The organism is Flavobacterium collinsii (genome assembly GCF_902804485.1).
Lineage (GTDB): Bacteria > Bacteroidota > Bacteroidia > Flavobacteriales > Flavobacteriaceae > Flavobacterium > Flavobacterium collinsii.
The window spans coordinates 57,672-115,342 of sequence record NZ_CADCST010000071.1; the positions used below are offsets into that span (position 1 = coordinate 57,672).

A 57,671-nucleotide genomic window follows, 5' to 3' on the forward strand; every position below is an offset into this window, starting at 1 on the left:
TAGCCAGAATACTCGCCATCATAATACTGATGTTCTCCGGTAAATGAAGCACTTTTGTATTGAATGTAGGCAGCCAGGAAAGAATTCCCTGCTCAATCATCACAAACAAAAAGACACTAATAACAAAGATAACCGTTAGCAATTTCGCCATTAAACGGAACATCTGCATAAAATCGTCTTTGAGATTTGCTCCCGCAGCGACTTCAGTTTCTTCAAATTTTATAAAAAACAAAAACAGAAACGATAGCAACGACAATCCTGCCAAAAACCAATACACATTCAGCCATGAATTGGGATCATCTTCATTGTTAAAAGCCGGAAATAAAAAATAAGCCAGTGCAATTCCAACCATAAAAAAACCTTCAATACTGCTCATCAAGGCGTTGTGTTCTTTTTTGGTTTCGGTTACTGTACCAATCAACGAATACACCGAAACTTTAATCAAAGCAAATGACACTCCAACGGTTGCAAAAAGAATTTTAGCATTGTCGAATGAGTTTCCAAAATACATAGAAATACATGCCAGCGTAACCAGTCCCAAACCAATCAGCATCGATTTTCGATATCCGATTCTGGGTAAAAAAGAAGCTATAAAAAAGGAAACAATCGCAATAGGCATATCCTTAAACGCTTCTAAAATACTCGCCTGAACTTCATCTACTCCATAATTTTTCTGCGATTTCAAAATCACAATGCCCACGCTATTCAGAAGAATAGCGAAGACAAAATAATTAAGGTAAAGAGATATTTTAATTCCTATGTTTTTCATTTTTTATTGGTTTGTCTTTTAGTTGATGAAATGTTTCAGGTTTAAAGTTTCAGGTTTCAAACATACATTTAACATCTCTTAAAAATTAATCGCAACCGAAAATCTAAAAGCACGTCCTAAAATAGGTCTTGCCATAAATACATCGCTTGCGGCTGATGTTGTTTGTCTTGGATCACCTTCGGTTAAACCAATTTCATTGAACAAATTCGAAGCATCAACTGCAAAACGAAGATTATGATAGGTATAATTTAAACCTGCTCCCACTTCTTTATACGCTGGTAAAACTTGTTTGTTGTCTTGATTCGTGAACTTTTTATCGTAGTACGAAAACTGAACATAAGCGGTAAAATCTTTTGTAATGTCTACTTCCGGTCTTAAGTTACAGAAAAATTTAGGGATTCTTCGTGCCGTATTTCCGTTAAAATTAAATGTAGAGCCATCTGCATTTGTACCTGTAAAATTATCGTACTCCGGTTTTTGAACGGTAAACGTAAAGTTCAGCTTTACCATTTCATATCTCGCATTCGTTTCTACTTCAAGACCAATATTATTTACATCGGCGAATTTATTTTCAGAAGATCCATCCGATAAAATATCTGTAAAGGCAACATTTTTTAAGCCCATGTGAAACAAATTGGCATTCACATTAAAGAAAGAATTAGAATATTTATACCCCAACTCAAACTGATTCACCTCGGTATTTTCCAGTTTGCTCAAATCGGCCGCATTATCATAAAAAGACTCTTCGATAGGCGATCTGAAACCATGACTGTAACGTACATATGAAGCCATATTGTCATTGAATTTGTAGTTTCCGGCAGCGGTATACGACCATTCGCTCACATCATATCTCCAGTACGTATACGGATTTCCTTTAACCGTTGTTACCTTATCATCGGCCGTATTGTTATCTAAAATCCCTACATTCTCTGCAAAAAAACGAGCATTGTCTCTGTAACCGGAATATTTGTCTTTGTTGTATCGTAAACCGGCATTAAAAGTCAGATTGTCTGTTGCTTTGATTTCGGCATCGGCATAAACATCATTCAAAAGTCCTTTGGTTTGCGCATCCCTTTCCAACCATGTAATTCTTTCCACCCCGTTCCAGGTATGATTTACTCCGGTTGTATTGTCTTTTACATTTAACAATCTCGGATTATCTGAAACCCCCACTAAATACGAGTTCCAGTTCCAATATTGATTCGATTTCCAGTTCGAATAATAGTACCCTGCTGTTAGTTTTACCGGATCTAAATCAAATGCAAAAGAGAAGTTATTGGCAAAATTGCTCATCTTTTTCTCGATATGCCAAAGATCTGCTCTCATGATTAAAGCATTTGGATCAAGTGTTGCGCCGTTATCTACATAAGAATAGGTAAGATTACTGGCCGTTGTATTCTGAACACCGCTTGCATAAGCGCTTTGTGTCCACGGACCTCCATTTGGAAAAATAGCATTGTAATTCAAATTGATACTCGTTTGTTTGAATGCATTTTTAAAAGTCACTTTCTCCGATATTTTATTTTTAAATTCAGCACCAATCGAGTTGATTATCGGATGAGAACCGTCTTCTAAATCGGCACTAAAAGTTCCGCCACCGTATTGAGGCACATTTAAACGACTGAAATTTACTGACGTCAGTGTTCCATAATTAGGATTAAAGCCCGGAATTCCTTCGATTTTTCCATTATTACTTTTTAACGGAATTGGCAGGTAGAAGGTATTTCTGTCGTCTAGGTGTTTGAAGTTAATTCTCAAATAATCGTTGTCATCAAACTTATACGTAATGTTTCCTTTTATCTGCCCTCCTTTATTAGCAGTAAACCCTGTATTTCTTACGCCATTATCAGCTCTGTAAAAACCTCCTATATTAAAGAACAATTTGTCCTGGATTAAAGCACCCGATAAGTTCAGATCTGTTCGGAACATCCCATAATCCGAAGTCGAGAATTTAGCTCTTCCCTGAAAGTCATTCTGACCCGTCTTAGAAATGAAATTGATGATTCCTCCCGGAGCATTATTGGCAAAAATGGATGCCGAGCCTCCACGAACCGCTTCCATTTTACTCACGGTTTCGTCTAATCGGTAAAAAGTATCGGCATTTGCAAATTGCAGTGCACCATCTTCAAAAACAGGTAATCCGTCTTCCTGAATCTGTACATACTCATACGCTCCTGCAGACGGGATTCCTCTTGCAAAAAGGTTATTCCCAATTTCTCCTCCCGAGGCTTCTACCACAAATCCGGGAATAGTCTGCAATAAAGCCGCCGTACTGGCCGGAGCTCTGTCTTCGATAGCCTTAGCGCCCATTGTGGTAATGGCCACACTGGATTCTAATTTAGACCTCGGACTTGAAGATCCTGTTACTACAACTTCTTTCAGACTTTGGGATTCTCCTTCGAGAAGTAAATTTACCTCTAAAGATTCTCCTTCTTTTACTGTAATTTGTTTTCCAAAGGTTTTATAACCAATATTAGTGGCTACAATGGTATAATCTCCTGCGGCAAGGTTCGCAAATACGAACCTTCCGTTTTCGTCAGTAATAGTATTTTTATCTGTTCCTTTAAGCGAAACATTGGCTCCCGGAATGGTTTGGCCACTCTCATCGAGTACCTTTCCCGAAACGGTATTTTTATTCTGAGCAAACAGATGGTTTGGAACAGAGATTAAGCACAATATCAAAAATAATATGCCTAAATAAGAATGTTGCTGTTTCATGATTTTTTGGTTTAGTTAGTAAATCTTTCATTTGTGAATGTAAACTTACTCAAGGAATTAACTCTAATTTAAGAATTCCAAATCGAAAACGTTTTCGAAATGACCTAAAACGTTTTCGGAAGTTAATTTTTTACTAATACACTTTATTTTTTAGTACTTTTATTTCATGAATGACACAAAATTAATAGATATAGCCTCGGCATTGGGAATTTCGGTTACCACGGTTTCAAAAGCACTAAAAGGCTATACAGATATTAGCAAGTCTACACGTGCCCGGGTGATCGAAATGGCCGAAACCATGAACTACATGCCCAATTCGGTTGCGGTAAACCTGAGAACCAATGAAACCAAAACAATAGGTGTCATTATTCCGGCCACCGTGCATCATTTCTTCTCAAGTGTCTTAAATGGTATTCTCGAAGAAGCCGAAAAAAGAGGCTATCTTGTCATTATATTACAATCCAACGAAAAATACGAACTGGAGAAAAAACAGCTGGCCCTATTAATTCAAAAACGTGTTGACGGGGTTCTGATGTCGCTCTCTAACGAAACGGATGATTTTACTCATATTAATGAAGCCATCCGCAAAAACACGCCCGTTGTTTTATTTGATAAAATTGCCAAAAGAGTCGATTGTTCCAAAGTCGTAATCAATGATGCCAAAGCGGCATTCGATGCAGTTTCTTACCTCATTAATAAAGGATTCAAAAAGATCGCCCATTTTAGAGGTTCTTATGTTCCGCAAAACTCCATCGATCGTTTCTTGGGATACAAAAGAGCTTTGGAAGCACACGGAATTGAATACGATTCCAAACTGGTTTATGTGTGTGACAACAATACCGATTTTGAAGACGGTTACGAAAATGCCCAGAAAATAATGACGGAACACCCGGACATAGACGCAATTTTTGCCATCACCGATTTGGTTGCCATCGGAATTATCAAATATTTTAATGAAGCGGGAATCAAAACACCGGAACAGGTAGCCGTTTTTGGGTTCAGCAATTGGTTTATGAGTACCGTTATCTCACCCAAACTAACTACAATTGACCAGCCCGGTTTTGAAATGGGGCATCAGGCGGTTTCGCTTTTAATAGATGAAATTGCAGACCTGAAAGAACATCGACCGGTGACACATCAAATTATTGAACTTCCTACAAGAATCATTGAAAGAGAATCAACCGTTAAATGATTTTTTAGTTTTAACTTTGCGTCAATTCTTAAAAAGCATCAATGTTTCCGATTCCTGAAAATACCGATATTTTATTGGCTGATGCCGAAAGTGAAAATCTATATTTGAGTTTGATTGAACAGATTAATAAAGACTTTAATTTGGCCAACGAAGGAATCGATTTTCCGATGAGTATCTCTCCCGAAGAACTAAAGATTCAGCTTCACGAAAAAATCTACCGAATGATTCAGTACAAATTTGCTGAATACCTGAACCTGCTTTATATTATCGATGTTTCTGAAAATGAAATTAAAAAACTCGACGGTTCTGATTTAGTGATTTTAGCCGAGCAGGTTTCTTTTTTAATTTTAAAAAGAGAATGGCAGAAGGTTTGGTTTCGAAATTATTATAAGTAAAATACCAGGCTTCTCCATTATTCACAAAAAGAAAACTCAAAGTTTCAATCGCTAAACTAAATTTCATATAACATGAACAGTTCAAATAGCAACCTTAAAAACGAGTTAACAATTGAATATGGAGGTTTTTCCAAAGAAGACTTACTGCAAAAATTAAAAGCGTCTACTATCATGCTCAATGAATTTGCTGAAATTATCTTTTCAAATAAAGCATTTAAGACCTCTAAAAAAAAGAAGTTAATTTCGATAAAAGAAATTTCAATAAATGAATTAGGATTTCCGAATGGTGCAACAATATCTGAAATAAAAGAATCTCTGAAGAAATTTGGATTATCCGAATGTCCACTGGAAGCAGCCCCATATTTACGACTCAAATTACTCAACCAAGAAGAAATCACTGTTTCTGAGCACCAAAAAAACAAGGCACCTCTTGGTTCCTTAACAATCTTTACCAATTCTATTAGTAACGACGATAGTTTCCCAAAAGGATTTTACCTTAGAAAAATGAACGGTCAATTGTGGTTAAGGGGATACACCTGCTCCTTAGATTTCGTTTGGAGTCCAGATGATCGATTTATATTCAAATGTCATTAAGAAACAGCAACAGATTCAAAATAAAAATAAGCACTTTGTAGAGGAAAATGTCTTTTTTGATTTTAAGAAGAGAATTACAAAAAGTTTGGTTCCGAAATCATTACACTTAATTAGGCGCAGAGGTACAAAGTTGCAAAGCGACAGAGGCTTCCCTTCTTTGCAGTAAAATTTGTTTTCAAAACCTTTGAACCTTTGTCTCTATGTCTCTTTGAACCTTTAAAAGTACACTCTCACAAAAGGCATAAATCCGGATCCGTAAAGACTGGTATCCTTATTAAACAAAACATCGTAGCGGGCTCCAATCGTTACACTTCCGGTTCTGTAACCTGCGCCAAGGTATAAGGCAGTATTCCAATAATTATCGGAATAACTTGGTCGGTAAGGAGTCGATTTATAATCCGTATTTACACGAACCTGTTCTAGTTCGGCAGACAATTGAATTTCAGGAATTGGATTCACAAGTCCAATCAGACTTCCACCATAAACAAAAGAGCTGTAATAGTTTTTGGAGGACAGGTAACCAAACTGCAATCCAACACCAACAGATACAATTTCGTTTACATTATATATAGCACTTGGCAAAACGGAAATATCCGTATATCCGGAACCAATTCCTAAACCAAGACCTCCTCCAAATTGAACTTTCTCCCAAAAATGATTACTGTTGTCTATAACATATTTTTGCTGTGCAATTGCAGAACTTGAAAATAAGACTACCAAAATCACAAAAAAAGTTTTGAAAACGATTGAAATTTGATTTTTATCCATAGTTGAGTCTATTTTTAACAAATTTTTACGTAAAAGTACGTAAAAAAAAGATTTAAATAAATGTGATTGTTGTACTTTTGCGATTCTATTTAACAAAAAGTATATTCACTCATATTATGGATAGGTTTTCATTTTTAAATGCAGCGCATACAGAGTTTTTCGCACAATTATATGATCAGTATTTAGTAAACCCAGATAGCGTTGAGCCAAGCTGGAGAAGTTTTTTTCAAGGTTTCGATTTTGGACAAACGACTTATAATGACGAAAATCCGGTTCAACGAATTGTTGAATACGTAACAAACGACAACGTAGATTGTAGTTTAGTTTCTGATAAATTACAAAAAGAATTCAATGTCCTAAAATTAATCGATGCTTACCGTACACGCGGGCACTTGTTTACCAAAACAAACCCTGTTCGTGATCGTAGAACATCGTCTCCAACTTTAGACATTGAAAATTTCGGATTAACAACTGCTGATCTTTCAACAGTTTTTGATGCTGCTCAGGCAATCGGAGTAGCCCCTTCTACATTACAGGATATCGTAACACGCCTTCAGACTATTTACTGCCAACACATTGGTATCGAATACATGTACATCAGAAATCCCGGCGTTGTAAAATGGATCCAGGACAAACTGGCTGTAAACGTAAACCAGCCAAACTTCTCTTCTGAAGAAAAGAAAACAATCTTAAATAAATTAAACCAGGCCGTATCTTTCGAGAATTTCCTACACACTAAATATGTAGGTCAAAAACGATTCTCATTAGAAGGTGGAGAATCTATCATCCCGGCTTTGGACGCTTTGATCGAGCAGGCTGCCGAAAAAGGAGTGGAACAATTCGTAATGGGAATGGCTCACCGTGGTCGTTTGAACGTTTTGGCTAACATCTTCGGAAAATCAACTCAGGATATTTTTGGTGAGTTTGACGGTAAAGATTACGATCAGGAATATTTTGACGGTGACGTAAAATACCACTTAGGTCTTACAGCTGACAAAAAAACAAGAACAGGAAAAAACATCAACATCAATTTAGCACCAAACCCTTCTCACTTAGAAACGGTTGGAGCTGTAATTGAAGGAATCACAAGAGCAAAACAGGACAAATACTATCCTAACGATTTCTCTAAAGTATTACCTATTGCCGTTCACGGAGATGCTGCAATCGCAGGTCAGGGAATCTTGTATGAGATTATTCAAATGGCTCAACTTGACGGATACAAAACAGGCGGTACGATTCATATCGTAATCAACAATCAGGTTGGTTTTACCACTAACTATTTAGATGCACGTTCGTCTACGTACTGTACCGATGTTGCCAAAGTAACACTTTCACCGGTATTACACGTAAATGCTGATGACGCTGAAGCTGTGGTACACGCCGTATCTTTTGCATTAGACTACAGAATGCAATTTGGACGCGACGTATTTATTGACTTATTAGGATACAGAAAATACGGTCACAACGAAGGTGATGAGCCTCGTTTTACACAACCGGTTTTATATAAAATCATCGCGAAACATAAAAATCCAAGAGATATTTATGCAGAGAAATTATTGTCTGACGGCATAATCGATGCTACTTATGTAAATGCTTTAGAAAAAGAATACAAATCGGCTATGGAGGAGAACTTAGAAGCTTCCCGTAAAAAAGATTTGACAATTATAACTCCATTCATGAAAAACGAATGGGATGGATTTGTTCAGGTAACAGATACACAAATGCTTGAAAAAGTAGACACTACTTTTGATAAAAAAGGACTGGACTCTATCATCGATACAATCTCAACCTTACCATCTGACAAGAAGTTCATCAACAAAATAACTAAAATTGTTACGGACAGAAAAGTAGGATACGACAACAATACACTTGATTGGGGAACTGCAGAAGCATTGGCTTACGGTTCACTTTTAACAGAAGGATTCGACATTCGTATTTCTGGTCAGGACGTAGAGCGTGGTACTTTCTCTCACCGTCACGCAGTTGTTAAAGTAGAAGACTCTGAAGAAGAAGTGATTTTATTGAATTCTATTGAGAACAAAAAAGGGAAATTTGGTGTATTCAACTCTCTTTTATCTGAATATGGTGTTCTTGGTTTTGATTATGGATATGCATTAGCCAATCCAAATGCCTTAACAATCTGGGAAGCACAGTTTGGAGATTTCTCTAACGGAGCTCAAATCATGATTGACCAATACATCTCTTGTGGAGAAGACAAATGGAACAACCAAAACGGTATTGTTTTATTATTACCTCACGGATATGAAGGTCAGGGAGCTGAACACTCTTCTGCAAGAATGGAACGTTACTTACAACTTTGCGCAAGACACAACATGTATGTTGCCGATTGTACAACGCCAGCCAACTTCTTCCACTTGTTAAGAAGACAAATGAAAACAAATTTCCGTAAACCTTTGGTCGTTTTCTCTCCAAAAAGTTTATTACGTGATCCAAGATGCGTATCAACTGTTGAAGAACTAGCAACAGGAACTTTCCAGGAAACGATTGATGATACTACAGTAAACAAAAAAGACGTAAAATCTTTAGTATTCTGTACCGGTAAATTCTACTACGACATTGTAGCTGAAAGAGAAAACAACGGAAGAAATGATGTTGCAGTTGTTCGTATCGAGCAATTATTTCCTTTCCCAGTGGAACAAATCAAAGAAATCATTGCACAATATCCAAATGTTGACGATTATGTTTGGGCACAGGAAGAGCCTAAAAACATGGGAGCCTACAGCTTTATGCTGATGAACTTTGACCTTGTAAAATGGAGATTGGCCTCATTAAAAGCTTATTCTGCTCCTGCATCAGGAAGCTACACGCGTTCAAAACGTCGTCATGCTGATGCGATTAGAATGGTTTTCGATAAAAATTTATTCAGATAAAAAAATGTTTCAAGTTTAAAGTTTCCGGTTTAACAACAGGAAACTTTAAACCATAAAAACCTTAAACAAAAAATAAGATGATTTTAGAAATGAAAGTCCCATCACCAGGGGAATCAATAAAAGAAGTTGAAATTGCAACTTGGTTAGTAAAAGACGGAGATTATGTAGAAAAAGATCAAGCTATTGCTGAAGTTGATTCAGACAAAGCTACTCTTGAGTTACCGGCTGAAGCAAGCGGAACAATTACGCTAAAAGCAGAAGAAGGTGATGCAGTAGCAGTAGGCGCTGTAGTTTGTTTAATTGATACAAGTGCAGCAAAACCGTCAGGATCTGCTCCGGCAGCTGAAGCTCCAAAGGCTGAGGCTCCAAAAGCGGAAGTAAAAGCTGAAGCACCAAAAGCAGCTCCGGTTCAGGCTCCGGCAGCTACAAGTTATGCAGCGGGAACACCATCTCCGGCAGCAAGAAAAATATTAGACGAAAAAAACATAGCACCGGCAACAGTTTCAGGAACTGGTAAAGGAGGCAGAATCACTAAAGACGATGCAGTAAACGCAGTACCTTCAATGGGAACTCCAACAGGAGGAAGCCGTGGAACTGAGCGTACTAAATTATCAATGTTACGTCGTAAAGTGGCTGAGAGATTAGTAGCTGCTAAAAACGAAACAGCAATGTTAACGACTTTCAATGAAGTTAACATGACGCCAATCAACCAAATTCGTAACGAATACAAAGATGCTTTCAAAGCAAAACATGGTGGTCTTGGTTTAGGATTCATGTCATTCTTTACAAAAGCAGTTACAAGAGCGTTACAATTGTATCCGGACGTAAACTCTATGATGGATGGTGATTATAAAGTAGCTTATGATTTTGCTGATATCTCTATTGCAGTTTCAGGACCAAAAGGTTTAATGGTTCCTGTAGTTCGTAACGCTGAATTGTTGACTTTCCGTGGAATCGAAGCTGAAATCAAAAGATTAGCACTTAGAGCACGTGACGGTCAGATTACTGTTGACGATATGACAGGTGGAACTTTCACTATTACTAATGGTGGTGTTTTTGGAAGTATGTTAAGTACTCCAATTATCAACCCTCCTCAATCAGGAATTTTAGGAATGCACAACATTATTGAGCGTCCAATTGCTGTAAACGGTAAAGTTGAAATTCACCCAATGATGTACGTAGCACTTTCTTACGACCACAGAATCATCGACGGACGTGAGTCAGTTGGATTCTTAGTAGCTGTAAAAGAAGCTTTAGAAAATCCGTTAGAGTTATTAATGAATGGCGATGCTAAACGCGCTTTAGAATTGTAATTGTAATAATTTTCTACAATCATATAAAACCTGCTCATTCATTTGAGCAGGTTTTTTTTCTTAATATTAGCTTAAATTCCGCTTAAGATGTTAAAATTTTAAACAAATAAAAATTTAAACCCTTAAAAACTATTTTATTTAGAATAAATAAGAATAACTTGCTTGGCTTGTATTCTGCAATTAAATTTGCACTATTCAAATTAATTCTAAATAAAAAATGAAATATAAGTTTACCATTCCCCTTTTAAGTTTCTGCTTTTTCCTATTGGCCGCTACCACAATTTCGGCACAAGGAAAAGCATCTCTAAAAGGTCAGATCAACCTAACTAACAATCAGGCTGCCGATAATGCAACTATTGTATTAAAAGGAACCAAGATTGGAACCAACACAGACAGTAAAGGTTTTTACGAGATTAAAAACATAAAACCGGGAAGCTACATCATTAAAGTTTCGGCTGTTGGACATTCTTCCAAAGAAAAAAGTGTTTCTCTTAATGCCGGAGACGAAATAGTAGAAGACTTTACAATCAGTTCAAACTCTGAACAACTGAACGAGATCGTAATCAACGGTCACGGAAAAAAGAATCCATTAGCCCGTAAAGAAAATCAACAAGTATCAAGATTACCACTTAAAAATCTTGAAAACCCGCAAGTTTACACTACTATTACAGGTGAATTACTAAAAGAACAGGTAGTAACCAATATTGACGATGCTCTTAAAAATGCACCGGGATTAACCACACTTTGGGCCTCAACAGGACGTGGAAATGATGGTGCAGGCTATTTCTCTCTAAGAGGTTTTGCTGTTCAGCCTACTATGATTAACGGATTACCGGGACTAACAAACGGAAGCCTTGATCCTGCCAACATCGACAGAATCGAAGTAATCAAAGGTCCCTCAGGAACTTTGTTTGGAAGCAGCTTAATCTCATACGGAGGATTAATCAACATTACAACCAAAAGACCTTACGATCATTTTGGAGGAGAAATCACTTATACTGCCGCAAGTTACGGACTAAACAGAGTTACTGCAGATATCAACACTCCTTTAGACGATGAACACAAAGTAAATCTACGCATCAATTCTGCTTATCACAATGAAAATAGTTTTCAGGATGCAGGATTTAAAAAATCATTCTTTTTTGCCCCTTCCCTATCTTACGAAGTAGACGACAAACTTTCATTCTTTGTTAATACTGAATTCATGAACAATAAAGCCACCAATCCAACTATGCTGTTTTTGGACAGAGGTGCTGCTTTACGAGTTCACAATATGAAAGAACTTGGATACGATAACAAGCATTCTTATACCAGCAACCAACTTGCTATAGAAACTCCATCTTACAACCTGCAAGGTCAAATGGTTTATAAGTTCAACAGCGAATGGACTTCTCAGACGGTTCTTTCAAGAGGATCATCAAGATCTGAAGGGTATTACTCATATATATATGAAGGAACCAAACGCTTTTCGGAAATTAAAGAAGGTATCGTCTTAGATCGTTATATCAATTACCAGAATTCAACAACCTTAACTACTGATATTCAACAAAACTTTATTGGTGATTTTAAAATCGGTAAGTTAAGAAACCGAATTGTTGCCGGTTTCGACTATTTCAACAACTCTTCTACAGACAACGGAACCAGCTATATTAGCAATGGAAGCATCTATATTGGTAATGCAAGTTTACAAACCGTAAACGAAAATGTTTTCAAAATTACCGATCCTACAAAATATATTACAAGTGGTGATAGTGGAAATTTATCAAAATCCGGAACTGATGCTCTTTTAGCAAAAGCAACAACCAACAATAATAAAACAAAGCAGGAAGTTTACAGTGTTTATGTTTCAGACGTAATCAACTTTACGCCGGCATTGTCTGCCATGGCAAGTTTACGTGTTGACCGTTTCATGAACGCAGATAATGGCGGATACAATCAGACTGCTTTTTCTCCAAAATTCGGATTAGTATACCAACCTATTTTAGACAAAGTCTCTATTTTCGCCAATTATATGGATGGATTCTCAAACGTTGCCCCTGGAGAAGATATGAGCGGTGGTGTTAGAACCCCTAGAGTTTACAACCCGGAACACGCCAATCAATTTGAGGTAGGTACAAAACTTAACTTATTTAAAGATAAACTTTACGCTACTTTCAGCTACTACGATATTAAAGTTTCAGATCAGGTTTACAGCATTAGAACAGATGCGACCAACTCAACTTCTTACCAAAATGGGGGCCAGAGAAACAAAGGTTTTGAAACCGAAATCGTTTCTAACCCAGTTGCCGGTTTAAACATCGTGTTTGGTTACAGCTATAATGACGCCGTATTAACTGCCGGTGATCGTGAATTTGTAAATTTCAGACCGGAAAGTGCCGGAGCACAAAACTTAGCCAATCTTTGGGCGAGTTACAAATTCCTGGAAGGACCACTACAAGGCTTTGGACTAGGTTTTGGAGGAAATTATGTAGGTGATAACAAAATCATGAACAGAAAAACAACCGGAGCATTTACAATCCCGGAATACACGGTACTAAACTCCTCTCTTTTCTATTCTGCAGAGAAATTTACTCTGACTTTAAAAATGGATAACATCGCCAACGTAGAGACTTACGATGGCTGGTCTACCATTCACCCAAGAAACATGAGAAGTGTAGCAGCAAGCTTCGCTTACAAATTCTAATAAAAACAAAAAAACACCTTTCTTTGAGTTGAAAGGTGTTTTTTAAATTCTGTCAATCATGATAACAATTGCAAGTCTTATCGTTTTTTTAGCTTTTTACACCCTTTATTACACCTCGAAAAGAGCTACATTATCGTATGATTTAGGTTTTGAAAAATGGATGAAAAGCAATCCTAAACCAACCAAACTTTTGGGCCTGGGACTTCTTTTACTAGCTTACACTCTTTGGTTGTTTACACAATCTTTATGCTGCGGAACTTTTATGTTCTTCATTCAGCTCATGACCATTGGAAGTCTCATCATCATTTTAGCACCGCTCAAAAAAGTAAACCGATACGCAATTCTTGCTTTTTTTATACTCGCTGCTTTACTGGAATTTTACTACTATTAACTTATTGCTAACCAAAATATGCCGGCAAATCCAAAATATTTAACCCAATCCAAATGGCAACGATTTGCCAAAATTACAGCGGCTATAGTAGGCGGCTATTTTGTTTCAGTTACTTTTCATTTGGCCTTAGCGGCCTGGTTCAACCGTGCCAACATATTAATGACCATGGCTTTTAGCGGATTCATCCTTTGGGTGGCCCTTATGGTTATTGCTTTCCTGGCCAAAAACGGATGGAAAATCTGGGGAATTTACATCCTCCTTTCTTTAGTTTTTTCTCTTTTAATATACCTTGGTCAAACCTACAATCCAATAGCAAAATAACCTATGAACAATCGTAATTACAACATCTATTTTCATACTCATACCGTTAGCGGAATTGTGATTAGCGTAGTCCTTTTTGTGATTTTTTTCGCAGGGTCCTTTTCTTTCTTCAGAGATGAAATTATCAATTGGGAAAGAAATGAATCTACTGCTTTAACCAAAGAAATCCAGCTCGACTATACTTCAGCGTTACAAAAACTGGACAAAGAATACGTCTTACATGGAAGAAACATTACCATTTCAAAACCAAGTACAGAACGGAGAGTGGCTGTTTATATGGAGGGTACAAAAGATACCCTGGCCCCTAAAAAACAACAAGAAGGATCGTTCTTCTACCTTGATACCAAAACCTTCAAAACCTTTACCTACGAAGATTCTTATTCTTTAGGAGAATTTTTATACCGCTTGCATTTTCTGGCACAAATTCCTTATCCTGCCGGTTATTACCTTTCGGGTTTCACCGCTTTGTTTTTTTTATTTGCCATCGTAACCGGGCTTTTACTGCATTGGAAAAAAATCGTCTCTAACTTCTATATCTTCCGTCCAAAAGAAAAACTAAAAACCTTATGGACAGATGCTCATACCGCCTTAGGAATGATTGGTTTGCCTTTTCAGTTTGTATATGCCGTAACCGGAACTTTTTTCATGATTAAACTCTTAATTGTGGCCCCGGCTGTAATGGCATTGTACAAAGGCGATCAGGATAAGCTATACAAAGAATTAGAATATACTGATCCTGATTACAAGTTCGACAACAAAAAATTAGCCGCTCCATTTAATATCGATCAGCTTGTTGCGAAAACAAAAAGCAGCTGGAAAGATTTTGAAATCACTCGTGTTTTCATTCAGAATTACGGAGATGCCAACATGCATGTTCTGGTAGAAGGCCAAATGTTAAGTCATAAAAAATTCACTGGAATTGGGAAGATCGTTTATCGAATTGCGGACGGAAAAGAAATTGCCCGAAAAAATCCGATTACGCAAAACAACTATCTCGATGTGGTAAAAAATGTTCTGTATCGCATACACTTTGGCGATTATGGGGGTTATGCTCTCAAAATTGTAAGTTTCGTTTTAGGCATAATTACCTGTTTTGTCATCATTTCGGGAGTTATGATTTGGTTAGTCGCCAGACAAAAAAACAACTTACCCGAAAAGAAAAGACGCTTTAATGCCGGAGTCGTTCGTATTTATTTAGCCATATGTCTGAGCATGTATCCGATCACGGCCTTTGCTTTTATTGCTGCCAAAATATTCCACCCTCTTACTCAGGATCAGTTATACATGGTTTACTTTATAGGATGGCTTATTCTTACCCTATTTTTCATCCTTAAAAAGAATGATGCCTTTACCAACAAATGCTGCTTAATTTCAGGAAGCATATTAGGTTTTTTAATCCCAATTACAAACGGAATTGTATCCGGAAATTGGTTTTGGACATCTTTTATGCAAAACAGAATTCAAGTCTTCTTTGTAGATGTTTTTTGGATATTCCTGGCCTCCATAACCCTTTATGTCGCCTATTCATTAAAACCTAAAAACGAAGCCGTTTCTAAAAAATAAATAAAATTACTTGCTCCCCATTGATTTTGCGTATAATTTTGCGTTTTTACAATAAAATGGGATTCAAAACACAAATACGATTTCTACACAAATGGCTCGGATTAATTTCCGGGCTTATTGTTTTTATTGTCAGTATTACGGGTTGTATTTTTTGTTTTCATGATGAGATAAAAGACCTTACCCGAAAAGAATGGCGGTTTGTTGAACCCCAAAAAAAGCCTTTTGTACTACCCTCTGTATTACAGGAAAGAGCCAAAGAAATTCTTCCAAATTACAAATCGACTATGGTTTCGTATTATGGAAAAAACCGTTCTGCAATTGTTTACACCTATGCTGATAGCGAGAATAGATACCTCTACTTCAATCCCTACACCGGAAAACATTTAAAAATTGAAGATCCCGAAACTGATTTTTTTATCATTGTCGAACGCATTCATTTATATTTACTTTTACCTGATTATATCGGAAAACACATTATTGGGAGCGCAACTATCATCTTCCTTTTATTAGTAATCACAGGACTTATACAATGGTGGCCCAAACGAAAAAGCGATCTGAAACGAAGCTTTACTGTAAAATGGTCTGCCAAATGGAGACGTGTCAATTACGACTGGCACAACACCTCCGGATTTTACATTTCGCTATTAGCAGCCATTATCGCCATAACCGGTCTGACCTTTACTTATGAATGGGTGGGTGATGGAATCTACAAAACATTCAATTTTGGCGGAGATAAAGCTTTAGAAACAAAAGCACCAACCATTGATACCACTAAATTTAGCAGCAATTCAATTAGTGCAATCGATCGTGCTTTTACTACGACCGTAAAGCTTCAGCCTAAAGCCGGAATGTATTATGTCACATTTCCGCAGCAAAAAGGCGACATAATCGGTACAGGAGCTTACCCTCATGCCTTGCGATACGACCATCAAAGCAATTATTCTTTCCATCCAAACAGCGGAAAATTAATCCAAAGCGACCCATACCACAAAAAAAGTCTGGGTTTACAGGTCGTCGAAATGAATTACGGTATTCATACCGGACAAATCCTAGATCTGCCCGGAAAGATTCTTGCTTTCCTTATCAGCCTGACGGCTGCAGCTTTACCTGTAAGCGGTTTTATAATCTGGTACGGAAGAAACAAAAAGTCAAAAAAAGTAAAAGCATAAAAAAACCGCCTTTAAAAGCGGTTTTATAAATCATTCGAAATTTTATTAATTTCTGTTTGCTAAAGCATTTTTCTGTAAATTTTTAACGGATGCTACTTTGCTGTTTTCATAAGCAACTTCACAAAGATTTTTGTCGTTAAAGAAAATCCATTTTCCAGTTTTCACTCCTTCAGTGTACTCTCCAACCGCCATCTTATTTCCTTTTACATCATACGATACCCAAACACCATCTAATTTACCATCTTTAAAGAAACCTTCTTGTTGAATATTACCATCTTCATAGTAATAAGTAGCTTTTACTTTATTTCCAACAACTTCCAATTCCGGTTTTATCTCTTGTGCAACTAAAATTCCAGAGAACAATATTGCAACTAAAATTACACACTTTTTCATATCTTTAGGTATTAATGTTATCAAATCTTTATCAAATATAATCAATTGTTTACATTAAAAAAACTTTTGCTTAACAATTTGGTAACATTGAATAAAAACTTAACATTGGAAATTTCCCAAAAACAAAAAAACCAAAGCTTATGCCTTGGTTTTACTAGTGTTTTATAAAAATACCAAAATTACACTGGTAATGTAATTTTGAACCTAAATTATTTCAATAAGGCATCTAATTGCACCTGAAGCTCCGGAGATGAAGGTCTTTCAGCATCACTGCTTAAAATATTACCCCTTGGATCTACAATAATAAATCTGGGAATTCCGGTTACTCCGTAGCTGGTTACAAACTCCGATTCCCAATCTTTATCTGCAAACAATTGAATACCTCCTAACTTCTTATCCGCTACAAACTTCTTCCATTTTTCATTATCCTTTGCCTTGTCAATAGAAACACTCACAAACTCAATATTTTTTCCGTGATACTTCTCTTCTATTTTTTGCAAGAACGGAATCTCAGCTCGGCATGGCGCACACCAGGTTGCCCAAAGATCAATATAAACATACTTTCCTTTTAAATCAGATAGCTTTGTTTTTCCTCCTTTGTGATTCTCATAATCAAAATCCGGAGAAGGAGTTCCGGTCATCTTATTTGCTTTCGCAGCACTTTCATACTCACTTACAGCATAATTATTAAAACTGTCAAATTTCTTTTTTACAGCCGTTTTAAATTCCGGATCAAAATTACCTTTCTCTAAATTTTCCAGATCCGTTTTCAGCTTTGTTTCCAAAAGCGATGCAAACTCTTTCGCTTCCTTAGTAAAAGCTTCCGCTTGAAACTTCTCATCTTTTAAACTCTGCTGCGCCAGAAAATTACTTTCATCAACCCCTTTTCCTTTATAAACAATCGTTTCGTCAAACTCCTTAGCATTCATCGTCAGATTAATATCCGAATTTGGCTTTAAATACAAATAAGAAGCTTCTGTTCCATCCGAAAACGTATAAAATCCTTTTGGAGCATCAAAAGAAGATACAAAAGTTTCCTTTTTATTAATTGGAATCACCTGTTTAAAATTATTCTTTCCTGTAATTACTAAAGTATCGCTGTTTCTGTTCGTAATTTTAGCGGTAAATTTAATTGGACTCTTGGTCTGACCAATAGCACCCAAAGCGCTACAAATCAACAAACCAGTTAAAATAAATTTGTTCATATAAATTAAAGTTTTGATTTTGCTATTCAAATCTAAAGAAATTAGAGCCGCAAAATTTAAGAATTAACAAAATATTTCAAATTTATAAGCATCAAGTCATCACTTTACTATATTAATTTGAATTTTGTGTTTACTTTTGCAATCTAAAATTTTGATCATGTATAGAAGTCATAATTGTGGCGAATTAAACGCCTCAAATATTAACACGGAAGTTACACTAGCGGGTTGGGTTCAAAAATCACGCGATAAAGGATTTATGAATTGGGTTGATTTACGTGACCGTTATGGAATTACACAACTTATTTTTGACGAAAGCCGTAGTGATAAAGCAGTTTTTGAACTAGCAAAAACACTAGGAAGAGAATTTGTAATTCAGGTAAAAGGAACTGTAATTGAGCGTGAAGCTAAGAACAAAAATATTCCAACCGGTGAAATCGAAATTTTAGTATCCGAACTAACCATTCTGAATGCCGCTTTAACTCCTCCTTTTACCATCGAAGATGAAACTGATGGAGGTGAAGATATTCGAATGAAATACCGTTACTTAGACATTAGAAGAAATCCTGTAAAAAACAGTTTATTATTCCGTCATAAAGTAGCGATGGAAGTTCGTAAATATTTATCGGACTTAGATTTCTGCGAAGTAGAAACTCCATACCTTATCAAATCGACTCCGGAAGGTGCCAGAGATTTTGTTGTGCCAAGCCGTATGAACGAAGGACAGTTTTATGCCTTACCACAATCACCACAAACTTTCAAGCAATTATTGATGGTAGGTGGAATGGATAAATATTTTCAGATTGTAAAATGTTTCCGTGACGAAGATTTACGTGCTGACCGTCAGCCTGAATTTACACAAATTGACTGTGAAATGGCATTTGTGGAGCAAGAAGACATTTTAAATATTTTTGAAGGACTGACCAGACATTTATTAAAAGAAATTAAAGGCATTGAAGTAGACAAGTTCCCAAGAATTACCTACGACTACGCCATGAAAACCTATGGAAATGACAAACCGGACATTCGTTTCGGAATGGAATTTGGTGAATTAAACGAATTTGCACAACACAAAGACTTTCCCGTATTTAATGCTGCCGAACTAGTTGTGGGAATTGCAGTTCCGGGAGCCGGAAATTATACCCGTAAAGAAATTGACGGTTTAATTGACTGGGTAAAACGTCCGCAGGTTGGAGCATCAGGAATGGTGTATGCAAAATGTAACGACGATGGAACTTTTAAATCTTCTGTAGATAAATTTTACGATCAGGACGATTTAGGCCAATGGGCAAAAATTACTGGTGCAAAACCTGGAGACATGATTTTTGTACTTTCAGGGCCTGCTAATAAAACCCGCGCACAGCTTTCGGCTCTTCGTATGGAATTGGCAACTCGTTTAGGATTGCGCAAACCGGAAGAATTTGCTCCGCTATGGGTAGTTGATTTTCCTTTATTGGAATTAGATGAAGAATCAGGGCGTTACCACGCAATGCACCACCCGTTTACTTCTCCAAAACCGGAAGACATGCAATTATTAGAAACCGAACCAGGAAAAGTACGCGCCAATGCTTACGATATGGTATTAAACGGAAATGAAATTGGTGGAGGATCTATTCGTATTCACGACAAAGCAACTCAGCAATTGATGTTCAAATATCTTGGTTTTACCGAAGAAGAGGCAAAAGCACAATTTGGTTTCTTAATGGACGCTTTCCAGTTTGGAGCACCTCCACACGGAGGTCTGGCATTTGGATTAGACCGTTTAGTAGCAATCTTAGGTGGTCAGGAAACCATTAGAGATTTTATCGCGTTCCCAAAAAACAATTCCGGACGTGATGTTATGATCGATGCACCTGCTGCAATCGACGAAGCTCAATTAAAAGAACTTGCCATTAAATTGGATTTGAAATAATTTTTTCTCCTTTTTGAAAAAATAAAAAAAACGGCAACTAAAGATTCAGTTGTCGTTTTTTTATGCATTTTGTCGTCATTTTGTTCTTTTTTCGTGTTAATAAAATCTTAAACAACAAAGGCGAACACCAGTAAAATCAAGCATTTTCTCACAAAAAACAACCTTGCCCTTAACGTATTCCGCTTAATATACAAAAAATTTGTAAAACATAAGCTACTTTTTTAACATTTATTTATAATAATTAATGATTCTCAAATAAAGCACTGTCATACCAAATTTGATGCAATATAAATAGCGAAAAGACTGTGAATCAATAATTTTTACAAAAATTTAACAGGTATATGTCTTTTGTATGAATTTATATATTACATTTGCTTTATTATAAATTATTATTACAATTACAATGCGTACAGGTACAGTAAAATTTTTCAATGAATCTAAAGGTTATGGATTCATTACAGACGAAGAAACAGGAAAAGACATCTTCGTTCACGCTTCAGGAATTAACGCGGAAGAATTACGCGAAGGTGACCGTGTAAGCTATGAAGAAGAAGAAGGAAGAAAAGGGAAAGTTGCTGCTAAAGTAGCAGTAATCTAAGAAAAATATAGCAATTTATTTTTTTTGCCTCTGAATGGTTTTCAAAACGTCCCGATAGTAATCGGGACGTTTTTTTTTGCCCAAATCTTAAAAAAATATTAAAATCCACTCATCTTATTTATAATCAATAAAAATTAGCTAGTAACGCGGTTTAAGGGCGCACTTAAATCATTTTTTAGCTTGTGATTTACAGAGTTGAAAGTTATCTTTGTGGCTTATTCTTTAAGTAAAAAAGCTAAGTTTATGCAATCTGATCAATACAGTTACATTCCTATTTTAATGCAGTTAATTTTAGCTGTTGGTTTTGTGGTAGGAACAATCATTATTTCCGGAAAATTAGGCCCAAAAAGAAGCTCTGAAGTAAAAGATAAAAACTTCGAATGTGGTATCGAATCCGTTGGTAACGCCCGTATTCCTTTTTCTGTAAAATATTTCCTGGTAGCCATTTTGTTTGTATTGTTTGACGTAGAGGTAATTTTCCTTTACCCTTGGGCAGTAAACTTTAAAGAATTAGGTATCGAAGGAATGTTAAAAATGATTGTTTTCATGTCGCTACTTTTAGTTGGTTTTTTCTATATCATCAAAAAGAAAGCGTTAGACTGGGAATAAAAAAAATTTAGATTTCAGATTCTAGATTTTAGATCCCCTGATTTAGAATTTTAGATTTGAAAGATAATTTCTCAAAACACAATATTGATTTTTAAAATATTGATTTCGGTTTCAGGATTAAAAATCTAAAATCAGAAATCTAAAATCTGAAATAAAAAATGAGCGATTCAAATGTAAATATGGTTGCGCCGCCAGAAGGAGTTGTAGGAGAAGGTTTCTTCGCTACAAAACTAAATGATGTTGTAGGTTTGGCAAGAGCCAATTCGTTATGGCCACTACCTTTTGCAACCTCATGCTGTGGTATCGAATTCATGGCAACAATGGCTTCACATTACGATTTGGCACGATTTGGTTCTGAGCGTGTGAGTTTCTCTCCTCGTCAGGCCGATATGCTTTTAGTAATGGGAACTATTTCAAAAAAAATGGCCCCTATTTTAAGACAAGTTTACGAACAAATGTCTGAACCTCGCTGGGTAATTGCAGTTGGAGCCTGTGCTTCATCAGGTGGAATTTTCGACACTTATTCCGTTTTACAAGGAATTGACAAAGTAATTCCGGTTGACGTTTATGTACCGGGATGTCCGCCAAGACCAGAACAAATTGTAGATGGAGTAATGAAACTTCAGGAATTAGTGAAAAGCGAATCTGTAAGACGCAGAAGCTCTCCGGAATACCAAGAATTACTAGCTTCATATAATATTACATAAGATGGCTTTAGAAAATACCCTGATTCAAGATAAACTTACAGAAACATTTGACACAAGTGTTTTTAACTTTCAACAAGAAAGAGATATTTTTTCACTGGAAACTACCGCTGATAAAATCACAGCCCTGATTCTTTTTTTGAAAAACGATTCCGATTTACGCTTCCACTTTTTAACTGATTTATGTGGTGTTCATTATCCGGACAACGAAACAGATCGCCAATATGCAATCGTATACCATTTGCATAACTGGTACGAAAACAAACGTATTCGAATCAAAGTATACTTAAACGGTGAAAAACCGGAGATCAAAACCATTTCAAATATTTTCTTAAGTTCAAACTGGATGGAAAGAGAAACTTACGATTTCTTCGGAGTCAATTTTATTGGACACCCGCAACTGAAACGTATTTTGAATATGGATGAAATGGTGTCTTTCCCAATGCGAAAAGAATTCCCAATGGAAGACAGCGGAAGAACTGATAAAGACGACAGATTCTTTGGAAGAACAACAACAAATTGCTAAAAATAAATAATTCAACATTATAAAATGTCAGAACTATTATTATCACCAGAGCATCGATATGCTAAAATAATTAAGGACAAACTAAACGAAGACGGAAGTGAACTTTCGGTACTTAATTTAGGTCCTACGCACCCGGCGACTCACGGTATTTTTCAAAATATCCTGTTGATGGATGGTGAAAGAATTCTTGAGGCTGAACCAACCATTGGTTACATCCACAGAGCTTTCGAAAAAATTGCCGAAAATCGCCCTTTTTACCAGATTACTCCTCTTACAGACCGTATGAACTATTGCTCCTCTCCTATTAACAATATGGGATGGTGGATGACTTTAGAGAAATTACTAAACATAGAAGTTCCAAAAAGAGCACAATACCTAAGAGTAATTGTAATGGAGCTGGCCCGTATTACAGATCACTTAATCTGTAACTCGATTCTGGGTGTAGATACTGGTGCTTATACTGGTTTCTTGTACGTTTTTCAATTTAGAGAAAAAGTTTACGAGATTTACGAAGAAATTTGTGGTGCTCGTTTAACAACAAATATGGGAAGAATCGGTGGTTTCGAAAGAGACTGGTCACCGGAAGCTTTCCGCAAACTGGATGTCTTTTTAGAAGAATTCCCTGTTGCATGGCAAGAGTTTGTAAACTTATTTGAAAGAAACAGAATTTTCCTTGACAGAACTGTAAACGTAGGTGCTATCTCTGCAGAGCAGGCAATGGCTTACGGATTTACAGGTCCAAACTTACGTGCTGCGGGAGTTGATTACGACGTTCGTGTAGCACAACCTTACTCCTCATACGAAGATTTCGATTTTGTTGTTCCTGTTGGAAAATCAGGAGATACTTACGATCGTTTCTGCGTACGTAATGCTGAAGTTTGGGAGAGTTTAAGCATTATTCGTCAGGCTTTGGCTAAAATGCCGGCAGGAAACGAATACCATGCAGAAGTTCCTGATTACTACCTGCCTCCAAAAGAAGATGTTTACACTTCGATGGAATCTTTAATTTATCACTTTAAGATTGTGATGGGAGAAGTTCCTGTACCAGTGGCAGAAATTTACCACCCTGTTGAAGGAGGAAATGGAGAAATTGGATTCTATTTAGTTACAGACGGAAGTAGAACTCCATACAGATTGCATTTCAGAAGACCTTGTTTTATTTATTATCAGGCTTATCCGGATATGATTAAAGGAGCTTTACTTTCGGATGCAATTGTTATTCTATCCAGTTTAAATGTAATTGCAGGAGAATTAGACGCGTAAAAAATTTTAGATTTTAGATTGAAGATTTTAGATTGCAAAACGGCATACTTAAAATTTAGATTAAAAATCTAGACTTATATAGAATTGAAGAATTCAGATTGAAAAATCTAAAAACTAATAAAGATTGCAGAATATGGATTGATGGACAAAGATTGAAAAATCAGAAATCCAAAATCTAAAATCTAAAATAAAAATGGAACGAAAACATTACAAACAAGAAATAAACATGACCGAAGCATTGATGTCCCGCATCAATGAATTGATCAGTCATTATCCTGAGGACAAAAGAAAATCGGCTTTGTTACCTGTTTTGCACGAAGTGCAGGACGCTCATGACAACTGGTTAAGTATTGAGTTACAGGATAAAGTTGCCGAAATTTTGCACATCAAACCAATTGAGGTTTACGAAGTGGTTACTTTTTATACCATGTACAACCAAAAACCAATTGGAAAATACATGTTCGAATTTTGCCAAACTTCTTGTTGTTGTTTAAATGGTGCTGAAAATTTAATGGATTACACTTCTGAGAAATTAGGCATTAAAATGGGAGAAACAACTCCGGACGGAATGTTTACCATTGCCGGTGTAGAATGTTTAGGTGCTTGCGGATACGCTCCGATGATGCAGTTAGGAGATTTCTATAAAGAAAAATTGACAGAAGAGAAAATCGATCAGTTAATCGCTGATTGTAGAGATGATAAAATAATATTACACGATAAATAAGATGTCACAGAAAATATTATTAGATAAAATCAATATTCCTGGTATCAAAACCTACGAAGTATACCGCCAAAATGGTGGATATGCCTCTGTAGAAAAAGCTTTGAAAACGCTTACTCCGGATGAAGTTACCGAAGAAGTAAAAAAATCAGGACTACGTGGCCGTGGTGGTGCAGGTTTCCCTGCCGGAATGAAATGGAGTTTTATTGATAAAAAATCAGGAAAACCAAGACATTTAGTTTGTAACGCCGACGAATCTGAACCGGGAACTTTCAAAGATCGTTATTTGATGGAATTTATTCCTCACCTATTGATCGAAGGAATGATCACCTCAAGTTATGCCTTAGGCGCTAACCTTTCTTATATCTACATTCGTGGAGAATATATGTGGGTTTTCAAAATTTTAGAAAGAGCAATCGCCGAAGCTAAAGCTGCCGGTTGGTTAGGAAAAAACATATTAGGTACAGGTTACGATTTAGAATTACACGTTCACTGTGGAGCCGGAGCTTATATCTGCGGAGAAGAAACTGCACTTATCGAATCTCTGGAAGGTAAAAGAGGAAACCCTCGTATTAAACCACCTTTCCCAGCGGTTTCAGGACTTTGGGCAAACCCAACAGTGGTAAACAACGTAGAAACTATCGCTACTGTGCCATGGATTGTAAACAACTCTGGTGATGATTATGCAAAAATCGGAATTGGTCGTTCTACTGGAACTAAACTAATCTCGGCTTCAGGACACATCAAGAATCCGGGAGTATACGAAATTGAATTGGGTTTAAGTGTTGACGAATTCATGAATTCGGATGAATACTTAGGCGGAATGTCTTCCAGCAGACCTTTAAAAGCGTTTGTTCCGGGAGGATCTTCAGTGCCAATTTTACCTGCCGAATTAATTTTCAAAACAGCAAACGGAGAAGACAGATTAATGACTTACGAATCTTTAAGTGATGGTGGTTTTGCTACCGGATCGATGCTAGGTTCAGGAGGATTCATAGTTTACAACGATACAGCCTGTGTGGTTAGAAATACCTGGAACTTTGCCCGTTTTTACCACCACGAATCTTGCGGACAATGTACGCCTTGTCGTGAAGGAACAGGTTGGTTAGAAAAAATATTGTGGAGAATTGAAAACGGTCAGGGCCGTGAAGAGGATATCGAATTATTGTGGAGTATTCAAAGTAAAATCGAAGGAAACACGATTTGTCCGCTTGGTGACGCTGCCTCTTGGCCAGTAGCCGCAGCAATCCGTCACTTTAGAGATGAGTTTGAATATCACGTTCGTTTCCCTGAAAAAATAAAAAACAGAGATCACTTTGTAGCTGAACCTTTTTCGCAAGTAAAACATTTAGTAGGCAAGCAAACAGTTTAAAAATATAGTTTCAAGTTTTAATGTTTTTTAGTTTCAAGTCCAACAACCTGAAACTTTAAACCTTAAACTAAAAAAACAAAACAAAGAGATGAAAGTAACCATAGACGGTCAAAGTATAGACGTAGAGCCAGGAACAACAATCCTGCAGGCTGCACGTATGATTGGGGGAGATTTAGTTCCGCCAGCCATGTGCTATTACTCAAAATTAAAAGGCAGCGGCGGTAAATGTCGTTGTTGTTTAGTTGAAGTTTCTAAAGGAAGTGAAGCTGACCCAAGACCAATGCCTAAATTAATGGCATCTTGCGTAACAGGATGTATGGACGGAATGGAAGTGAACAGTAAATCTTCTGATCGTGTAACAGAAGCCCGTAAATCTGTAACCGAATTTTTATTAATCAATCACCCGTTAGATTGTCCTATTTGTGATCAGGCCGGAGAATGTGATCTTCAAAACTTAAGTTTTGAGCACGGAAACCCAAAATCACGTTTTATTGAAGAAAAAAGAACATTTGAACCGGAAGATATCGGTCCAAATATTCAACTGCATATGAACCGTTGTATCTTATGTCAAAGATGCGTGCAAGTTGCCGATCAATTGACAGACAACAGAGTTCACGGAGTATTAGATCGTGGTGACCACGCTAATATTTCAACCGGAATTTCTAAAGCAATCGACAATGAGTTTTCTGGAAACATGATCGACGTTTGTCCGGTTGGAGCTTTAACAGACAAAACTTTCCGTTTTAAATCAAGAGTTTGGTTCAACAAACCTTTCAACGCTCACAGAGAATGTACTACTCCTGGATGTTGTGGAAAAACAACTGTATGGATGTTTGGAGGAGAAATTCAACGTGTAACTGGTCGTAAAGATGAGTACCACGAAGTAGAAGAATTCATTTGCAATAGCTGTCGTTTTGACCATAAAAATGTTAGCGACTGGGTAATTGAAGGACCAAGAGAATTCGAAAAAGACTCCGTAATCAACCAAAACAACTACACTCAAAAATTAGAGAAAGTTGAAATTGATACAGAAAAAAATATCCTTTTAGGTAGAGATATTGATCGTAAAAAAATTAGTATGGCTGCAATTCCATTAATTACTAATGATAAAAAATCTTAAGAAATGGAAAGTGCATTTATTATAGAAAAAAGTGTCGTTATTGTTGTCGTTTTTGCGATAACCATGATTATGGCAATGTATTCTACCTGGGCTGAACGTAAAGTTGCAGCTTATCTTCAAGATCGTGTGGGACCAAACCGTGCCGGATGGGGAGGATTGTTACAACCTCTTGCCGATGGTATGAAATTATTCTCGAAAGAAGAGTTTTTTCCTAATACACCTAATAAATTTTTATTCGTTGTAGGACCTGCAATTGCCATGAGTACTGCTTTAATGACAAGTGCTGTTATCCCGTGGGGAGACAAATTGCATGTTTTTGGTCGTGATGTTTATTTGCAGGCTACTGATATTAACATTGGTATCTTGTACATCTTTGGAGTACTTTCTGTTGGAGTTTACGGTATCATGATTGGTGGATGGGCTTCTAACAATAAATTCTCTCTGATGGGAGCTGTTCGTGCAGCTTCACAGATGGTTTCTTATGAAGTTGCCATGGGATTATCGATGATTGCTTTATTGATGATGACAGGAACATTAAGTTTAAGAGAGATTTCATTACAACAAGAAGGAATGAATTGGAATGTTTTTTACCAACCATTATCTTTCCTGATCTTCCTAATTTGTTCGTTTGCAGAAACTAACAGAACTCCTTTTGACTTGGCAGAATGTGAAAACGAATTAATTGGAGGTTACCATACTGAATATTCATCCATGAAAATGGGATTCTATTTATTTGCTGAATATGCGAGTATGTTTATCTCTGCTACTATTATTTCTGTATTATTTTTCGGTGGATACAACTACCCTGGAATGAGCTGGATGGTAGAAAATGTAGGTGTAAATGCCGGTAATATTTTAGGTATAGTAGTATTGTTTGCTAAAATATGTTTCTTCATATTTTTCTATATGTGGGTACGTTGGACAATTCCAAGATTCAGATACGATCAATTAATGAATTTAGGCTGGAGAATTCTAATTCCGCTTTCGATCATTAACATCATGATTACCGGAGCTGTTATTTTAAGACACGATATTGCAGCAGCTTTAGGATTTTAAGAACCGTAATGCCTAGCCCTGATAGAAGCGGCATCCTTTTATGGTGGGGTTCACCATAAAAGATACAGCGGATAGCAGGATTAGCTTCAAAATAAAAACAAAACAGATTTGATTTGTTTAATACAAATTGTGAATCGTAAATCATACATTAAAAAATGTCAATAGAAACTATATCATTATCGGGTAGAAAAAAGATGGTCTCTCACAAAGAGATGACTTTTTGGGAACGATTGTATCTTGTGGCGATTGTAAAAGGATTGTTTATCACTCTTAAACACTTATTCAGAAAAAAAGTGACGATTCACTATCCTGAGCAAGTTCGTGAAATGAGTCCGGTTTATCGTGGTCAGCATCAATTGAAACGTGATGAGCAAGGTCGTGAAAACTGTACCGCTTGTGGATTATGTGCTTTATCCTGTCCTGCAGAAGCGATCACCATGAAAGCTGCCGAGCGTAAAGCAGACGAAAAACACTTATACAGAGAAGAAAAGTATGCTTCGATCTACGAAATCAATATGTTACGTTGCATTTTCTGTGGTTTATGTGAAGAAGCCTGTCCGAAAGATGCAATTTACCTAACGACTTCAAAAGTTTTGGTTCCTTCAAGCTATGAAAGAGAAGATTTCATTTTTGGAAAAGACAGATTAGTGATGCCTCTTGATGTGGCCATCAAAAATGCTCAACTTAATAATGCTAATTAAATGATACATATTCCTGATTTTGCACACGCAACAACTGTACAAATTATATTTTGTTTCTTAGCGTTTATTACGGTGATTACCGCTTTCCTGACTATTTTTAGCAGAAACCCAATTCATAGCGCTATTTATTTAGTGATTTGTTTTTTCTCTATTGCCGGTCATTATTTACTATTAAACTCTCAATTCCTGGCTATTGTTCACCTGATAGTCTACTCGGGAGCGATTATGATTTTATTCCTGTTTACAATCATGTTGATGAACCTGAACGAACAAAAAGAAGTGCACCGTCCGCGAATTACACGTTTGGGTGCCATAGTTTCTTTCTGTTTGATCTGTGTTGTATTAATTGCAATTTTTATCAACTCTAAACCAATTGTTGGCGAATACGATTCAACAGGTGAAGATTTCCAATCGATTAAAGTATTGGGTAAAATATTACTGAACGAATATATGGTTCCGTTTGAATTTGCTTCGATCTTACTTTTAGTAGCCATGATTGGAACTGTATTATTGTCTAAAAAAGAAAAATTAAATAAATAATGGGTAATATATTAAATCAAATAGGTATCGAAAACTACATCTTTTTGAGTGTTGTACTTTTCTGTATTGGTATTTTTGGTGTATTGTACAGACGAAACGCTATTATCGTTTTCATGTCTATCGAAATCATGTTGAATGCTGTTAACCTTTTATTTGTTGCTTTTTCAACTTACCATCAAGACGCACAGGGACAAGTCTTTGTTTTCTTTTCGATGGCAGTTGCTGCAGCCGAAGTTGCGGTTGGATTGGCTATTTTAGTTTCGATCTTTAGAAATTTAGGTTCGATTAGTATCGATAATTTAAAAAATTTAAAAGGATAAATAAAAATGGATACCAATTTAGCTTTACTTTTAGTTTTATCTCCTTTTTTAGGATTTTTAATCAATGTTTTCTTTGGCAAGAGCTTAGGAAAAAAGGTTTCAGGAATCATCGGAACTGCTGCTGTAGTGGTTTCTTTTGCTGTTACTCTTTTCTTTTTCAATCAAATCAGCCAAACCAAACAAGCCCTTCAGGTTACTTTATTTGACTGGATTCAAATTAGTAATTTAAAGATCAATCTTGGATTTTTATTAGATCAATTGTCTTTATTATGGTTACTTTTTGTAACCGGTATTGGATCATTGATTCATTTATACTCTATCAGCTACATGCACGATGATGAGAATATGCATAAGTTTTTTGCTTATTTGAATCTGTTTGTATTCTTCATGATTACCCTCGTAATTGGAAGTAACTTGTTAGTTTTATTTATCGGTTGGGAAGGTGTTGGACTTTGTTCGTACTTATTAATTGGATTCTGGCACAAAAACCAGGATTACAATGATGCTGCGAAAAAAGCTTTCATCATGAACAGAATTGGAGATTTAGGTTTATTAATCGGAATGTTCATACTAGGTTCAATGTTCTCAACTTTAGATTATGCTACTTTAAAAACTGCAATCGCAGGAGCAGCAAACCTAAATATCCCATTGCTTTCATTAGCTGCTTTGTGTTTGTTTATTGGAGCTTGCGGTAAATCAGCACAAATTCCATTATACACCTGGTTGCCTGATGCGATGGCAGGACCAACTCCGGTTTCTGCATTAATTCACGCTGCAACAATGGTTACAGCCGGTATCTTTATGATTACCCGTTTGAACTTTGTATTTGATTTAGCTCCGGACGTTCAATCGGTTATTGCGGTTATTGGTGCCATTACTTCGTTAGTTGCGGCAACAATTGGTCTGGTTCAGACGGATATTAAAAAAGTATTGGCCTACTCTACTGTTTCTCAATTAGGATTAATGTTTTTAGCCTTAGGGTTTGGAGCTTATGAAGTAGCCGTTTTTCACGTAATTACTCATGCATTCTTCAAAGCTTGTCTGTTCTTAGGTTCAGGATCTGTAATTCACGGTTTACACGGAGAGCAGGATATGCGTAAAATGGGTGGTTTGCGTAAAGCGATGCCAATCACTTTCTGGACAATGTTAATTTCATCATTAGCCATTTCAGGTGTTCCGTTTTTCTCAGGTTTCTTCTCAAAAGACGAAATTTTATTAACGGCATTCCATCACAATATTCCACTTTATGTAGTAGGATCTATTGCTTCGATCATGACGGCATTTTATATGTTTAGATTGATGTTCCTTACTTTCTTCAAAGATTTCAGAGGAACCGAAGAGCAAAAACACCACTTACACGAAAGTGACGGATTGATTACTTTCCCTTTAGTAATTTTAGCTATTCTGGCTACTTTTGGCGGATTGATCAGTTTACCAGGAAACAGCTGGTTAAATGGTTATCTAGTCCCTCTTTTCACTAAAGTAGCAGGCGAAGAGCACCATTTAGGTACAACAGAATACACTTTAATGGGTGTTGCCGTTTTAGGCGGATTACTGGGTATTTTAATTGCTTATGTGAAATACTTCAAACAGGATAATGTTCCGGAAGCGGATGAAAACATTAGCGGTCTGACAAAAGTGTTATACAATAAATATTATGTAGACGAAGCTTACGATGCTATTTTCGTTCGCTCTATCAACGGATTATCAAGATTTTTCAGAGACTATATCGAAACAGGTTTGTCTGCTCTGGTTTTTGGATTAGGAAAAGTAGCCAATGAACTGGCTTTTCAAGGTAAAAAATTACAAAACGGAAGTATCGGATTATATCTTTTTGCATTTGTTTTAGGGCTTTGTGCCATTGTTTCCTATATATTTTTAGCTAAATAATTTTACAACTATGAACGTTTCTCTTATATTAATTATTCTTCTAATTGGTGCATTTGCCACTTATTTTGTTGGTGACAAACTAGCATCAAAAGTAGCTTTGTTCTTTAGTTTGGCGGCTTTAGGTTGTTCAATTGTTTTATTAAATCATTTTAGTGCCGGTGAAAACATCAGCCTGATCAATACGTGGATTACACAGCCTAAAATTTCATTTGCCCTTAATGCAGATGGTTTGGGTATGGCCATGCTTTTATTGACTGTAGCGCTAACACCGATCATTATATTCTCTTCTTTTGGAAATGAATACAAAAATTCAAAAGCATTTTACGCGTTAATTTTATTTATGGCATTTGCTATGACAGGAACTTTCCTGGCAGCAGACGGTCTTTTATACTATATTTTCTGGGAGTTAGCCCTTATTCCTATTTACTTCATTGCTCTAATTTGGGGTAATGGTGATGCCGAAGAGCGCAGAAAAGCAGTAGTTAAATTCTTTATCTACACACTGGCAGGTTCTTTGTTCATGTTAGTAGCTTTCATCTATTTGTACCAAAAAGCAGGTAGTTTCTTAATCGAAGATTTATACAAATTAAATTTATCTGCTTGCGAGCAATTATGGATATTCTTAGCTTTCTTCCTGGCTTATGCTATTAAAATTCCAATCATCCCTTTCCACACTTGGCAGGCTAATGTGTACCAAAAAGCACCAACTGTTGGAACGATGCTTTTATCAGGTATCATGTTAAAAATGGGATTGTACAGTGTGATTCGTTGGCAATTGCCAATTGCACCATTGGCTGCAAAAGAATACATGGACATTTTTATCGCCCTTGGAATTGCGGGTGTGATTTACGGATCAATTGTAGCTTTAAGACAAAAAGACTTAAAGAAATTATTGGCTTACTCGTCTTTGGCACACGTTGGTTTAATCGCTGCAGGAACTTACACCTTAACCATTGATGGTTTACGTGGAGCTGTATTGCAAATGATCGCTCACGGTTTTGTGGTAGTAGGTTTGTTTTATGCTGCCGAAATTATCTTCAGAAGATATGAAACCAGAGAAATTTCAAAATTAGGAGGCATCCGTACACAATCTCCAAAATTCACTTCTATGTTTTTAATTTTGGTACTGGCTTCTGTAGCTTTACCAAGTACTTTTAACTTTGTTGGAGAATTTACTGTTTTGTATAGTCTTTCTCAAATTAATATCTGGTTTGCTGTTTTAGGCGGAACAACTATTATTTTAGGAGCTTATTATATGCTTAAAATGTTTCAAAATGTAATGTTGGGAGAAACCAATTCGAAAACTTTTGCAGACGTTTCTGTTAATGAAGGAATCTCATTAGTAGCAATTATTGCTGTTTTAATTTTCTTCGGATTCTATCCAAAACCAATTACAGATTTGATTACACCAAGTTTAGAAACAATTCTGAACGTTATCAATAAAAATTAAGATTTTAGAATAAGGATTAACGATTTTTGATTTCGGATTTATTTAGAAACTTATAAACGTTAAACACTATAAAAAAATTAAATAATATTTTAAATAAAAATAAATTAGGGCGTCATTAGTTTTAGATTTCCTAAATCAAAAAAACAAAAATGAATACATTAATAGCTATAACAGGATTGGGTATTTTCTGCCTATTGTTTGAAATTCTTAATTTAAGAAAGGCCATTGTTCCTATTACCATCGTTGGTTTACTAGGTGTTTTGGCGCTTAACTTTTACGAATTCGGATCAACAGCAAGTTACTATAACAACATGATTACAGTGAGTAAATTCTCTGTTACCTTTTCATCGTTGTTTATTTTACTGACTATTTTTCTGGTAGCATTAAGTCATAATTTTTACGAAAATCATCCAACCAAAATCTCCGATTTTGTGGCGATCAAATTATTTTTATTAGCCGGTGGAGTGGCCATGGTTTCTTTTGGAAACTTAGCTATGTTTTTCTTAGGAATTGAAATCCTGTCAATTGCCCTTTATGTTTTGGCTGCGAGCGATCGTTTGAATCTAAAAAGTAACGAGGCAGGTATGAAATATTTCTTAATGGGATCTTTCGCATCAGGAATCATTTTGTTTGGAATTTGTTTGATCTACGGAGCAATGGGTACTTTTGACGTAGCTGAAATTCATGAAGTCTCTTTATCTGCCGAATTGCCAATCTGGTTTCCAATTGGAATGATTTTGATGATCATTGGTATGCTATTTAAAGTAGCTGCAGTTCCATTTCATTTCTGGGCTCCGGATGTTTACGAAGGTTCTCCGGCATTAACAACTGCTTTGATGAGTACTTTGGCAAAAGTTGTAGCCATTGCGACTCTTTACAAATTAGTTTATGCTTTAAATTTAGTTCCATCTTTAGACAATCAGGATCTTTTAGGAACTTTTGAAACCATCGTAGTGATCATTTCTATTGCTTCTATGACTGTTGGAAATATAATGGCATTACGTCAGGTAAACGTAAAACGTATGTTGGCATTCTCAGGAATTTCGCATGCCGGTTTTATGTTAATGACTTTGCTAACGGTTGCAACATCAGCAGGTGTTTTATTGTACTATACTGCTGCTTATGCATTGGCTGGAATCGCAGCATTCAGTGTTGTTTTATATGTATGTAAAAATCAGGATAACGAAGATATCACGAACTTTCACGGTTTAGGAAAAACAAATCCGTTATTGGCAGCAATCCTTACGGGATCCTTGCTATCTATGGCTGGTATTCCTATTTTCTCGGGTTTCTTTGCTAAGTTATTCTTATTCAACCAAACCATTCAGGCAGGATACATTGCTTTAGTAATTGTAGCGGTTATCAATTCAATTATTAGTGTTGGATATTATTTCAAACTAATCCTGGCGATGTACTCTAAAGAACCTAACCAGGAGCGTACAGGAAAACCTTTCCTTATTTATGCGGTTGCAGTAATTTCAATTGCCTTAAATATTGCTTTAGGTTTATTCCCTTCTTTAGTTTTAGATCTTTTAAATTAAAAATTTAAAAATAGATATACGAGCCGTCAATACCCATTGACGGCTTTTTTATTTAGAAGAATAAAGCTTCAAAACAATCTCCCCGAACTGTTAAAAATTCCATAGTATTAAAGGCGTATCAAAAAATATCGATTATATTTGAAGAGTTTTTAAAACCAATTATATTATGAACTTTAATTCAAAAAATCCATTTTTAAGCAACAAGCGTTTCTCCTCTAATGCTGTTTCAAAAGCTGAAGAAGCACACCAGGCTCAAATTATTGATTACAATCAGGAAATGACCTTATCTGGTACGATTAACAAAACAGCTATCTTGTTTTTAATTTTATGCGGATCGGCCATGGTAACCTGGTGGATGGCATTTAATGGAATGAATGTGATGCTGCCTGCTATTGGAGGTGCAATCATTGGACTAATTTTAGTTGTAATTTCAGCCTTTAAACCACAAGCCTCTCCTTATTTAGCTCCTGGTTATGCTTTATTTGAAGGATTATTTATAGGAGGAATTTCAGCCATTTTTGAAGCCAAATATCCCGGAATTGTAATTAATGCCGTTGGAGCGACTCTGGTTACTTTTTTAGTGTGCCTTGGTTTATATAAATTCAGAATTGTAAAAGTTACGGAGCAATTTAAGTCAGTTGTTGTTGCAGCAACTTTAGCAATTGCTACTTATTATCTAATCTCATGGTTAGTTTCTTTATTCACAAGCTGGACTCCTGTTCATTACGGAAACTCAATGATGAGTATTGGAATTAGTGTTTTTGTAATTATTATTGCTGCGTTAAACTTATTCTTAGACTTTGATCAGATCGAAAAAGGAGTTCAACAAAGAATGCCAAAATTCATGGAATGGTATGGTGCAATGGGATTAATCATCACATTGGTTTGGTTGTACATCGAATTTTTACGTTTATTATCAAAATTATCGAGCAAAGATTAATTTCTTTCTTTATCATAAATCAAAGCCTTTTGAACATTCAAAAGGCTTTTTTTATACCCCCCTACCAAACATTCTCTAATTCAGAACTACCCAAACCACTCCCCTTACTTTTCATCCCAATTGTTAATTATTTTTCTGCATCCAAAACTAAAATGTCTGCTGTCCCAGAAATTCATACTTCACTTTTTTTGCTCAAAAACGATTCGTTTTTTAATCTAAAAAATACAATTAGAGCATAAAAAGGATCATTTTCAATCTCAAAATATAACTTTTTTCTTACTAGAAAAGGCTGTTGCCAAAATCGTCGAAAACGCACTATTTTCTTTTTTTTACATTGATTTTATTTCCCAAACAGTACTTCAAATTACATTAAAAATGACCAACGACAAGGTTTTTTTAAATTATGTAATAAATTGCATTAAATGCAATTTATTACATAATTCATATTAGAAAGAATAAAATTTTACCACATACATTATTTTTTAATAAATATTTTACACATATCAAAAAAATAAACATAATTTTGTGTAATCGATTACAAGAAGCTTATTGATTCAATAACACAAAAAACTTTATTAACCGAAAAACCACAATTATGAAAAGAAACCTACTTATTCTGATGCTTTTACTGCTCAACATTCCCCTATGGGCACAACAAGTTCAGATTACAGAGTCTTCAGGCTGGCTCGAGTCAGCATTTGTTAAATGGCAGCCAGTAAGCAATGCTCAAACCTACAACGTTTACTACTCCGGCAACGGCATCACAGACCAAAAAATCGACGATCAGCTGATTAGAAGTTACGGAAGTTATTTCCGCGCAGACGTTCCGGGACTTAAAGCGGGATCGTATACCCTTAAAGTAAAACCGATTATTTCAGGTACAGAGGGAACAGGATCAACAACTAGTACTTTAACCGTTTCTGCTCACGATCGTAATGGATTTGCTTTTGAAGGCGGGCGTGTTCCCGGAGGTTACAAAGCAGACGGAACTCCAAAAGACAATGCCGTTATTCTTTACATCACACAAAATACCAAAAATACCATTTCGATGAACATCACGGGTGCCAGTGCAAATCCTTGTGTTGGTCTGCAAAACATACTGTATGCCATCAAAAAAGGAAAAGACACACGTCCGTTTATCATTCGTTTAATTGGAAATATTACCGACATGTCTGTGATGGAAGGCGGAGATGTTGTAATCGAAAATGCCAACAATGCCGCAAGTTATGTAACGATTGAAGGAATAGGAAATGATGCTGTTGCCAATGGCTGGGGTGTACGTCTTAAATCTGCATCCAACATAGAGGTAAGCAATCTGGGTTTTATGAACTGTAACAGTACCGCGGGTGACAATGTTGGCATGCAGCAAGACAATGATCACGTTTGGGTACACAACTGCGATTTATTTTATGGAAATGCAGGAAGCGATGCCGACCAAATAAAAGGAGACGGAGCACTCGACAATAAAACATCAACTTACATTACTCTGTCTTACAATCACTTTTGGGACAACGGAAAAGCAAGTCTTTTAGGTTTAAGCGAAGGGACGACAAGCGGATTGTATATCACCTACCATCACAATTGGTTCGATCACTCTGATTCGCGCCATCCTCGTGTGCGCTACTATTCCGCTCACATTTACAACAATTATTTTGATGGTGTAGCCAAATACGGTTCGGGGTCCACCTTAGGCTCTTCCTTATTTGTGGAAGGAAATTACTTCCGCAACAGTAAACATCCCATGCTGACTTCTTTACAGGGGACTGATATCTGGGACGAAGCCAATCAGGTAAACAATGCCGGAACTATGGGAACTTTCTCAGGGGAAGCCGGAGGATCTATAAAAGCTTTCAACAACACTTTTGACGCTTCAAACGGAACAAATAATATGCGTTTTGTGGCTTACAACGATCCTAATCCGTTATACAATATTGCCGGAAAAATAAGTTCAACAACAGACTTTGATGCTTATCTTGCGACTACAAGAGGCGAAACGGTAAGCACCTCTGTTAAATCAAAATCGGGAGCTAATACCTACAACAACTTTGATACCGATGCTGCCTTATATATCAAAAATCTAACCATAGAACAGCCGGCAACAGCCAAAACAAAGGTCACCCAATACGCAGGACGTGTTTCGGGAGGTGATTTAAAATGGACCTTTGATAATAGTGTAGACGATACCTCTTCTCTTGTAATCACAGCACTTAAATCGGCACTTACCAATTATACAGGAGCTTTGGTTGCTATTCAGGGAGAAGGCAATCCACCTACAAGTTCTCAGACACTAACCTCAACAGCCAATAACAACCAAACTGTTGTCAGCGGAACTGCAATTGCCTCTATCGTATTTACCTGGGGCGGAAATGCTACAGATGCCACTGTGACCGGACTACCTGCATCAGGAATTAGTTTTGTGAAAAATGCTGCAGCTAAAATCATTACTATTTCAGGAACTCCAACCGCTACCGTTTCTTACTCTATAGCCACAACCGGTACCGGAACTCCTGCTACAGGTTCAGGAACTATCACCCTTTCGGCAGCAGGAACACAAACCTTAACCTCAACAAATAATAACAACCAAACTGTTGCCATCGGAACAGCCATTGATGCAATTGTTTTCACTTGGGGAGGAAATGCTACTGACGCAACGGCTACAGGACTGCCAGCTTCGGGAATTAGTTTTGTAAAAAATACTACTGCCAAAACCATCACTATTTCAGGAACTCCAACCGCTACTGTTTCTTATTCGGTTGCTACAACCGGAACCGGAACACCAGCAACAGGTTCAGGAACGCTTACGGTTACTACCGGAACGCCAGCCGGTGACGAGATTCACAACTTTACTGCATCAGGAAAAACAAGTTCATTTTACACCATTACAGGAAATATGAATTCAACTAACGGATCTGTAACTTATGCCGGATTAACGCTAACGGCACGTTTAAAAATGGAGTCAAGCACTACAATTACGTATACGACCACAGACCCTTCTACTTTAACTTTGGTTTTTGATTCTAACTTTACCGGAACTGTTAAAGTAAATAATGTTTCCTATACTGCATCGGCCGGAATTGTATCCGCAACTATCCCTGCAGGTTCCAATACCATTACAAAAGGATCTGTTGCCAATCTGTTCTACATCAATACGGAGTACAACAGCGGAGCTACGTTACGAATGGCACAAGCAGCTAACACGGCCTCTGAACCAAAAGCTTCCAAGGTGATTTTATACCCCAATCCGGTTGCTGATGTATTATATTTCTCAGAATCCAATCAGGTCGTAGAGAAAGTGTTCCTTTATAATATGTCAGGCAATCTGGTTAAAACCTCCGGAAAAGAAACTAAAAGTATGGATCTGAGTACTCTCATATCTGGAACTTACCTGCTAAAAGTCGTTACCACTGACGGTTCCTTTACGCAAACTGTTCTTAAAAAATAACCCAAAAAACCATTCTAAAAACAAAAGGCTTCCAATTGGAAGCCTTTTACATTTTATCATTTTATAGGAAACAACTATTACAAATCAAATTTAATTCCCTGTGCCAATGGCAAACTTGTTGTGTAATTGATTGTATTGGTCTGACGGCGCATGTAAATTTTCCAGGCATCAGATCCTGATTCACGACCGCCTCCGGTTTCTTTTTCTCCACCAAAAGCACCTCCAATTTCAGCACCTGAAGTTCCAATGTTTACATTTGCAATTCCGCAATCAGAACCCACTACAGATAAAAATCTTTCGGCTTCACGAAGATTATTGGTCATAATAGCAGATGATAATCCTTGCGCAACTCCATTTTGAAAATCGATAGCGTTATCCACTTCTCCTGAATATTTAATCAGATACAAGACCGGAGCAAATGTTTCGTGCTGTACAATTTCAAATGAATTTTGTGCTTCTGCAATTGCAGGTTTTACATAACAGCCACTTTCATAACCTTCACCTGAGAGCACTCCGCCTTCTACCAGAATTTTTCCTCCCTCGGCAACTACTTTATTTAAAGCTTTTGCATACTGCTCCACCGCGTGTGTATCAATAAGCGGCCCCACATGATTGTTTTCATCCAATGGGTTCCCAATTCTTAATTGTTTATAAGCCGCAACCAAAGCATCTTTTACTTTATCATAAATACTTTCGTGAATAATTAGTCGGCGTGTTGAAGTACAACGTTGTCCTGCTGTACCAACAGCACCAAAAACAGCACCGATAACCGTCATTTTAATATCGGCATCCGGAGTCACAATAATAGCATTGTTTCCTCCTAACTCTAACAACGATTTCCCTAAACGTCCTGCAACCGCCTGTGCTACAATTTTCCCCATTCGGGTTGAACCTGTAGCCGAAACTAACGGGATTCTGGTATCCGCTGTCATTAATTCCCCTATTTTATAATCACCATTGATCAAACAAGAGATCCCTTCCGGTAAATTATTTTCTTTGATCACCTGAGCAATAATATTCTGACAGGCAATTCCACAAAGAGGTGTTTTTTCAGAAGGCTTCCACACACAAACATCTCCTGAAATCCATGCCAAAGCGGTATTCCATGACCAAACCGCTACAGGGAAATTAAATGCCGAGATAATCCCAACTACTCCTAACGAATGGTATTGCTCGTACATACGGTGTCCTGGTCTTTCAGAATGCATTGTCAAACCGTGAAGCTGACGCGATAAACCAACAGCAAAATCACAGATGTCTATCATTTCCTGTACTTCTCCATAACCTTCCTGTAATGATTTCCCCATTTCGTAAGAAACCAATTTACCAAGTGCCTCTTTATTTTCACGTAGCTTTTGTCCAAACTGACGTACAATTTCTCCACGTTGCGGTGCCGGAATTAAACGAAAAGTTTTAAACGCTGCTGTAGCCGCCTGCATTACTTTTTCATAATCCTGAGGCGTTGACATTTTTACCGATCCTATTAGTTTTCCATCAACCGGCGAAAAGCTATCTAAAACTTCTCCGGAAGAAAAGTTTTGTAAACCTGTCGATGTCCCTTCGTTGATCGCTTTGATGCCCAATTTTTCCAGAGCCTCATTCATTCCAAACTGTGATGCTATTGTTGTCATTGTAACTTTTTTTGTTAAAATTGTTATATTTTTATGTAAAGATATTATTTCAAGCCGAAATTTAATCGAACTGAGTTGTTAAAATCAGGTAAATTTAGGTTTAATTAAAATGAATTACAGCGCGATAGCGTGATTTATTCGTCTTAATTGATGAAATTTGCGGTAATAAAAGTACTCAAATATGTCCATTTTCAGTCGATTTTTAGTTTGTTTCGTCCTAATTTCAGTTCATGCTTTTTCTCAAAAAGAGCAAAAAAAACCCTTTCAGGTCGTTCCTTTAGGGATAAAAGGAGGAATAGACGAGAAGAATCTTTCAGCCTATTTGGTTGCTCCTACACATACGCATGATTTTATCTGTTTAGATGCCGGAACGGTAAATGCGGGAATTGAAAAGGCAATTGAGAATAAAGTTTTTAAAGTTTCGACCAGCGAAGTTTTACGAAAATATATTAAAGGTTATTTTATATCGCATGCGCATTTAGATCATGTTTCGGGTTTAATAATAAATTCTCCTGCGGATTCTTCTAAGACAGTTTATGCCACTGAAAAATGCATGGAAATGATGGAAAACCATTATTTCAACGATCAGACCTGGGCCAATTTTGGAGATAAAGGTCCCGGAACTCCGTTAAAAAAATATCATTTTCAGACTTTAAATATCGGAGAAGAAATTTCGATTACCAATACAACGATGACGGTAAAAGCATTTCCGTTAAGTCATGTGAATCCGTTTGAAAGCACTGCTTTCTTGATTAAAAGTGGCGAATCGTACTTGCTTTACCTCGGCGATACCGGACCAGATGCAGTAGAAAAAAGCGACAAGTTAAAGTCGCTCTGGACCGCAATTGCACCTTTGGTTAAGAGCAAACAACTGAAAGGTATTTTTATTGAAGTTTCCTTCCCCAATGAACAACCGGATCAGTTTTTATTTGGACATCTGACGCCAAACTATCTGATGAAAGAACTTCACACCTTAGCGGATTTATCGGGAAAAGATGCTTTGAAAGGCTTCAGTATTATCGTTACACACCTAAAACCACCCACTAAAAATATTGTAAAACTGAAAGAACAGCTGCAAAAGCAAAATGATTTGGGACTAAAGCTTATTTATCCTGAGCAAGGGAAACGTTTTGAGTTGTAACATTTAAATTTAAACCCGACAGTTTTAAAAACATGTCGGGTTTGCTGATTATATCCTTATTTCTTGGCCACAAATCTGGGATCCGATTCCATTACGGTTCCACAGTTATTGCAGGTTCTTAATGCTAACGAATTGTAAAAATGCTCGAAATGCGGCAGAAAATCTTTTTCTATATTATGCAATTCAAAAAACACTTCGTATAGTTTATGATTGCAATTATCACAGTGCCAAAGCAATCCGTCAGTATAACCTAACCCTGCACGTTTGCGTTCGATTACCAATCCTATTGAACCTTCGGAACGAACTGGCGAATGAGGAATTTTGGCCGGATGAAGGTACATATCTCCTGCATGTAATTCCATTTCCTTTCGCTCTCCATCTTCCTGAATGATGACTTTTATACTTCCCTCAAGCTGATAAAAAAGTTCCTCGGTTTCGTTGTAATGGTAATCTTTTCGGGCATTTGGCCCCGCAACTATCATCACTATATAATCACCAGAATCAATGTAGAGGTTTTTATTTCCAACAGGCGGTTTTAGTAAATGACGGTTTTCATCGATCCACTTCGTCAAATTGAAAGGTTTTGCTATTCCCATTTTTTAAAGGTAGTAAGTTTCTAAGGAGCTAAGTTAAGGAAAAGTTTTTAGTCACAGTTCTCAGTCTCAGTTTACAGTTTACAGTTTACAGTGATCAACTGAGAACTGTGACTGAAAACTGAAAACTGAGACTTACTTCACCTCTTTAATCAAATAGATATAAACCGGAAAATGATCACTAAATCCAACTTCGGTTAGACTATGCCGTAACGGATACCCTTTATACTGTCCTGAACTCTGAATCAGAAAAGGCTTATTGAAAATCCCCGCTTTCCAAAAGTTAAAGGTTGAAAAATCTGATTCTATAAGCGACTTTGTTATGATAATATGATCGAAGATATCCCAGGAATCCCGAAATGCAATCGTCCCCAAACCTTTCTCAATCATTGTCGCAAACGGATTAAAAACACCAAACTCCTCCACTTCAGATTTCTTTGCCTTCGCGCCCAAGTTTGTTTTTACACTTTTATTAAAGGGACCATCATTCAAATCGCCCATCGTGATCACTTTAGCATTGGGGTTTATTCGTTGTAGCGAATCTATGATTCTTCTGTTTAAAGTGCCTGCAGCTTCCCGAAAAATACTGCTTGCCTTCTCACCTCCTGATCTGGACGGCCAGTGATTGACAACAATATGAAGTTCTTCTCCCTCCAGGAATCCCGAAATTAAAAGCTGATCTCTGGTAAAAACCCGATTTTTGTCAGCAATTTTGATTTCAATATCATCTTCCTTCTGTATTTCCTCTTCTTTAAGCGAAACTTTATTTTGATAGATATGCAATGGAATGTTAGAGTACGAGGTAGGTTTAAAATATTTCCTTTGATACAACAATGCCACATCAATCCCTCGTTTGTCCGGTGAATCAAAATGAATTATTCCATAATCAAAAGGGAGCAACTTAGGCTGTTTAATCAAATCTTCCAGAACAGCACGGTTTTCAATTTCAGCGCCTCCAATTAATACTGGAGCGTTAGAGTTATCAGGCCTTCCGATTTCAGACAAAACCCTGGAGAGGTTTTTTAATTTCTGTTCGTATTTCTCTATTGTCCAATGCTGTGCTCCATTGGGCGTCCACTCATCATCGTTGGTATTAACATCATCAATAGTGTCAAAAAGATTTTCGAAGTTGTAAAAGGCAACCGTATGAATACAATACTTTTTGGGCTGTGCCTGCAAAATTTCCAGAAACAGAAAAGCAATACAACAGAATTGAAAAGTAATTACCCTCATAAACTTAACTCTTTAAACGGCTCAATTTAAACAATTAAAACCAATTGTAAGAATTTTCTAATTATTTTATACTGTAAAATCTTTATATTTGCTTTATCTTACGAATGAAACAGCAGAAAAAACATGAAAGCAAGCCCTTATCAATACTTCAGAAACTACTTTTCTTTTTATAAATTCGTATTTCTTATTTTTACTTTACAATCCTTCAACTGTCAATCACAACAAAACATGATAACACCACCTTATTTACAAAAAGGAGATACTGTAGCCATTTTAGCAACAGCCAGAAAAAACATAGACGATAATTTAAAACCCACTATAGATTTATTGCACAGTTGGGGACTTGAGGCTGTTGTTGGAAGTACAATTGGTTTGGATTTTAATCAACTGGCGGGTACAGACGAGCAGCGTGCTGCCGATTTTCAAAAGCAGTTAGACAATCCAAACATTAAAGCAATCTGGTGCGTTCGTGGAGGTTATGGAACTGTAAGAATGATCGACTTACTCGATTTTACAAAATTCAAACAACATCCGAAATGGATTGTTGGTTTTAGTGATGTTACGGTTTTACACAATCATTTGAATACTATGGGTTATAAGTCCATTCACGGTATAATGCCTGTAACAGTGCCACGTGCAACTCCTGCAGCGATTAGTTCAATGAAATCTGCTTTATTTGGTGAGCCAATTTCTTATGCAATTGGTCCGGATAAGATGAACCGATTTGGAACTGCAACCGGTGAATTAGTAGGCGGAAATTTATCTATTTTATACAGCTTATTGGGTTCTCCCTCGGCAATCGACTGTAAGGATAAAATTTTATTCATCGAAGATTTAGATGAATACCTATATCATATCGATCGTATGATGATGAATTTAAGACGCAACGGGTGTATCGAAAACCTCAAAGGAATTGTTGTTGGAGGCATGACCAAAATGAAGGATAACGAAGTTCCATGGGGGAAAAATGCGGTAGAAATTGTAGATGATGTTACCAAAAAATACAATATCCCGGTGATTTTTAATTTTCCAGCCGGGCACATTCAGGACAACAGGGCTTTAATTATGGGAAGTACTGTTACTATTGACGTAAATGTATCGGGAAGTACTGTTACTTTTCAAAAATAATAGCACCTCAGAATTTCTTTTCCCTAAAGATTTTTAAATACCACATATCATATTCTCGCAAAGACGCGAAATAGCAAAGTTTTACTCAATTCTTTGCTATTTCGCGTCTTTTCTTGCAGATTACCCTTTACAGCATAAAAAGATCATAACTCATAATTTCTTAATAAAAAAATGGCCGAACATAATGAACTTGGAAAAGAAGGAGAAGACCGCGCTGTCGAATATCTGGAGCAAAACGGATACAAAATTCTCGATAGAAACTGGACTTTTCAAAAAGCCGAAATTGATATTATTGCCGAAAAAGAATCCATTTTGGCAGTCATTGAAGTGAAGACAAGATCAAGTCTGGATTTTGGTTTACCACAGGATTTTGTGAAACCAAAAAAAATTCAGCTACTGGTAAAAGCAGTAAATGCCTACATAAACGATAGGGAAATAGATTTTACTATACGTTTTGACATCATTGCCATACACAAAAACAAGGAAACATTTGCAATTGAACACATTACAGACGCTTTTTACCATTTTTAACATAATTTTACAATGTTATATTTGTAACAAATTGTTCTTTTATTTATATTCGCAAAGTTTTATAACACTACAATTAACTACACCAACCCAATTAAGTTACAAAAAAAAAGAAAAAAACTATGAAAACCGTTTCTTCAATCGTCGAAAATTACATCAAAACGAAACCCTTTTTATTAAATGCGCTATCACTTGGAATCATCAACCTTACTTCTCTTTCGCGGAACATTATGACCGAATTGGAAAGTGAATTTGGTAAGGAAGTAAAACAAGGAGCTGTTGTAATGTCATTGAAACGACTCACAGAAGAACTGGATTTTAAACTGAATCATAAAATCAATAAAGTAATTAAGAATATTGGCGAAATTACCGTTCGATCTGAACTGACGGATTATACTTTTGCTGCTTCGGAAACTGTTTTAAATAAACAGGCTGATTTAATTTCTGATATTAATGCTTTATCTGATATCTTTTACACCTCCTCACGTGGAGTAAACGAAACCAATATTGTGGTAAGCAGCAGTGTAAATCATTTGGTTGAAAAACATTTTATGCGAGAGAAACTAATTCAGAAATTAGATAATTTAGCCTCTATTACTGTAAAATTACCAAAAGAGAACATCGTAGTTCCAGGAATTTATTACTTCATTTTCCAACGTTTGGCATGGGAAGGGATTATTATCAATGAGGTAATTTCGACTTCAAATGAATTCACCATTTTAGTTGGCGAGGATCAGGTTGATGTTGCTTTCAAAGTGATTAAAGATCTGAAAAACTAAATATCCTAAATCTAAATTTTCAATAAAAAACCCGACAGTTCAAAACCTGTCGGGTTTAGTTTTCATATTACTCTCCCAGTAATTCCATCAATTCCAACGCTCGTTTGGTCGATTTTACATTATCAAAGGTCAATAAAAGACGCAAACCATTAGGTGTTTGTTTTTCTTTCATCTGACAAAGATTACTATGGGTTTGTACAAATTTGATCACTTTATGGAAACGTTTGGACTGGTAATAATCTGATTGTTGATCTGAAACAAAATAACCAATCATTTTGCCCTTTTTCATCACTAATTTCTCAATACCCACACTTGTAGCAATCCATTTGATGCGAATACTATTCATCAAAGCATTGGCACGAGGCGGCATCGGACCAAAACGGTCAATTAATTTATTTTGAAACACTACAAGCTCCTGCTCGTTTTTCACACCACCCAACTCGTTATATAAACTCAAACGTTCGGTAACATTATTGATGTATTCATCAGAAAACAACAACTCAAAATCAGTATCGATTTGTAAATCTTTTACATATTCTTTCGTTTCAATATCATTCTCTTCCGGGTATAAATCCTTGAATTCATTTTCTTTCAATTCTTCGATCGCCTCATTCATGATCTTTTGGTACGTATCAAATCCAATCTCATTAATGAAACCACTTTGTTCTCCACCTAATAAATCTCCTGCTCCACGAATTTCAAGATCTTTCATTGCAATGTTAAAACCACTTCCGAGTTCGCTAAATTGCTCCAAAGCCTGAATACGTTTTCTGGCATCCTCAGTCATAGAGGAATAAGGCGGGCAAATGAAATAACAGAATGCTTTTTTATTGCTTCGACCTACCCTTCCTCGCATTTGGTGCAGATCAGACAGTCCGAAATTATTGGCATTGTTGATGAAAATGGTATTGGCATTTGGTACGTCCAAACCACTTTCGATAATTGTTGTGGCTACCAGAACATCGAAATCACCGTTCATGAAACCTAGCATCAATTCTTCGAGTTTCGCACCCTCCATTTGTCCGTGACCGATTCCGACTCTGGCATTTGGTACCAGACGCTGGATCATTCCAGCCACTTCTTTTATATTTTCGATTCGGTTATTAATAAAGAAAACCTGCCCATTACGCTGAATTTCATACGAAATTGCATCACGAATTATTTCTTCATTAAACCCAACAACATTGGTTTCAATAGGATATCGGTTCGGCGGAGGCGTTGTAATAACCGATAAATCCCTGGCTGCCATCAATGAAAACTGAAGTGTTCTCGGAATTGGCGTTGCCGTTAAGGTTAAGGTATCGACATTGGCAGCAATGGTTTTAAGTTTATCTTTTACGTTCACTCCAAACTTTTGTTCCTCGTCGACAATCAATAAACCAAGATCTTTAAAAACTACATTTTTATTGACTAACTGATGAGTTCCTATCACAATATCCAGTTTCCCTTCTGCTAAATCTTTTAACGTTTGTGCTTTCTGCTTGGCCGTTCTAAATCGGTTCATGTAACCAATAGTAACCGGCATATCTTTCAATCGTTCCGAAAAGGTACGGTAATGCTGGTAAGCCAAAATAGTAGTAGGGACCAAAACAGCTACCTGTTTACTATTGTCTACCGCTTTAAATGCCGCACGAATCGCTACCTCAGTTTTTCCAAAACCTACGTCACCACAGACCAAGCGGTCCATTGGGCGATCGCTTTCCATATCGGCTTTAACTTCCTGCGTCGATTTGGTTTGGTCCGGCGTATCTTCGTATATAAATGAACTTTCTAATTCGTTTTGTAAATAACTGTCCGGTGCAAACTGAAACCCTTTTTCCAAACGTCGTTTCGCGTACAATTGAATCAAATTGAAAGCAATATGTTTAACACGCGCTTTGGTTTTTTGTTTTAAAACTTTCCAGGCGTTCGATCCTAATTTATAGATTTTCGGAGGAGTTCCGTCCTTTCCGTTGTATTTTGAAATTTTATGAAGCGAATGAATACTTACATACACAATATCGTTATCCGCATAAACCAGTTTTATGGCTTCCTGCGTTTTACCTTCGACCTGAATTTTCTGCAGACCGCCAAATTTCCCAATACCGTGATCGATATGTGTTACATAATCACCAACCGAAAGCGCAGTTAATTCCTTAAGTGTAATGTTCTGCTTCTTTGAATAACCATTTTTGATATTAAATTTGTGATAACGCTCAAAAATCTGATGATCGGTATAGGCCGTAATTTGACTTTCTTCGTCAATAAAACCCTGATACAAAGGCAAGACAACGGTATTATATTGTTTTCTAATGTTCTCGGAATTAGCTTCATCTAACGTTTCAAAAATGTCATGAAAACGTTTGGCCTGAGTTTCATTCGAACAGAACAAATAATTTTTATATCCGTTAAAATGATTATCACTCAGATTATTCAGTAGCAAATCAAATTGTTTGTTGAAGGAAGGCTGAGGGTGAATGTGAAAATCGAATGTTTTTGTGATTTTAAAAACAGGTTTCGAAGCCAATTCTACTATCGAAAAATCTAACGCCCGCTTGATAAATGAGCTTTGATTTAAGAATAACTTTTCAGGTTCAGCGCGTTTTATTTCTTTTGAAAGTTTCTCAAAAGCTTCTTCGGCTCTGCCAAATTGTTTGTCCAACTGCGTTAGAAGCCCATCTGTGTTTTGAACAAACAGTACCGTTCGCTCTGCAATATAATCCAGGAAACTCTCTCTGTTCTCCTGAAAAAGCTTGTTCTCTACGTTTGGAATTATTGTGATTTTTTTATGTGTTTCTACCGATAACTGTGTTTCGACATCAAAACTTCTGATACTGTCTACTTCATTACCAAAAAACTCTATTCGATAGGGATGATCGTTTGAGAATGAGAATACATCAACAATTCCTCCACGAACAGAAAACTCTCCCGGTTCGGTAATAAAATCGACTCTTTTAAATTCATATTCAAACAAAACTTCGTTGATAAAATCGATCGAAATTTTATCGTTTAAAGCGACTTTAAGTGTATTTTTATCGAGTTCTCTTCTGGTTACAACTTTTTCAAAAAGCGCTTCCGGATAGGTAACAATTATAGCGGGTTTTTTACGGGAATTAATTCGGTTCAAAACCTCAGCACGAAGCAAAACATTCGCATTATCTGTTTCCTCAATTTGATACGGACGACGAAACGACGCGGGATAAAACAATACATCCTGTTCTCCAATCATTTGTTCGAGATCGTTCAGGTAATAAGCAGCCTCTTCTTTATTGTCTAAAATAACCAAGAAAGGCAATTCCGATTTTTTGAAAACGGCACGTATAACAAATGAAACCGCTGACCCTAACAATCCGTTAAGATGCATTTTTATTTGCTTCTGCTCCAATAATTGCGTGGCAATCTGCTGATTCTTTGGCAGATTATCATACAGGGTATATAAGGCGTTTTTACTCAACTTTTGATGTGTTTGGATCTATATTTTTTACAGGAATGGGAACTGTAGTTGCATTTGGGATTGCACGTGTTGTATCTAACATTTTTAAGAACTCTTCCTCCCCTTCCTCTTTCGGAATTTTACTTTTTACCATAATAAGATCCATCTGTCTTTCTAATGAAACCAGTTCTTTGTTAATCTCACCAATTAAAAAAGTTACTTTCTCTGATGGGATCTGATTTAAATGAATAAATAAATCCATCATTCTGACTTTTGTAATTAGAATAGAAATCCGGCTTCTGATCTGTGGAATATTAAATTCTGCAGGAATGTTATTATTCAAAGCCATTACTTTTTTGGAAATCGCTGTTGATTTCTTTTGAAAGGCCCCAATTGTCTTTCTTGGCTTATCTCCGAGTTCTTTTAAAAAGTCACGCCATTCATTCCACGAATTCACTTTTTGCTCTGAAATTTCGTTGATAGGCTCATCGATAAAATCCCAGCCTTTATTGATTTTATTAAAAATTACTTCCTTTTTTTTGGCTTCTTTTTCGTTTTCAGCACGGCGTTTTTCATCTTCGTTCTGACATGAATTCAATACAAAAACAAAAAGTAGAAAAAGAGATATCTTATATTTCATTTGGTAAAACATTAAGCTACAAAGTTACAAAGTAATTTTACAATTACGAATTCTGATTTTTGATACAAATTACTTTATTCATCAACCAGTAGAGGATTCTGAATTCGTGGATTCCTGTTTGTAAGACTTATCAAAAAACCACAAATTCCTGGTTGAAAATACTTATAAATTTTAATTTATATTCCTTACTCAACAACGAATAATCCAAAAAAGAATCTTTATCGTTGTTAAATTTATAATTTGTTCTTCTGAAAAGTAAAAATAATTGAGGAAACGTTATATTTGTCTCTCTAAAAAAACCATTCAAAAAATGAATCCAAAAATATTAATCATTGGTGCCTGCGGTCAGATTGGGACAGAACTGACTCAAAAACTGCGCAAACTATACGGAACAAACAATGTTATTGCGTCTGATATTAGAAAATTAAATACTGACGTTGTTAATTCTGGTCCGTTTGAAGTGGTCAATGCCTTAGATTTTAACCAAATCGAGCATCTTGTTGAAGTACATCAAATTACTGATATTTATTTGATGGCGGCGCTTTTGTCGGCTACAGCCGAGAAAAATCCTGCATTTGCCTGGGATCTGAATATGAATTCATTATTTCACGTTTTAAATTTAGCAAAAGCCAAAAAGATAAAAAAGATTTTCTGGCCTTCCAGTATTGCCGTTTTTGGACCTACTACACCTAAAGAAAATACACCTCAATATACTGTAATGGAACCTTCTACTGTTTACGGAATTAGTAAACAAGCCGGAGAAAGATGGTGCGAATACTACCATAATATTTATGGTGTTGATGTTCGAAGCATTCGTTATCCTGGTTTAATTAGCTGGTCGACTCCTCCGGGTGGCGGAACTACAGATTATGCTGTAGATATTTTCTACAAGGCTATTGCTGATAAAAAATACGAGTGCTTTTTATCCTCTGAAACAAAAATGCCAATGATGTATATGGATGATGCAATTGATGCAACCATTAATATTATGAAAGTACCAGCAGAGAAAATCAAAATACATTCTTCATACAATTTAGCCGCAATGAGTTTCACTCCTACTGAAATTGCTGCTGAAATTAAAAAACATATTCCTGATTTTGAAATAACATACAATCCTGATTTCCGTCAGAAAATTGCAGACAGCTGGCCGGCAAGTATTGACGATACTGAGGCAAGAGAAGACTGGGACTGGAAACATACTTTTGATCTGGAATCAATGACAAAAGATATGTTAGAACATTTAGGATAACAAGCTATATATAAAATAAAAAAACGCACAATTGTGCGTTTTTTTATGCCTTTAATTTACAAAGGATTGTATCGATGAAATTAGTTTACGCGGATTTTTCAGTTCTTTTTAATCTCACTCTTATTTTTAGCAAAAATTCTATTATAATGAAAAAGTCTCGTTTAAAATTTATTTCTAAAATTAAACGAGACTTTTTTATATTCTAAGACGAAAATTATTTCACCTCATATACATTATTTGCAGCTTTTACATCCGCCATTAATCCGCTTGGATCAATCGTGATTTTTTTGATTGCTGTTTTGTTTTTGTCTATTGTAAAACTATAGTTCGATTGTGCCCAGGCCCAATCTTCTAAAACAGTTCTTTTTTCGTTTGGATTCGGATTCGGTTTAATGAAGTTCATCATTCTTAACGGAATGTAGAAATTCTCAGAAGTTCCGTCAGTATATTCTACTTTCAAATCAATTGGCATTGGCATTCTTCCAATTCTTTCTAAAGTGATATTGGTTTTTCCTGCATTATCAGATACATCTTTAATACCATAATCGATTGTATTGGTCGTTCCTGTCCAATCAATTAAATACCAATCTAATTCTGCTCCTGAAACTCTCTCTGCAGATCTTTTGATGTCGTTTGGAGTTGGATGTTTGAATTTAAAATCATTAAAATATCTTTTTAAGGTAGCGTCAACATTATCTTTTCCAATTACATATTCTAACTGAGAAAGAAAAAGACTTCCTTTTACATAAGATGAAATGCTATACGGACGGTTTTCGTCATAACGGTCCCCATGAGTCGTCTGAGGCTGTTCTTTACCAGAATTCACCAAACTGTAATAAGCCTTATAATTTCCTTCAAATGGATTAACTTCTTTTTTATCGCCTTTTAATTCATTCAAAGCGCTGTCTTCGATGTAAGTTGTAAAACCTTCATCCATCCAAGGGTGCTTTGATTCATTTGAAGCTAAAATATGCTGAAACCATGAATGTCCAAGTTCATGAGTTGCTGTTCCTAAAATTCCTTCAAGAGTTCCGTTTCCAAGCATCAAAGTACACATTGCGTACTCCATTCCACCGTCTCCACCTTGAATAAAAGAGTATTGTTTGTACGGATATGCTCCAACTCTGTGGTTGTAATAATCCATTACTTTAACCATTAAAGGCTCTAATTGTTTCCAGTTTGCCGTAGTTTTCGGATTGTTTTTGTAGAAGAAATGTAAATCAACATCATTAGGTCCTTTTACAATATCGTGTGTGTATTCTTTATCAGCTGCCCAGGTAAAATCATGAACATTTGGCGCAATAAAATGCCATGTCAATGTTTTTGTTTTCTTTGGATAAGTAACGGTTACACCTGCGTCTTCATAACCATGGCCAATTTGATTTTTGTCTTGTAAATATCCTGAACCACCAATAGTATACTCTTTGTCGATTGTAATTTTTACATCAAAATTCCCCCAAACTCCATGAAATTCTCTCGCTATATATGGATCTGCATGCCAGCCTTCAAAATCAAATTCGGCTAATTTTGGGTACCATTGCGACATTGACAATTCTACTCCTTCAGAATTGTTACGTCCTGTACGACGAACCTGAACCGGAACTTGTCCGTCAAAATCTAACGTAAATATCGTTTTAGAATTTGGTAAAATTGGTTTCGCCAAAGTCACTTCTAAAATGGTTCCGGAAACTCTTGTTTGTGCTGAAACTCCGTCTTGTTTAAAATCTGAAATTTTTAAGTATCCTATTTCATTTGGTTTTAAAGTTTCGATTCGGCTTTGTTTGGTTTCTTTTCCATCCGCACCTTTAACCTTAGACACCATTCTTCCATCGGGATCTTTTATAGTATGCAAACGTGCATCCATTTCACTTCCCGGCTGAAACGCATTTAAAAACAAATGATAAAAAACTTTTCTTAACGTATCAGGAGAATTGTTGGTATACACCAACTCTTGTTTCCCTTTGTATTGATAATTTTTCACATCCATGGATACTTCCATTTTGTAGTCAACATGCTGTTGCCAGTAAGGTGCACTTTGCGCAAATGCTGAGTTTAAACCCAAACTCAAAAAAGATAATAGTATAATTTTTCGCATCGTTATTTCAATCAAAATGGAAGAGCTCACACTCTTCCATTAATTAATATTTGGTTTTAGTTATTTTTTTGACATTTTTTCGGCCATCAATAAAGCGTTGTAAGCGTTGACCATTTTAGCTGTTCTTGAAGATTCTGCAGATGAAACCGCTACAGGTTTTGCATCAGGATTTGGATTTGTACCTAAGACTACCATTGATGGAAGCGAAACTCCTGAATCCATTAAAATTTGCTTCACCTGGGCTGCTTTTAATTTTGGATAGTAAGAACGAATCAATGCTGCAACTCCCGCCGCATTTGGAGAAGCCATTGAAGTTCCTTGGGAATATTTATATTTACTATTCGGAATCGTTGCATAAATTTCTTCTCCCGGAGCAAAAACATCAACATTAATTTTTCCAAAGTTAGAAAATGAAGACACAACATTTTCACCATATTGTTTATTTATAGCACCAATTGTAATCATATTGTCTGCAAATTCTTTGACGTTATCTTCTGAATCGTTTGGATAATTGATGTTTCTTATCTCGTCTATGTTATAACCATCGTTTCCAGCTGCGTGCACAATTAAAACATCTTTTTTTGCCGCATATTTTATCGCATCACAAACCCATTTTTTATGAGGAGAAAAACTCTTTCCGAAACTTCCGTTGATTATTTTTGCTCCATTGTCTACTGCATAACGAATAGCTAAGGCAATATCTTTGTCATACTCATCACCGTCAGGAACGGCTCTTACAGTCAGGATTTCTACATTATTACTAACTCCGTCTCCTCCTAAGTTATTCCCTCGAATTTGTGCAATGATTCCTGCTACGTGCGTTCCGTGAAGTGCTTTCTCTTTATCAGGTCCAAAAACAATATTATTTCCATAATTTGTATTTTTAATGTCCTCCGGATTATCACCTACAATTTTTCTACCGTCGTACTCTTTGTTTAAGTTGTAATTTAATTGATCGTAGACTGATTCTCTATAATCTTCAAATTCTGCTTCAGGGTCAAAAGTTGGTCCAGCGCTAGTAAAAATCTGAGTCATAATCATTTTGCTATCGACTAATTTTGAATCAGTTGAAGTAATCTTGTTTAAATCTTCTAATTTATAAGTTGCTTTATTTAACTCCTTTTTTATAGTATTATGAACATCAATTAAAAAATCTACTTGTTGTTTCTCTTCTAAAACTTTTTTATATTTTTCTTCATATTGTACTAAAGCATTTTTATATTCAGCAGAACCATCATCTCCTTTTTTAATCACACGCGTCATTTCAAGATTTTCATGAACAGCATTTCCTAAGAAATTCCACCCGTGAATATCATCCACAAACCCGTTTTTATCATCGTCGATTCCGTTACCCGGAATTTCTTTAGGATTCGTCCAGATCATCCCTTTTAGATCTTCATGTTCGATATCGACACCAGAATCTACAATTCCAACGATCACTTTTTTTCCTGTTTTACCTTGTAATAATTCAGCATAAACCCTATCGACACTCATTCCCGGAATTGAATCTTTGATTAGATCAAGATGACTCCATCTTTTTAATTCGTTTTCGCTAACAGGAGCTTTTTTAACAACAGTTAAAGGAGCTTTAATAAATTCTTGTGTAGCCGATTTTTGCGCTTGCAAAGTGGTACTGCAACCTGCTAACACGATTAATGTAAAAGCAGATAGTTTGAAATGTTTTATATGACTCATGTATCTAATAAATATTTTAAAGTTAAACATGGGCCTAAATTATGATTTTTTGTTACATAAAACTAACGATTAACACCGCCTTATGAATTTTGCCTTAACATTTAAGAAACCTTAAGAACCTTATAATCTTCATCTGAATCAAAAATCTTACACTATTTATCCTCTAAGAAAAACAGCTCGTTTAGTATACGCTTTTTAAACTTTTAAAAGAAAGTATTTATTACGTCTTCCCGTAAGGAAATACCAATCGAAATTTGTACAATTGCGCGATTGAATTCTAAACCGAATCTATGAAAACAAAACTACTCTTCTTGCTGTTACTGGCAAATTTTTCTATTTATGCACAAACCAACTTAGTTCCGAATGGCGGATTCGAAAGCTGGCAATCTAATTTTCCAACCTCTTGGTCAAATGAAAATTCTTTCTCCCGCAGCTTTGAGGCTATTCAGGGAGACAACAGTATCAATTTAAAATATATAACACTATCTCCTAAAATTACCAATCAAGTTCCATTAAAAGGAGGAGTTACTTATACTGTAAGATTTAGGTATAAATATCTCACTAATAATTATAACGGAAGTCATCCTATTTCATTGAATATTTCCAAGACCGGAAGTGCTACTACATTATCTAGAAGTACTTTTGCTACAAATAATTTATGGACTGAGAGAGAATCTAGTTTTACGCCAGATGCTAACCTTTCTTATGATTTATCTATTTCAACTTTTAGTTTTGACGGCGAAGCGTTTGATGTCCTAATTGACGATGTTAAAGTTTATGTCGCGGGAACTGAACAATATACTCTTATTCCTGATATCGAGTTTGAAAAAGCTCTTATTTCTTTAGGAATTGATTCTGGAACTGTCGATGGCAAAGTTTTGACTTCGAATGTTAACACCGTAAAAACGATTACCGTAGATGGAGCTCTTGTTTCTGACCTAACCGGAATACAAGACTTTACAGCATTACAAAGTTTGTTTTGCAAAGGCTCAACATATTCCTCTCAAACTGGTGGCAATGGAAAACTGAAGAGTCTTAATCTTAGCAAGAACTTACAATTAATAACTTTAGGCTGCGAAAACAATCAACTTACCAGTTTAGACTTATCTAACAATAAAGCTTTAAGCTCATTATCAGTTGAAGGTAATAAATTAACATCTCTTAACTTAAAAGAAAATATAAATTTACAGACGATTTATTGCTTTGACAATCAGTTAACTTCACTTGATCTTTCCAGCAATACGAAATTATCAAAATTGTTTATACGTAACAACAAATTAACCAGTCTTGATTTAAGTAAAAACATTGCTTTAACTTATTTAACCTGCGAATCAAACCAACTTTCAACGTTAAACTTGAAAAACGGCAATAATTCCCTTCTAAAAACAAATAGTATTTATATTCGAGATAATCCAAAACTTAATTGCATTGCTGTAGATAATGTAGAATATGCAAAAACTACGTGGATATATAAAGATACAGAATCAACTTTTTACCCTTTTGAATGTGGTTCAATGACAGTCTTAGATACTGCTTTTGAAGATAAGCTGATCGCTTTAAAAATTGACACAGATGGTAAAAATGGGGCTGTTTTAAACTCTAGCATTGCTGCAATAACTACTTTAGATGTTTCTAATAGCTCACTGACAAAACTTACCGGAATTGAAGGCTTTACTTCTTTAACAACATTAAATTGTTCCGGTAATTCATTAAAACGATTAAATGTTTCTCAAAATAAATTTTTGAATACTTTAAATTGCTCTAATAATTCTTCTTTAAAATGCATACAAGTTACAGATGTTGACGCAGCTTTAAAATGGGCAACGACTAAAGACGAAGCAGTAAGTTTTAATTTAAATTGTGACACTTTTACTTTAATTCCAGATTCAAACTTTGAAGACAAGCTTATTGCGCTGCGTATTGATAAAGATGGTAAAAATGGAAAAGTAAATACCGAAAGCATTGAAGGAGTTACAATTTTAGATGTTTCAAGTGCAAATATCAAAAACCTATCTGGTATTGAAGGATTTACAGCTTTAACCAGCTTAAAATGCTATTTTAATGAGATTGAAAATTTAGATCTTTCAAAAAATACAGAGTTAAATGACTTATCGGTTTACGGAAACAAATTGAGTGTATTGAATATATCAAAAAACACTAAATTGACACAAGTTTTAGCCTTTAATAACAACTTGACAACTTTAGAAGTCTCTGCAAATAAATCTCTTACTACTTTGCAAGTTGATAGAAACAAATTAACAACATTAGACGTTTCAAACAATTTAAACTTAAAATCGTTAGACGCTTCAAGCAACCAACTTAAAGCTATAAGTTTTACCAAAAACACTGCTTTAGAATCATTAAAAATAAATTCAAATCCACTTAAAAACTTAGATGTAACTCAAAACACATCTTTAACAACTTTAAGTTGCAGCAGTAACGGATTGACTACCTTAGATCTAAGTAATAATTTAGCTTTA

The 57,671-nt window shown here is 36.1% G+C and carries 46 protein-coding genes (2 of these 46 cut by a window edge); 34 read left to right on the plus strand and 12 right to left on the minus strand.

Going from position 1 to position 57,671, the window contains the following annotated elements:
• Both FLA105534_RS07100 and FLA105534_RS07105 read right to left on the minus strand, forming a co-directional pair.
• Positions 1-769, minus strand: partial view of an MFS transporter gene (locus FLA105534_RS07100; RefSeq protein WP_173965337.1) — the 5' portion only. It extends 452 nt beyond the left edge of the window; 769 of the gene's 1,221 nt are visible here — the first part of the coding sequence; its start codon is at positions 767-769; the stop codon falls past the left edge of the window.
• Positions 770-847: 78 nt separating this feature from the next.
• Positions 848-3,487, minus strand: a complete 2,640-nt coding sequence (locus tag FLA105534_RS07105; RefSeq protein ID WP_173965338.1) for a TonB-dependent receptor — start codon at positions 3,485-3,487, stop codon at positions 848-850.
• Positions 3,488-3,653: 166 nt separating this feature from the next.
• Here FLA105534_RS07105 and FLA105534_RS07110 point away from each other — a divergent pair, with 166 nt between their 5' ends.
• The 3 genes from FLA105534_RS07110 (at position 3,654) to FLA105534_RS07120 (ending at position 5,668) form a co-directional block, all read left to right on the plus strand.
• Complete coding sequence (locus FLA105534_RS07110) at positions 3,654-4,679, plus strand: LacI family DNA-binding transcriptional regulator (protein ID WP_070906102.1); 1,026 nt, start codon at positions 3,654-3,656, stop codon at positions 4,677-4,679.
• Between the two features lie 41 nt (positions 4,680-4,720).
• Positions 4,721-5,074: a hypothetical protein gene (locus FLA105534_RS07115; protein ID WP_173965339.1), complete on the plus strand. Its 354-nt coding sequence runs from the start codon at positions 4,721-4,723 to the stop codon at positions 5,072-5,074.
• 72 nt (positions 5,075-5,146) lie between these two features.
• Complete coding sequence (locus FLA105534_RS07120; protein WP_173965340.1) at positions 5,147-5,668, plus strand: helicase; 522 nt, start codon at positions 5,147-5,149, stop codon at positions 5,666-5,668.
• A gap of 216 nt (positions 5,669-5,884) precedes the next feature.
• On the opposite strand, the gene FLA105534_RS07125 is transcribed toward FLA105534_RS07120, so the two are convergent.
• Entirely contained in the window at positions 5,885-6,436 is a 552-nt protein-coding gene (locus FLA105534_RS07125; RefSeq protein ID WP_173965341.1) for a hypothetical protein, read from the minus strand.
• 116 nt (positions 6,437-6,552) lie between these two features.
• Here FLA105534_RS07125 and FLA105534_RS07130 point away from each other — a divergent pair, with 116 nt between their 5' ends.
• The 7 genes from FLA105534_RS07130 to FLA105534_RS07160 all read left to right on the plus strand — a co-directional run bounded on the left by FLA105534_RS07130 (position 6,553) and on the right by FLA105534_RS07160 (position 16,767).
• Positions 6,553-9,327, plus strand: a complete 2,775-nt coding sequence (locus FLA105534_RS07130; protein WP_173965342.1) for a 2-oxoglutarate dehydrogenase E1 component — start codon at positions 6,553-6,555, stop codon at positions 9,325-9,327.
• A gap of 77 nt (positions 9,328-9,404) precedes the next feature.
• Positions 9,405-10,640: a 2-oxoglutarate dehydrogenase complex dihydrolipoyllysine-residue succinyltransferase gene (odhB, locus tag FLA105534_RS07135; protein WP_173965343.1), complete on the plus strand. Its 1,236-nt coding sequence runs from the start codon at positions 9,405-9,407 to the stop codon at positions 10,638-10,640.
• Between the two features lie 217 nt (positions 10,641-10,857).
• Positions 10,858-13,323: a TonB-dependent receptor gene (locus tag FLA105534_RS07140; protein WP_173965344.1), complete on the plus strand. Its 2,466-nt coding sequence runs from the start codon at positions 10,858-10,860 to the stop codon at positions 13,321-13,323.
• 58 nt (positions 13,324-13,381) lie between these two features.
• Positions 13,382-13,714 carry a hypothetical protein gene (locus FLA105534_RS07145; RefSeq protein WP_173965345.1) on the plus strand — a complete coding sequence of 111 codons (333 nt, stop codon included), beginning with the start codon at positions 13,382-13,384 and terminating at the stop codon, positions 13,712-13,714.
• A gap of 18 nt (positions 13,715-13,732) precedes the next feature.
• Positions 13,733-14,035: a hypothetical protein gene (locus tag FLA105534_RS07150; protein ID WP_173965346.1), complete on the plus strand. Its 303-nt coding sequence runs from the start codon at positions 13,733-13,735 to the stop codon at positions 14,033-14,035.
• Positions 14,036-14,038: 3 nt separating this feature from the next.
• Positions 14,039-15,598, plus strand: a complete 1,560-nt coding sequence (locus FLA105534_RS07155) for a PepSY-associated TM helix domain-containing protein (protein WP_173965347.1) — start codon at positions 14,039-14,041, stop codon at positions 15,596-15,598.
• A gap of 56 nt (positions 15,599-15,654) precedes the next feature.
• Complete coding sequence (locus FLA105534_RS07160; protein ID WP_173965348.1) at positions 15,655-16,767, plus strand: PepSY-associated TM helix domain-containing protein; 1,113 nt, start codon at positions 15,655-15,657, stop codon at positions 16,765-16,767.
• A 45-nt stretch (positions 16,768-16,812) separates the two neighbouring features.
• On the opposite strand, the gene FLA105534_RS07165 is transcribed toward FLA105534_RS07160, so the two are convergent.
• Entirely contained in the window at positions 16,813-17,160 is a 348-nt protein-coding gene (locus FLA105534_RS07165; protein WP_173965349.1) for a toxin-antitoxin system YwqK family antitoxin, read from the minus strand.
• A 209-nt stretch (positions 17,161-17,369) separates the two neighbouring features.
• On the minus strand, positions 17,370-18,365 hold the full coding sequence (locus tag FLA105534_RS07170; RefSeq protein WP_173965350.1) for a TlpA family protein disulfide reductase: 996 nt from the start codon (positions 18,363-18,365) through the stop codon (positions 17,370-17,372).
• Positions 18,366-18,522: 157 nt separating this feature from the next.
• Here FLA105534_RS07170 and aspS point away from each other — a divergent pair, with 157 nt between their 5' ends.
• From aspS to FLA105534_RS07260, 18 genes are all read left to right on the plus strand, one after another.
• Entirely contained in the window at positions 18,523-20,274 is a 1,752-nt protein-coding gene (gene aspS / locus FLA105534_RS07175; RefSeq protein ID WP_173965351.1) for an aspartate--tRNA ligase, read from the plus strand.
• A gap of 403 nt (positions 20,275-20,677) precedes the next feature.
• Positions 20,678-20,872, plus strand: coding sequence for a cold-shock protein (locus FLA105534_RS07180; RefSeq protein WP_007137066.1), 195 nt, complete (start codon positions 20,678-20,680; stop codon positions 20,870-20,872).
• Between the two features lie 243 nt (positions 20,873-21,115).
• Positions 21,116-21,481, plus strand: coding sequence for an NADH-quinone oxidoreductase subunit A (locus FLA105534_RS07185; protein WP_173965352.1), 366 nt, complete (start codon positions 21,116-21,118; stop codon positions 21,479-21,481).
• A gap of 158 nt (positions 21,482-21,639) precedes the next feature.
• A complete protein-coding gene (locus FLA105534_RS07190; RefSeq protein WP_173965353.1) occupies positions 21,640-22,188 on the plus strand; it encodes an NADH-quinone oxidoreductase subunit B in 549 nt (182 codons plus the stop codon).
• Between the two features lies 1 nt (position 22,189).
• Complete coding sequence (locus FLA105534_RS07195) at positions 22,190-22,711, plus strand: NADH-quinone oxidoreductase subunit C (protein WP_017494607.1); 522 nt, start codon at positions 22,190-22,192, stop codon at positions 22,709-22,711.
• Positions 22,712-22,735: 24 nt separating this feature from the next.
• Positions 22,736-23,974: an NADH-quinone oxidoreductase subunit D gene (locus FLA105534_RS07200; protein WP_173965354.1), complete on the plus strand. Its 1,239-nt coding sequence runs from the start codon at positions 22,736-22,738 to the stop codon at positions 23,972-23,974.
• Between the two features lie 193 nt (positions 23,975-24,167).
• Positions 24,168-24,698, plus strand: coding sequence for a complex I 24 kDa subunit family protein (locus tag FLA105534_RS07205; RefSeq protein ID WP_055097774.1), 531 nt, complete (start codon positions 24,168-24,170; stop codon positions 24,696-24,698).
• A 1-nt stretch (position 24,699) separates the two neighbouring features.
• On the plus strand, positions 24,700-26,067 hold the full coding sequence (gene nuoF / locus FLA105534_RS07210; RefSeq protein WP_017494604.1) for an NADH-quinone oxidoreductase subunit NuoF: 1,368 nt from the start codon (positions 24,700-24,702) through the stop codon (positions 26,065-26,067).
• Positions 26,068-26,155: 88 nt separating this feature from the next.
• On the plus strand, positions 26,156-27,187 hold the full coding sequence (locus FLA105534_RS07215; protein WP_173965355.1) for a 2Fe-2S iron-sulfur cluster-binding protein: 1,032 nt from the start codon (positions 26,156-26,158) through the stop codon (positions 27,185-27,187).
• A 3-nt stretch (positions 27,188-27,190) separates the two neighbouring features.
• Positions 27,191-28,243: an NADH-quinone oxidoreductase subunit NuoH gene (nuoH, locus tag FLA105534_RS07220; RefSeq protein WP_173965356.1), complete on the plus strand. Its 1,053-nt coding sequence runs from the start codon at positions 27,191-27,193 to the stop codon at positions 28,241-28,243.
• Positions 28,244-28,398: 155 nt separating this feature from the next.
• Entirely contained in the window at positions 28,399-28,944 is a 546-nt protein-coding gene (locus tag FLA105534_RS07225) for a NuoI/complex I 23 kDa subunit family protein (RefSeq protein ID WP_173965357.1), read from the plus strand.
• Positions 28,945-29,484: an NADH-quinone oxidoreductase subunit J family protein gene (locus tag FLA105534_RS07230; protein ID WP_173965358.1), complete on the plus strand. Its 540-nt coding sequence runs from the start codon at positions 28,945-28,947 to the stop codon at positions 29,482-29,484.
• Complete coding sequence (gene nuoK, locus FLA105534_RS07235; RefSeq protein ID WP_017494599.1) at positions 29,484-29,804, plus strand: NADH-quinone oxidoreductase subunit NuoK; 321 nt, start codon at positions 29,484-29,486, stop codon at positions 29,802-29,804. The genes FLA105534_RS07230 and nuoK overlap by 1 nt, the downstream gene beginning before the upstream one ends.
• Before the next feature lie 6 nt (positions 29,805-29,810).
• A complete protein-coding gene (gene nuoL, locus FLA105534_RS07240) occupies positions 29,811-31,694 on the plus strand; it encodes an NADH-quinone oxidoreductase subunit L (protein WP_173965359.1) in 1,884 nt (627 codons plus the stop codon).
• Positions 31,695-31,704: 10 nt separating this feature from the next.
• Positions 31,705-33,144: a complex I subunit 4 family protein gene (locus FLA105534_RS07245; protein ID WP_173965360.1), complete on the plus strand. Its 1,440-nt coding sequence runs from the start codon at positions 31,705-31,707 to the stop codon at positions 33,142-33,144.
• 149 nt (positions 33,145-33,293) lie between these two features.
• Positions 33,294-34,685, plus strand: a complete 1,392-nt coding sequence (locus FLA105534_RS07250) for an NADH-quinone oxidoreductase subunit N (protein WP_173965361.1) — start codon at positions 33,294-33,296, stop codon at positions 34,683-34,685.
• A gap of 166 nt (positions 34,686-34,851) precedes the next feature.
• Positions 34,852-35,625: a Bax inhibitor-1/YccA family protein gene (locus FLA105534_RS07255; RefSeq protein WP_173965362.1), complete on the plus strand. Its 774-nt coding sequence runs from the start codon at positions 34,852-34,854 to the stop codon at positions 35,623-35,625.
• Positions 35,626-36,220: 595 nt separating this feature from the next.
• The gene (locus FLA105534_RS07260) at positions 36,221-39,067 is read left to right on the plus strand and encodes a pectate lyase family protein (RefSeq protein WP_173965363.1); all 2,847 of its coding nucleotides are present in this window, start codon (positions 36,221-36,223) and stop codon (positions 39,065-39,067) included.
• 77 nt (positions 39,068-39,144) lie between these two features.
• Here FLA105534_RS07260 and amaB read toward each other — a convergent pair whose 3' ends face one another.
• Complete coding sequence (gene amaB / locus FLA105534_RS07265) at positions 39,145-40,698, minus strand: L-piperidine-6-carboxylate dehydrogenase (RefSeq protein ID WP_173965364.1); 1,554 nt, start codon at positions 40,696-40,698, stop codon at positions 39,145-39,147.
• Positions 40,699-40,879: 181 nt separating this feature from the next.
• On the opposite strand from amaB, the gene FLA105534_RS07270 reads away from it, so the two are divergent.
• Positions 40,880-41,839, plus strand: coding sequence for an MBL fold metallo-hydrolase (locus FLA105534_RS07270; RefSeq protein WP_173965365.1), 960 nt, complete (start codon positions 40,880-40,882; stop codon positions 41,837-41,839).
• A gap of 56 nt (positions 41,840-41,895) precedes the next feature.
• Here FLA105534_RS07270 and FLA105534_RS07275 read toward each other — a convergent pair whose 3' ends face one another.
• Together FLA105534_RS07275 and FLA105534_RS07280 are read right to left on the minus strand one after the other, a co-directional pair.
• Entirely contained in the window at positions 41,896-42,435 is a 540-nt protein-coding gene (locus FLA105534_RS07275; RefSeq protein ID WP_173965366.1) for a 3-hydroxyanthranilate 3,4-dioxygenase, read from the minus strand.
• A gap of 132 nt (positions 42,436-42,567) precedes the next feature.
• Positions 42,568-43,665 (minus strand): endonuclease/exonuclease/phosphatase family protein, encoded by a 1,098-nt coding sequence (locus FLA105534_RS07280; protein ID WP_173965367.1) that lies wholly within the window; start codon positions 43,663-43,665, stop codon positions 42,568-42,570.
• A 228-nt stretch (positions 43,666-43,893) separates the two neighbouring features.
• Between FLA105534_RS07280 and FLA105534_RS07285 the strand changes: the two genes are divergently transcribed.
• The 3 genes from FLA105534_RS07285 to FLA105534_RS07295 all read left to right on the plus strand — a co-directional run bounded on the left by FLA105534_RS07285 (position 43,894) and on the right by FLA105534_RS07295 (position 46,100).
• Positions 43,894-44,793, plus strand: a complete 900-nt coding sequence (locus FLA105534_RS07285) for a S66 peptidase family protein (protein WP_173965368.1) — start codon at positions 43,894-43,896, stop codon at positions 44,791-44,793.
• A gap of 171 nt (positions 44,794-44,964) precedes the next feature.
• Complete coding sequence (locus tag FLA105534_RS07290) at positions 44,965-45,324, plus strand: YraN family protein (RefSeq protein ID WP_173965369.1); 360 nt, start codon at positions 44,965-44,967, stop codon at positions 45,322-45,324.
• Between the two features lie 119 nt (positions 45,325-45,443).
• On the plus strand, positions 45,444-46,100 hold the full coding sequence (locus FLA105534_RS07295; protein ID WP_008466087.1) for a hypothetical protein: 657 nt from the start codon (positions 45,444-45,446) through the stop codon (positions 46,098-46,100).
• A 67-nt stretch (positions 46,101-46,167) separates the two neighbouring features.
• Here the strand turns inward: FLA105534_RS07295 and mfd are convergent, their stop codons facing one another.
• Both mfd and FLA105534_RS07305 read right to left on the minus strand, forming a co-directional pair.
• Positions 46,168-49,533: a transcription-repair coupling factor gene (mfd, locus tag FLA105534_RS07300; protein WP_173965370.1), complete on the minus strand. Its 3,366-nt coding sequence runs from the start codon at positions 49,531-49,533 to the stop codon at positions 46,168-46,170.
• Positions 49,526-50,152 carry a hypothetical protein gene (locus tag FLA105534_RS07305; protein WP_173965371.1) on the minus strand — a complete coding sequence of 209 codons (627 nt, stop codon included), beginning with the start codon at positions 50,150-50,152 and terminating at the stop codon, positions 49,526-49,528. Before FLA105534_RS07305 ends, mfd begins: the two co-directional genes overlap by 8 nt.
• Before the next feature lie 310 nt (positions 50,153-50,462).
• Here FLA105534_RS07305 and FLA105534_RS07310 point away from each other — a divergent pair, with 310 nt between their 5' ends.
• Positions 50,463-51,401: an L-threonine 3-dehydrogenase gene (locus FLA105534_RS07310; RefSeq protein WP_173965372.1), complete on the plus strand. Its 939-nt coding sequence runs from the start codon at positions 50,463-50,465 to the stop codon at positions 51,399-51,401.
• 214 nt (positions 51,402-51,615) lie between these two features.
• Here FLA105534_RS07310 and FLA105534_RS07315 read toward each other — a convergent pair whose 3' ends face one another.
• Both FLA105534_RS07315 and FLA105534_RS07320 read right to left on the minus strand, forming a co-directional pair.
• Complete coding sequence (locus tag FLA105534_RS07315) at positions 51,616-53,496, minus strand: M1 family metallopeptidase (protein ID WP_173965373.1); 1,881 nt, start codon at positions 53,494-53,496, stop codon at positions 51,616-51,618.
• A gap of 60 nt (positions 53,497-53,556) precedes the next feature.
• On the minus strand, positions 53,557-55,191 hold the full coding sequence (locus tag FLA105534_RS07320) for a S8 family peptidase (RefSeq protein WP_173965374.1): 1,635 nt from the start codon (positions 55,189-55,191) through the stop codon (positions 53,557-53,559).
• Positions 55,192-55,481: 290 nt separating this feature from the next.
• Here FLA105534_RS07320 and FLA105534_RS07325 point away from each other — a divergent pair, with 290 nt between their 5' ends.
• A protein-coding gene (locus tag FLA105534_RS07325) for a T9SS type A sorting domain-containing protein (RefSeq protein ID WP_173965375.1) crosses the window boundary here: on the plus strand, positions 55,482-57,671 show its start. The gene runs 4,116 nt beyond the window's last position; only the first 2,190 of its 6,306 coding nucleotides appear in the window; it begins with the start codon at positions 55,482-55,484; its stop codon lies off the right edge, out of view.

Coding starts and splice junctions, on each gene's coding strand:
- FLA105534_RS07105 (WP_173965338.1), bottom strand. CDS start 3,487: ATGAAACAGCAACATTCTTATTTAGGCATATTATTTTTGATATTGTGC.
- FLA105534_RS07110 (WP_070906102.1), top strand. CDS start 3,654: ATGAATGACACAAAATTAATAGATATAGCCTCGGCATTGGGAATTTCG.
- FLA105534_RS07115 (WP_173965339.1), top strand. CDS start 4,721: ATGTTTCCGATTCCTGAAAATACCGATATTTTATTGGCTGATGCCGAA.
- FLA105534_RS07120 (WP_173965340.1), top strand. CDS start 5,147: ATGAACAGTTCAAATAGCAACCTTAAAAACGAGTTAACAATTGAATAT.
- FLA105534_RS07125 (WP_173965341.1), bottom strand. CDS start 6,436: ATGGATAAAAATCAAATTTCAATCGTTTTCAAAACTTTTTTTGTGATT.
- FLA105534_RS07130 (WP_173965342.1), top strand. CDS start 6,553: ATGGATAGGTTTTCATTTTTAAATGCAGCGCATACAGAGTTTTTCGCA.
- odhB (WP_173965343.1), top strand. CDS start 9,405: ATGATTTTAGAAATGAAAGTCCCATCACCAGGGGAATCAATAAAAGAA.
- FLA105534_RS07140 (WP_173965344.1), top strand. CDS start 10,858: ATGAAATATAAGTTTACCATTCCCCTTTTAAGTTTCTGCTTTTTCCTA.
- FLA105534_RS07145 (WP_173965345.1), top strand. CDS start 13,382: ATGATAACAATTGCAAGTCTTATCGTTTTTTTAGCTTTTTACACCCTT.
- FLA105534_RS07150 (WP_173965346.1), top strand. CDS start 13,733: ATGCCGGCAAATCCAAAATATTTAACCCAATCCAAATGGCAACGATTT.
- FLA105534_RS07155 (WP_173965347.1), top strand. CDS start 14,039: ATGAACAATCGTAATTACAACATCTATTTTCATACTCATACCGTTAGC.
- FLA105534_RS07160 (WP_173965348.1), top strand. CDS start 15,655: ATGGGATTCAAAACACAAATACGATTTCTACACAAATGGCTCGGATTA.
- FLA105534_RS07165 (WP_173965349.1), bottom strand. CDS start 17,160: ATGAAAAAGTGTGTAATTTTAGTTGCAATATTGTTCTCTGGAATTTTA.
- FLA105534_RS07170 (WP_173965350.1), bottom strand. CDS start 18,365: ATGAACAAATTTATTTTAACTGGTTTGTTGATTTGTAGCGCTTTGGGT.
- aspS (WP_173965351.1), top strand. CDS start 18,523: ATGTATAGAAGTCATAATTGTGGCGAATTAAACGCCTCAAATATTAAC.
- FLA105534_RS07180 (WP_007137066.1), top strand. CDS start 20,678: ATGCGTACAGGTACAGTAAAATTTTTCAATGAATCTAAAGGTTATGGA.
- FLA105534_RS07185 (WP_173965352.1), top strand. CDS start 21,116: ATGCAATCTGATCAATACAGTTACATTCCTATTTTAATGCAGTTAATT.
- FLA105534_RS07190 (WP_173965353.1), top strand. CDS start 21,640: ATGAGCGATTCAAATGTAAATATGGTTGCGCCGCCAGAAGGAGTTGTA.
- FLA105534_RS07195 (WP_017494607.1), top strand. CDS start 22,190: ATGGCTTTAGAAAATACCCTGATTCAAGATAAACTTACAGAAACATTT.
- FLA105534_RS07200 (WP_173965354.1), top strand. CDS start 22,736: ATGTCAGAACTATTATTATCACCAGAGCATCGATATGCTAAAATAATT.
- FLA105534_RS07205 (WP_055097774.1), top strand. CDS start 24,168: ATGGAACGAAAACATTACAAACAAGAAATAAACATGACCGAAGCATTG.
- nuoF (WP_017494604.1), top strand. CDS start 24,700: ATGTCACAGAAAATATTATTAGATAAAATCAATATTCCTGGTATCAAA.
- FLA105534_RS07215 (WP_173965355.1), top strand. CDS start 26,156: ATGAAAGTAACCATAGACGGTCAAAGTATAGACGTAGAGCCAGGAACA.
- nuoH (WP_173965356.1), top strand. CDS start 27,191: ATGGAAAGTGCATTTATTATAGAAAAAAGTGTCGTTATTGTTGTCGTT.
- FLA105534_RS07225 (WP_173965357.1), top strand. CDS start 28,399: ATGTCAATAGAAACTATATCATTATCGGGTAGAAAAAAGATGGTCTCT.
- FLA105534_RS07230 (WP_173965358.1), top strand. CDS start 28,945: ATGATACATATTCCTGATTTTGCACACGCAACAACTGTACAAATTATA.
- nuoK (WP_017494599.1), top strand. CDS start 29,484: ATGGGTAATATATTAAATCAAATAGGTATCGAAAACTACATCTTTTTG.
- nuoL (WP_173965359.1), top strand. CDS start 29,811: ATGGATACCAATTTAGCTTTACTTTTAGTTTTATCTCCTTTTTTAGGA.
- FLA105534_RS07245 (WP_173965360.1), top strand. CDS start 31,705: ATGAACGTTTCTCTTATATTAATTATTCTTCTAATTGGTGCATTTGCC.
- FLA105534_RS07250 (WP_173965361.1), top strand. CDS start 33,294: ATGAATACATTAATAGCTATAACAGGATTGGGTATTTTCTGCCTATTG.
- FLA105534_RS07255 (WP_173965362.1), top strand. CDS start 34,852: ATGAACTTTAATTCAAAAAATCCATTTTTAAGCAACAAGCGTTTCTCC.
- FLA105534_RS07260 (WP_173965363.1), top strand. CDS start 36,221: ATGAAAAGAAACCTACTTATTCTGATGCTTTTACTGCTCAACATTCCC.
- amaB (WP_173965364.1), bottom strand. CDS start 40,698: ATGACAACAATAGCATCACAGTTTGGAATGAATGAGGCTCTGGAAAAA.
- FLA105534_RS07270 (WP_173965365.1), top strand. CDS start 40,880: ATGTCCATTTTCAGTCGATTTTTAGTTTGTTTCGTCCTAATTTCAGTT.
- FLA105534_RS07275 (WP_173965366.1), bottom strand. CDS start 42,435: ATGGGAATAGCAAAACCTTTCAATTTGACGAAGTGGATCGATGAAAAC.
- FLA105534_RS07280 (WP_173965367.1), bottom strand. CDS start 43,665: ATGAGGGTAATTACTTTTCAATTCTGTTGTATTGCTTTTCTGTTTCTG.
- FLA105534_RS07285 (WP_173965368.1), top strand. CDS start 43,894: ATGATAACACCACCTTATTTACAAAAAGGAGATACTGTAGCCATTTTA.
- FLA105534_RS07290 (WP_173965369.1), top strand. CDS start 44,965: ATGGCCGAACATAATGAACTTGGAAAAGAAGGAGAAGACCGCGCTGTC.
- FLA105534_RS07295 (WP_008466087.1), top strand. CDS start 45,444: ATGAAAACCGTTTCTTCAATCGTCGAAAATTACATCAAAACGAAACCC.
- FLA105534_RS07305 (WP_173965371.1), bottom strand. CDS start 50,152: ATGAAATATAAGATATCTCTTTTTCTACTTTTTGTTTTTGTATTGAAT.
- FLA105534_RS07310 (WP_173965372.1), top strand. CDS start 50,463: ATGAATCCAAAAATATTAATCATTGGTGCCTGCGGTCAGATTGGGACA.
- FLA105534_RS07315 (WP_173965373.1), bottom strand. CDS start 53,496: ATGCGAAAAATTATACTATTATCTTTTTTGAGTTTGGGTTTAAACTCA.
- FLA105534_RS07320 (WP_173965374.1), bottom strand. CDS start 55,191: ATGAGTCATATAAAACATTTCAAACTATCTGCTTTTACATTAATCGTG.